Origin of the sequence: Pseudomonas sp. O39, assembly GCF_045447295.1 — a bacterium.
Classification (GTDB): domain Bacteria; phylum Pseudomonadota; class Gammaproteobacteria; order Pseudomonadales; family Pseudomonadaceae; genus Aquipseudomonas; species Aquipseudomonas antarctica_A.
Genome location: NZ_JBJGXV010000003.1, coordinates 283,682 through 341,352 on the forward strand (window position 1 = coordinate 283,682; position 57,671 = coordinate 341,352).

General features: G+C 59.2%; 49 protein-coding genes, 1 tRNA gene and 1 pseudogene (2 of these 51 running past the window's edge). 29 read left to right on the forward strand and 22 right to left on the reverse strand.

Annotated elements, in window-relative coordinates; genetic code table 11:
* Together ACI77D_RS06160 and ACI77D_RS06165 are read right to left on the reverse strand one after the other, a co-directional pair.
* Positions 1-499: the 5' portion of a methyl-accepting chemotaxis protein gene (locus ACI77D_RS06160; protein WP_407016290.1), read on the reverse strand. The gene continues 266 nt to the left of window position 1, outside the view; 499 of the gene's 765 nt are visible here — the first part of the coding sequence; the start codon lies at positions 497-499; its stop codon lies off the left edge, out of view.
* Positions 500-592: 93 nt separating this feature from the next.
* A pseudogene (locus ACI77D_RS06165) lies at positions 593-1,627 on the reverse strand (cache domain-containing protein); the annotation flags it as partial.
* 205 nt (positions 1,628-1,832) lie between these two features.
* On the opposite strand from ACI77D_RS06165, the gene ACI77D_RS06170 reads away from it, so the two are divergent.
* Positions 1,833-3,311 (forward strand): helicase HerA-like domain-containing protein, encoded by a 1,479-nt coding sequence (locus ACI77D_RS06170; protein WP_221295561.1) that lies wholly within the window; start codon positions 1,833-1,835, stop codon positions 3,309-3,311.
* Positions 3,312-3,315: 4 nt separating this feature from the next.
* On the opposite strand, the gene ACI77D_RS06175 is transcribed toward ACI77D_RS06170, so the two are convergent.
* Positions 3,316-3,771 (reverse strand): DUF721 domain-containing protein, encoded by a 456-nt coding sequence (locus ACI77D_RS06175; RefSeq protein WP_064453940.1) that lies wholly within the window; start codon positions 3,769-3,771, stop codon positions 3,316-3,318.
* Positions 3,772-4,076: 305 nt separating this feature from the next.
* Between ACI77D_RS06175 and secA the strand changes: the two genes are divergently transcribed.
* The 3 genes from secA (at position 4,077) to ACI77D_RS06190 (ending at position 9,117) form a co-directional block, all read left to right on the forward strand.
* Complete coding sequence (secA, locus tag ACI77D_RS06180) at positions 4,077-6,812, forward strand: preprotein translocase subunit SecA (protein WP_064453939.1); 2,736 nt, start codon at positions 4,077-4,079, stop codon at positions 6,810-6,812.
* Between the two features lie 122 nt (positions 6,813-6,934).
* Positions 6,935-8,152 carry a bifunctional glutamate N-acetyltransferase/amino-acid acetyltransferase ArgJ gene (argJ, locus tag ACI77D_RS06185; protein ID WP_064453938.1) on the forward strand — a complete coding sequence of 406 codons (1,218 nt, stop codon included), beginning with the start codon at positions 6,935-6,937 and terminating at the stop codon, positions 8,150-8,152.
* A gap of 20 nt (positions 8,153-8,172) precedes the next feature.
* Positions 8,173-9,117, forward strand: a complete 945-nt coding sequence (locus ACI77D_RS06190; protein ID WP_064453937.1) for a Nudix family hydrolase — start codon at positions 8,173-8,175, stop codon at positions 9,115-9,117.
* 128 nt (positions 9,118-9,245) lie between these two features.
* Here ACI77D_RS06190 and ACI77D_RS06195 read toward each other — a convergent pair whose 3' ends face one another.
* The 3 genes from ACI77D_RS06195 to ACI77D_RS06205 are packed head-to-tail and all read right to left on the reverse strand — an operon-like array spanning position 9,246 to position 12,827.
* Positions 9,246-9,824, reverse strand: coding sequence for a cob(I)yrinic acid a,c-diamide adenosyltransferase (locus ACI77D_RS06195; protein ID WP_221295560.1), 579 nt, complete (start codon positions 9,822-9,824; stop codon positions 9,246-9,248).
* A gap of 2 nt (positions 9,825-9,826) precedes the next feature.
* A complete protein-coding gene (locus tag ACI77D_RS06200) occupies positions 9,827-11,863 on the reverse strand; it encodes an ATP-binding protein (protein ID WP_064453935.1) in 2,037 nt (678 codons plus the stop codon).
* A 46-nt stretch (positions 11,864-11,909) separates the two neighbouring features.
* The gene (locus tag ACI77D_RS06205; protein ID WP_407016242.1) at positions 11,910-12,827 is read right to left on the reverse strand and encodes a putative 2-dehydropantoate 2-reductase; all 918 of its coding nucleotides are present in this window, start codon (positions 12,825-12,827) and stop codon (positions 11,910-11,912) included.
* Between the two features lie 123 nt (positions 12,828-12,950).
* Between ACI77D_RS06205 and ACI77D_RS06210 the strand changes: the two genes are divergently transcribed.
* Complete coding sequence (locus tag ACI77D_RS06210) at positions 12,951-13,436, forward strand: YajQ family cyclic di-GMP-binding protein (protein ID WP_053257767.1); 486 nt, start codon at positions 12,951-12,953, stop codon at positions 13,434-13,436.
* A gap of 136 nt (positions 13,437-13,572) precedes the next feature.
* Positions 13,573-14,415, forward strand: coding sequence for a mechanosensitive ion channel family protein (locus tag ACI77D_RS06215; protein ID WP_064453933.1), 843 nt, complete (start codon positions 13,573-13,575; stop codon positions 14,413-14,415).
* Between the two features lie 190 nt (positions 14,416-14,605).
* On the opposite strand, the gene ACI77D_RS06220 is transcribed toward ACI77D_RS06215, so the two are convergent.
* Positions 14,606-15,904: an OprD family porin gene (locus ACI77D_RS06220; RefSeq protein WP_064453932.1), complete on the reverse strand. Its 1,299-nt coding sequence runs from the start codon at positions 15,902-15,904 to the stop codon at positions 14,606-14,608.
* Between the two features lie 744 nt (positions 15,905-16,648).
* Between ACI77D_RS06220 and ACI77D_RS06225 the strand changes: the two genes are divergently transcribed.
* Positions 16,649-17,074: an HIT domain-containing protein gene (locus ACI77D_RS06225; RefSeq protein ID WP_221295557.1), complete on the forward strand. Its 426-nt coding sequence runs from the start codon at positions 16,649-16,651 to the stop codon at positions 17,072-17,074.
* 3 nt (positions 17,075-17,077) lie between these two features.
* The gene (locus tag ACI77D_RS06230) at positions 17,078-17,284 is read left to right on the forward strand and encodes a SlyX family protein (RefSeq protein WP_053257763.1); all 207 of its coding nucleotides are present in this window, start codon (positions 17,078-17,080) and stop codon (positions 17,282-17,284) included.
* 69 nt (positions 17,285-17,353) lie between these two features.
* Here the strand turns inward: ACI77D_RS06230 and ACI77D_RS06235 are convergent, their stop codons facing one another.
* Positions 17,354-17,956: a cold-shock protein gene (locus ACI77D_RS06235; protein ID WP_064453930.1), complete on the reverse strand. Its 603-nt coding sequence runs from the start codon at positions 17,954-17,956 to the stop codon at positions 17,354-17,356.
* Positions 17,957-18,395: 439 nt separating this feature from the next.
* Between ACI77D_RS06235 and ACI77D_RS06240 the strand changes: the two genes are divergently transcribed.
* From ACI77D_RS06240 to ACI77D_RS06330, 19 genes are all read left to right on the forward strand, one after another.
* A complete protein-coding gene (locus ACI77D_RS06240) occupies positions 18,396-18,869 on the forward strand; it encodes a Dps family protein (protein ID WP_003193874.1) in 474 nt (157 codons plus the stop codon).
* Between the two features lie 181 nt (positions 18,870-19,050).
* Positions 19,051-19,392 (forward strand): ribbon-helix-helix domain-containing protein, encoded by a 342-nt coding sequence (locus tag ACI77D_RS06245; protein ID WP_407016243.1) that lies wholly within the window; start codon positions 19,051-19,053, stop codon positions 19,390-19,392.
* A 171-nt stretch (positions 19,393-19,563) separates the two neighbouring features.
* The gene (locus tag ACI77D_RS06250) at positions 19,564-19,785 is read left to right on the forward strand and encodes an FmdB family zinc ribbon protein (RefSeq protein ID WP_017139808.1); all 222 of its coding nucleotides are present in this window, start codon (positions 19,564-19,566) and stop codon (positions 19,783-19,785) included.
* Between the two features lie 107 nt (positions 19,786-19,892).
* Positions 19,893-21,668, forward strand: a complete 1,776-nt coding sequence (aspS, locus tag ACI77D_RS06255; protein WP_262666179.1) for an aspartate--tRNA ligase — start codon at positions 19,893-19,895, stop codon at positions 21,666-21,668.
* Between the two features lie 150 nt (positions 21,669-21,818).
* Positions 21,819-22,565, forward strand: coding sequence for a YebC/PmpR family DNA-binding transcriptional regulator (locus ACI77D_RS06260; RefSeq protein ID WP_407016244.1), 747 nt, complete (start codon positions 21,819-21,821; stop codon positions 22,563-22,565).
* Positions 22,566-22,722: 157 nt separating this feature from the next.
* Positions 22,723-23,247 (forward strand): crossover junction endodeoxyribonuclease RuvC, encoded by a 525-nt coding sequence (gene ruvC / locus ACI77D_RS06265; protein WP_407016245.1) that lies wholly within the window; start codon positions 22,723-22,725, stop codon positions 23,245-23,247.
* A gap of 67 nt (positions 23,248-23,314) precedes the next feature.
* Positions 23,315-23,926, forward strand: coding sequence for a Holliday junction branch migration protein RuvA (gene ruvA, locus ACI77D_RS06270; RefSeq protein ID WP_064453926.1), 612 nt, complete (start codon positions 23,315-23,317; stop codon positions 23,924-23,926).
* Positions 23,927-24,985, forward strand: a complete 1,059-nt coding sequence (gene ruvB / locus ACI77D_RS06275) for a Holliday junction branch migration DNA helicase RuvB (protein ID WP_064453925.1) — start codon at positions 23,927-23,929, stop codon at positions 24,983-24,985.
* 139 nt (positions 24,986-25,124) lie between these two features.
* Positions 25,125-25,580 carry a tol-pal system-associated acyl-CoA thioesterase gene (ybgC, locus tag ACI77D_RS06280; protein ID WP_221295556.1) on the forward strand — a complete coding sequence of 152 codons (456 nt, stop codon included), beginning with the start codon at positions 25,125-25,127 and terminating at the stop codon, positions 25,578-25,580.
* A 1-nt stretch (position 25,581) separates the two neighbouring features.
* Positions 25,582-26,277: a protein TolQ gene (tolQ, locus tag ACI77D_RS06285; RefSeq protein WP_024077143.1), complete on the forward strand. Its 696-nt coding sequence runs from the start codon at positions 25,582-25,584 to the stop codon at positions 26,275-26,277.
* Between the two features lie 23 nt (positions 26,278-26,300).
* Positions 26,301-26,753 carry a protein TolR gene (gene tolR, locus ACI77D_RS06290; protein WP_161630238.1) on the forward strand — a complete coding sequence of 151 codons (453 nt, stop codon included), beginning with the start codon at positions 26,301-26,303 and terminating at the stop codon, positions 26,751-26,753.
* Positions 26,753-27,826, forward strand: coding sequence for a cell envelope integrity protein TolA (gene tolA / locus ACI77D_RS06295; protein WP_064453923.1), 1,074 nt, complete (start codon positions 26,753-26,755; stop codon positions 27,824-27,826). The genes tolR and tolA overlap by 1 nt, the downstream gene beginning before the upstream one ends.
* Before the next feature lie 17 nt (positions 27,827-27,843).
* Entirely contained in the window at positions 27,844-29,124 is a 1,281-nt protein-coding gene (gene tolB / locus ACI77D_RS06300; protein ID WP_152745290.1) for a Tol-Pal system beta propeller repeat protein TolB, read from the forward strand.
* A 55-nt stretch (positions 29,125-29,179) separates the two neighbouring features.
* Entirely contained in the window at positions 29,180-29,680 is a 501-nt protein-coding gene (gene pal / locus ACI77D_RS06305) for a peptidoglycan-associated lipoprotein Pal (protein WP_003209827.1), read from the forward strand.
* Between the two features lie 6 nt (positions 29,681-29,686).
* Complete coding sequence (gene ybgF, locus ACI77D_RS06310; RefSeq protein WP_064453922.1) at positions 29,687-30,523, forward strand: tol-pal system protein YbgF; 837 nt, start codon at positions 29,687-29,689, stop codon at positions 30,521-30,523.
* Between the two features lie 164 nt (positions 30,524-30,687).
* Positions 30,688-31,335, forward strand: coding sequence for a 7-carboxy-7-deazaguanine synthase QueE (gene queE, locus ACI77D_RS06315; protein WP_407016246.1), 648 nt, complete (start codon positions 30,688-30,690; stop codon positions 31,333-31,335).
* A gap of 1 nt (position 31,336) precedes the next feature.
* Positions 31,337-32,014, forward strand: coding sequence for a 7-cyano-7-deazaguanine synthase QueC (queC, locus tag ACI77D_RS06320; RefSeq protein ID WP_407016247.1), 678 nt, complete (start codon positions 31,337-31,339; stop codon positions 32,012-32,014).
* Between the two features lie 63 nt (positions 32,015-32,077).
* Positions 32,078-32,153, forward strand: a tRNA-Lys gene (locus ACI77D_RS06325).
* Positions 32,154-32,654: 501 nt separating this feature from the next.
* Positions 32,655-33,560: a hypothetical protein gene (locus tag ACI77D_RS06330; protein ID WP_407016248.1), complete on the forward strand. Its 906-nt coding sequence runs from the start codon at positions 32,655-32,657 to the stop codon at positions 33,558-33,560.
* A gap of 148 nt (positions 33,561-33,708) precedes the next feature.
* Here the strand turns inward: ACI77D_RS06330 and pstB are convergent, their stop codons facing one another.
* The 7 genes from pstB to ACI77D_RS06365 form a co-directional block, all read right to left on the reverse strand.
* Positions 33,709-34,488: a phosphate ABC transporter ATP-binding protein PstB gene (gene pstB / locus ACI77D_RS06335; protein ID WP_064453920.1), complete on the reverse strand. Its 780-nt coding sequence runs from the start codon at positions 34,486-34,488 to the stop codon at positions 33,709-33,711.
* Positions 34,488-35,360 (reverse strand): phosphate ABC transporter permease PstA, encoded by an 873-nt coding sequence (pstA, locus tag ACI77D_RS06340; RefSeq protein ID WP_064453919.1) that lies wholly within the window; start codon positions 35,358-35,360, stop codon positions 34,488-34,490. The genes pstB and pstA overlap by 1 nt, the downstream gene beginning before the upstream one ends.
* Positions 35,357-36,325 (reverse strand): phosphate ABC transporter permease subunit PstC, encoded by a 969-nt coding sequence (gene pstC, locus ACI77D_RS06345; protein WP_167353738.1) that lies wholly within the window; start codon positions 36,323-36,325, stop codon positions 35,357-35,359. Before pstC ends, pstA begins: the two co-directional genes overlap by 4 nt.
* Positions 36,326-36,407: 82 nt before the next feature.
* Positions 36,408-37,424, reverse strand: coding sequence for a phosphate ABC transporter substrate-binding protein PstS (gene pstS, locus ACI77D_RS06350; protein WP_082895948.1), 1,017 nt, complete (start codon positions 37,422-37,424; stop codon positions 36,408-36,410).
* Between the two features lie 171 nt (positions 37,425-37,595).
* Positions 37,596-42,539, reverse strand: coding sequence for a hemagglutinin repeat-containing protein (locus ACI77D_RS06355; RefSeq protein ID WP_407016249.1), 4,944 nt, complete (start codon positions 42,537-42,539; stop codon positions 37,596-37,598).
* A 105-nt stretch (positions 42,540-42,644) separates the two neighbouring features.
* Positions 42,645-44,360, reverse strand: a complete 1,716-nt coding sequence (locus tag ACI77D_RS06360; RefSeq protein ID WP_407016250.1) for a ShlB/FhaC/HecB family hemolysin secretion/activation protein — start codon at positions 44,358-44,360, stop codon at positions 42,645-42,647.
* Between the two features lie 304 nt (positions 44,361-44,664).
* A complete protein-coding gene (locus ACI77D_RS06365; protein WP_407016251.1) occupies positions 44,665-46,695 on the reverse strand; it encodes a PAS domain-containing sensor histidine kinase in 2,031 nt (676 codons plus the stop codon).
* A gap of 535 nt (positions 46,696-47,230) precedes the next feature.
* Here ACI77D_RS06365 and ACI77D_RS06370 point away from each other — a divergent pair.
* Together ACI77D_RS06370 and nadA are read left to right on the forward strand one after the other, a co-directional pair.
* On the forward strand, positions 47,231-48,631 hold the full coding sequence (locus ACI77D_RS06370; RefSeq protein ID WP_407016291.1) for a lactate dehydrogenase: 1,401 nt from the start codon (positions 47,231-47,233) through the stop codon (positions 48,629-48,631).
* A gap of 231 nt (positions 48,632-48,862) precedes the next feature.
* Positions 48,863-49,921: a quinolinate synthase NadA gene (gene nadA / locus ACI77D_RS06375; RefSeq protein ID WP_407016252.1), complete on the forward strand. Its 1,059-nt coding sequence runs from the start codon at positions 48,863-48,865 to the stop codon at positions 49,919-49,921.
* Positions 49,922-50,052: 131 nt separating this feature from the next.
* Here nadA and ACI77D_RS06380 read toward each other — a convergent pair whose 3' ends face one another.
* The 7 genes from ACI77D_RS06380 to ACI77D_RS06410 all read right to left on the reverse strand — a co-directional run.
* On the reverse strand, positions 50,053-50,541 hold the full coding sequence (locus tag ACI77D_RS06380) for an RDD family protein (protein ID WP_407016253.1): 489 nt from the start codon (positions 50,539-50,541) through the stop codon (positions 50,053-50,055).
* Between the two features lie 94 nt (positions 50,542-50,635).
* Complete coding sequence (locus ACI77D_RS06385) at positions 50,636-50,848, reverse strand: cold-shock protein (protein WP_003220045.1); 213 nt, start codon at positions 50,846-50,848, stop codon at positions 50,636-50,638.
* 389 nt (positions 50,849-51,237) lie between these two features.
* Entirely contained in the window at positions 51,238-52,362 is a 1,125-nt protein-coding gene (gene gcvT / locus ACI77D_RS06390; RefSeq protein ID WP_064453911.1) for a glycine cleavage system aminomethyltransferase GcvT, read from the reverse strand.
* A 39-nt stretch (positions 52,363-52,401) separates the two neighbouring features.
* A complete protein-coding gene (locus ACI77D_RS06395) occupies positions 52,402-53,778 on the reverse strand; it encodes an L-serine ammonia-lyase (protein WP_407016254.1) in 1,377 nt (458 codons plus the stop codon).
* A 128-nt stretch (positions 53,779-53,906) separates the two neighbouring features.
* Entirely contained in the window at positions 53,907-56,747 is a 2,841-nt protein-coding gene (gene gcvP, locus ACI77D_RS06400) for an aminomethyl-transferring glycine dehydrogenase (RefSeq protein ID WP_407016255.1), read from the reverse strand.
* Positions 56,748-56,757: 10 nt separating this feature from the next.
* Positions 56,758-57,141 carry a glycine cleavage system protein GcvH gene (gene gcvH / locus ACI77D_RS06405; RefSeq protein WP_407016256.1) on the reverse strand — a complete coding sequence of 128 codons (384 nt, stop codon included), beginning with the start codon at positions 57,139-57,141 and terminating at the stop codon, positions 56,758-56,760.
* A 401-nt stretch (positions 57,142-57,542) separates the two neighbouring features.
* Positions 57,543-57,671: the final stretch of a sigma-54-dependent transcriptional regulator gene (locus ACI77D_RS06410; protein WP_064453907.1), read on the reverse strand. It continues 1,380 nt past the right edge of the window; the window shows 129 of its 1,509 coding nt (coding positions 1,381-1,509); the start codon falls outside the window, past its right edge — the gene reads right to left on this strand; it ends in the stop codon at positions 57,543-57,545.

Genomic DNA, 57,671 nt, shown 5'->3' on the forward strand with positions numbered 1-57,671 from the left:
CGAGGCTGTGGCGCTGGCTTTCGCTCATTGTGCTGACCGATTCCCGGGCGCCGACTTGCAGCTCTTCAATCATCTTTTGCACTTGTTGGGCCGATTCCTGGGTGCGGTGGGCCAGGTTGCGCACTTCATCGGCCACTACCGCAAACCCGCGTCCGGCTTCCCCTGCACGCGCCGCTTCGATCGCGGCGTTAAGTGCCAGCAGGTTGGTTTGCTGGGAGATGCTGGTGATGACTTCCAGAATTTGGCCGATATTCACGGTCTTGCTGTTGAGCGCTTCAATATTGCTGCTGGAAGCGCTGATCATCGCGGATAACTTGGTCATCGCCGTGATATTGCGATCAACCACTTGCTGGCCGTCTTCGGCCAATTGCCGCGCATCGCTGGCCTGGCCGGAAGCCTGCGCAGCATTACGGGCGATCTCTTGTGCAGCGGCGCCCAGTTCGTTGATGGCGGCGGCGACACTGTTGGTACGGTTGGCCTGCTCGTCGGAATTGACCATGGACGAGTTGGACGCACTGACCACGCGCAGGGCGACTTCGTTGACCTGCTCGGTGGCCGAGGACACTTCGCGAATGGAGGTATGAATCCGTTCCACGAAGCGGTTGAATGCATTACCCAGCGTGCCGAATTCGTCGTGATTCTGGATGCTCAGGCGGCGTGTCAGGTCACCTTCGCCATCGGCAATGTCCTGCATGGCACGGGTCATCACGTGCAAGGGTTGCAACAGCACTCGGATCAGCATGCCGAGCAGCGCGATGATGATCACCACGGCAATGATCGTGGCAATCACGGCCGAGGTGCGGAATTTGCTGAGCATGGCGAAGGATTTGTCTTTATCCACCGAAACGCCCAGGTACCAGTTCACCGACGGCAGGCCCTTGATCGGTGTAAACGTGACGATGTTGTCCTTGCCGTTGGCTTCAATTTCGCTGAAGTCCCCGCTGATTTTCGGTGTGTTTTTCGGGTACACGTCAGCCAGGGTTTTCATCACCAGGTTTTTGTCCGGGTGCACCAGCACTTTGCCATCGGCACTGACCAGGAAGGCATAGCCCATGCCACCGAAATTCAGTGCGCCGATGTTATCCACCAGGGTTTGCAGGCTCAGGTCGCCGCCCACCACGCCGATGCTCTGGCCGGTCTTGGTGCTGCTGGGGGTGGCAACAGAAATGATCAACTGCCCGGTAGCGGCGTCGATGTAGGGTTCGGTCAGGGTCGAGCCGTTGCTGCTCTGGGCGCCTTTGTACCAAGGGCGAACCCGTGGATCGAAGCCATCCGGCATCTTGGTGTCGGGGCGGATGGTGAAGGCGCCTTTGCTGTCACCCACGTAGGTTGCCATGAACGAGGAGGTCAGCGCTTTCTGCTCGAGCAGGCTGGCAACCACACTGGGTTCAGGATTGATGGCGATGTTTTGTGCCGCATTCTCCACCAGGGCAATGCGACCGGTAAGCCAGGTTTGAATATTGCTGGCGGTGACATCGCCCATTTCATGCAGGTAATTATTGAGGTCGTCGCGAATCGCGTTGCGTTGCAGGTAGTCGTTATAGAGGGTAAACAGCGCGAAAGCGGCGATGACGATAAGGGAGGCTGCAAGCAGGATCTTGTGGCTGAAGCGCAGGTTTTTATTCATGGCTTGTAGGGTCCGCTATGGTCTTAATATCCGAAGCGCATCCTCTTGGGATACGCAAAATGACAGCGTCAAAAAAGGTGTGATATTTCTTGTGATAGCTCTGTGGGTCCCTTATAGGAGCTATCTGACCTATTTTTAGACTTTGTGGGTCGTACATCCGTCTGTATCGACCTGGCGGCACTAAAGATTAACCAAAGGTGACGAAATGCCTGATTCCTCGCAACTCCTTATCGGCGCCGGCCTTGACGGCCAACCCATCGCCCAGGCCATGCGTCTGGCCAACCGTCACGGGTTGATTGCCGGCGCCACCGGCACGGGCAAGACCGTCACGTTGCAGCGCCTGGCGGAAGCTTTCAGTGATGCGGGTGTGGCGGTGTTCGCCGCGGATATCAAGGGCGACCTATGTGGTCTGGGGGCAGCGGCCAACCCGCAAGGTAAAGTGGCCGAGCGCATCGCGGGTATGCCCTTCCTTAACTATACGGCCAAGGCTTATCCGGTGACGCTGTGGGATATCCACGGGCAGTCCGGTCATCCGCTTCGCACCACCATCAGCGAAATGGGGCCGTTATTGCTCGGCAGCCTGTTGGAACTCACCGACAGCCAGCAGTCGGCACTCTATGCCACGTTCAAGGTGGCTGACCGCGAAGGCTTGTTGCTGCTCGACCTCAAAGACCTGAAGGCATTGCTCAACCACCTGCGTTATAACCCGGAGCTGCTGGGCGATGATGCGGCGCTGATGACTACCGGCTCCAGCCAGGCGCTGTTGCGGCGCCTGGCTGTGCTGGAGCAGCAGGGCGCCGAAGCCTTGTTTGGTGAGCCGGCCCTGCAACTTGAGGATATTTTGCAGCCGGCCAGCGATGGCCGTGGGCGCATCCACCTGCTCGACGCCAGCCGATTGGTGCATGAAGCGCCAAAGGTCTACGCGACCTTCCTGCTGTGGCTGCTGGCCGAGCTGTTCGAACAGTTGCCTGAGCGCGGTGACGCCGATAAACCGCTGCTTGCGTTGTTTTTCGACGAGGCGCATTTGTTGTTTGCCGATACACCCAAGGCGTTGCAGGATCGCCTGGAGCAAGTGGTGCGTTTGATCCGGTCCAAAGGGGTAGGTGTGTATTTCGTCACTCAGTCTCCAGGTGATTTGCCGGACACGGTATTGGCGCAATTGGGCTTGCGTATTCAGCACGGTCTGCGTGCGTTCACGACTAAAGAGCAGAAATCCTTGCGCGCCGTGGCGGACGGTTTCCGGCCCAACCCGGCGTTCGATGCCTTGTCGGTACTGACTGAGTTGGGCACCGGTGAGGCATTGGTGGGCACGTTGCAGGAAAAGGGCACACCGGAAGTCGTCCAACGCGTGCTGGTTGCGCCTCCACAGTCGCGAATCGGGCCACTGAGTGAGGCCGAACGTGCGGCATTGATCGCCAGTTCGCCGTTGCTGGGGCGGTATGACAAGCCGATTGACCGGGAGTCGGCCTATGAAGTGCTGATGGCGCGCAAAGAGCTTGGGGTGACCGAAGAGGCGAAGCCCGCGGCCGAAGAGCCGAGCTTTACCGACAAAGCGGGTGCCTTTCTGGGCACTACGGCTGGCAAGGCACTCAAGTCGGCGATGCAGCAGGCCGCCAATCAGATGGGCCGGCAGTTGGTGCGGGGCTTGTTGGGGTCGTTGCTGGGCGGCAGCAAGCGCAAATAGGGGTTCAGGATTTTGGTTTGCCGTGGGCGGCCAACCGCTCGAGCGCCGCGCGCAAGCCCGGATCACTGATCCCGTCAGCCGTAGCCTGAATGGTTTCGGCTGCATTCTCCGAAAGGTCCATCGTATGCCCCACCGCACCTTGCTGTACGGTGGGTGGCTGCACCTTGAACTGGATACGGGTCAAACTGGCAAATACATCAAATGCCATCAATTGTCGCTGCAGGCGTTTTTGCTGGTAGCGCAAACGGGTCGCCCAATGGCCATCGGTGACAATTAACAGCAAATTACCCTCGCGCCAGGACGCCACATGGCAATGCTCGCGGGCGGCAGGTTGCAGCTGGCTTTCTACCAGGCGTTGCAAATGGCCCAAGCGTTGCGCGTGGCCGAAGATGGCTTTCAACGGCTTGGCTTCGCGAAGCAACACGCTGGGAGCGCGGGCTGTAAGAGGGCGAAATGCCATGTTTAGACACCTTAAGTAACAGAGCGGCCATCTTAGCAGAAAGCGCCTGAGCGGCCCCAGGCAATGCGATAACAGGGCAATGCCCGTGAAATCAATAGTTAACTTCTGCGTTCAATGGGTTGAAGTTCCAGCAAAAGCCCTTATTTTAAACAGGCCCTCTCACAGCACCATGCCAGCATCGGGGAACAACGCCACTTTCCTCACCCACGATTCCGGGTAGAATGCGCGTTCGCATGCGGCCGTGAGGGCTGCTCGGGCCACTCACGGTGCGCCCTCCATCCCTATGTGTGGAAGAACCTGCCGATATGTTTGCGCCTTTGTTAAAGAAACTTTTTGGAAGCAAGAATGAGCGCGAAGTCAAACGCATGCTCAAGACGGTGCAGCTGGTTAATGCCTTCGAAGAGCAGATGGTTGCCCTTTCGGACGAGCAATTGCGCGCCAAGACCCAAGAGTTCAAGGCCCGCATAGCCAAAGGTGAAACCCTCGACAAGCTGCTTCCCGAAGCCTTTGCGGTCGCCCGTGAAGCCGGTAAGCGTGTCATGGGCATGCGCCACTTCGACGTCCAGTTGATCGGCGGCATGACCTTGCATGAAGGCATGATTGCCGAAATGCGTACGGGTGAAGGCAAGACCCTGGTGGCAACCCTGGGTGTTTACCTCAACGCACTGTCCGGCAAGGGCGTGCACGTTGTGACGGTGAACGACTACCTGGCCCGCCGGGACGCCAACTGGATGCGCCCGCTGTATGAATTCCTCGGCCTGACCGTCGGCGTGGTAACGCCGTTCCAGCCGCCGGAAGAGAAGCGCGCCGCCTACGCTGCCGACATCACCTACGGCACCAACAACGAATTCGGTTTCGACTACCTGCGCGACAACATGGCGTTCAGCATGGAAGAAAAATTCCAGCGCGAACTCAACTTTGCCGTGATCGACGAAGTCGACTCCATCCTGATCGACGAAGCCCGTACCCCGCTTATCATCTCCGGCCAGGCCGAAGACAGCTCGCGCCTGTACACCGAGATCAACAAGTTGGTCCCGCGTCTGGAGCAGCACATCGAGGAAGTGGAAGGCGTGGTGACCAAAGAAGGTCACTTCACCATCGACGAGAAGACTCGTCAGGTCGAACTCAACGAAGCCGGTCACCAGTTTGTCGAAGACATGCTGACCCAGATCGGCGAGCTGGCCGAGGGTGAAAGCCTGTACTCGGCGCACAACCTGGGCCTGTTGACCCACGTGTATGCCGGCCTGCGCGCCCACAAGCTGTTCCATCGCAACGTTGAATACATCGTCCAGGACGGCCAGGTCGTACTGGTTGACGAACACACTGGCCGTACCATGCCGGGTCGTCGTCTGTCCGAAGGCCTGCACCAGGCTATCGAAGCGAAGGAAGGGCTCAACATCCAGGCTGAAAGCCAGACGTTGGCCTCCACTACCTTCCAGAACTACTTCCGTCTGTACAACAAGCTGTCCGGCATGACCGGTACGGCCGACACCGAAGCGTTCGAATTCCACCAGATCTACAGCCTGGCCGTGATGGTGATTCCACCGAACAAGCCGCTGGCGCGTAAAGACTTCAACGACCTGGTGTTCCTGACTGCCGAAGAGAAATACGCGGCAATCATCAACGACATCAAGGACGGCATGGCCCAGGGTCGTCCGATCCTGGTAGGTACCGCCACCATCGAAACTTCCGAGCACGTGTCCAACCTGCTTAACAAGGAAGGCATCGAGCACAAGGTCCTCAACGCCAAGTTCCACGAAAAAGAAGCCGAGATCATCGCCCAGGCCGGTCGCCCAGGCGCACTCACCATCGCCACCAACATGGCCGGTCGTGGTACCGACATCCTGTTGGGCGGTAACTGGGAAGTGGAAGTGGCCTCGCTCGACAACCCGACCCCTGAGCAGATCGCCCAGATCAAGGCCGACTGGCAGAAACGCCACCAGGCTGTGCTCGAATCCGGCGGCTTGCAGGTCATCGCGTCCGAGCGTCACGAGTCGCGCCGTATCGACAACCAGCTGCGTGGTCGTGCCGGTCGTCAGGGTGACGCCGGTTCCAGCCGTTTCTACCTGTCGCTGGAAGACAGCCTGATGCGTATCTTCGCCTCGGACCGGGTGAAGAACTTCATGAAAGCCCTGGGCATGCAGTCCGGTGAAGCGATCGAGCACCGCATGGTGACCAACGCCATCGAGAAAGCCCAGCGCAAGGTAGAAGGCCGTAACTTCGACATTCGCAAGCAACTGCTTGAGTTCGATGACGTCAACAACGAACAGCGTAAAGTGATCTATCACATGCGTAACACGTTGCTGGCCGCCGACAACATTGGCGAGACCATTGCCGATTTCCGTCAGGACGTGCTCAACGCCACCGTCAGCGCCCATATCCCGCCACAGTCCCTGCCTGAGCAGTGGGATGTTGCCGGCCTGGAAGCCGCGTTGAAGAACGACTTCGGTGTCGACTTGCCGGTTCAACAGTGGCTGGACGAAGACGATCACCTGTACGAAGAAACCCTGCGCGAGAAGCTGATGACCGAGCTGCTCGCCGCGTACAACGAGAAAGAAGAGCAGGCGAGTGCGGAAGCACTGCGTACCTTCGAGAAACAAATCGTACTGCGCGTGCTGGACGACCTGTGGAAAGACCACCTGTCGACCATGGACCACCTGCGTCACGGTATCCACCTGCGTGGCTACGCCCAGAAGAACCCGAAGCAAGAGTACAAGCGCGAGTCGTTCACGCTGTTCTCCGAGCTGCTGGATTCGATCAAGCGCGATTCGATTCGTGTGCTGTCCCACGTTCAAGTGCGTCGCGAAGACCCGATCGAGGAAGAAGCTCGCCTGCGTCAGGAAGCCGAAGCACTGGCCGCGCGCATGCAGTTCCAGCATGACGAAGCACCAGGTCTGGAAGCGCCGGAAGTCTTGGGCGAGGAGGTCGATGTGGCCTTGGCTCAAGCCCCGGTTCGCAATGATCAGAAGCTGGGTCGCAACGAACTGTGCTGGTGCGGTTCGGGCAAGAAGTTCAAACACTGCCACGGCGAAATCAACTAAGATTTTTGCCTGACGCTGCAACACCCCGCGCCGCGACCGGCTTTTGCCGTCGCGGCGTTTTGCCATTAATTCACCGTCGATAGCGACGGCACACACATCACCTATTTTTAAGGAGCGCATTCATGGCTGTTGGTCTTGGTCCTTTGCCCACATTGCACCCGGTTGCCGGTTTTGAACTCGGTATCGCTTCGGCCGGCATCAAACGCCCGGGGCGCAAGGATGTGGTGGTGATGCGCTGTGCCGAAGGCTCGACTGTCGCGGGTGTGTTCACCCTTAATGCCTTCTGCGCTGCACCGGTTATCCTGGCCAAGCAACGCGTTGCCGGCCCGATCCGTTACCTGCTGACCAACACCGGCAATGCCAACGCCGGTACCGGCGAGCCTGGTCTGGTCGCCGCAGCCCGCACCTGCGCCAAGCTGGCGCAACTGGCCGGCGTCGACGCCAGCCAAGTGCTGCCTTACTCCACCGGCGTGATCGGTGAGCCGCTGCCTGTGGAAAAGATCGAAGGTGCATTGCAAGCGGCACTGGACGACCTGTCTGTGGATAACTGGGCTGCCGCGGCCACCGGCATCATGACCACCGACACGCTGCCCAAGGGCGCGAGCCGTCAGTTCGTGCACGACGGCGTGACCGTTACTGTGACCGGCATCAGCAAGGGCGCTGGCATGATCCGTCCGAACATGGCCACCATGCTCGGCTATATTGCCACCGACGCCAAAGTCTCCCGCGACGTGCTGCAGCGCCTGATGCTGGACGGCGCCAACAAGTCGTTCAACCGCATTACCATCGATGGTGACACCTCGACCAACGACTGCTGCATGCTGATCGCTACCGGCCAGGCCAACCTGCCGCAAATCACCTCCACCGAGGGCCCGCTGTTCGCGGCGCTGAAACAGGCAGTGTTCGAGGTGTGCATGGACGTGGCCCAGGCCATCGTGCGTGACGGTGAGGGCGCGACCAAGTTCGTCACCGTTGAAGTCAACGGCGGCGGCAATCACCAGGAATGCCTGGATGTTGGCTACACCGTGGCGCATTCGCCGCTGATCAAGACCGCTTTGTTCGCCTCCGACCCGAACTGGGGCCGTATCCTCGCAGCCGTTGGCCGTGCCGGCGTGCCTGACCTGGATGTGAGCAAGATCGACGTATTCCTCGGCGACGTGTGCATTGCCAGCCGTGGCGCTCGTGCCGAAACCTACACCGAAGCCCAAGGCTCGGCAGTGATGCAGCAGGAAGAAATCACCATTCGTATCGAGCTGGGTCGCGGTGAGTGCAGCGAAACCATCTGGACCACCGACCTGTCCCACGAGTACGTGAAGATCAATGCGGAATACCGCACCTGATAGCCAAGAGGATAAGCGCGGTGAAACGAGTGCATGTAGCAGCAGCAGTGATCCGCGGTGTCGATGGCAGAATCCTGCTGGCGCGCCGCGCGGATACTCAGCATCAGGGCGGCCTTTGGGAGTTCCCCGGCGGCAAGGTGGAGGCTGAGGAATCGGTCGCCACTGCGCTGTCCCGCGAGTTGAAGGAAGAGCTGGGCATTCAGGTCACCACAGCGCGACCGCTGATCAAGGTGCAGCATGACTACTCGGACAAGCAGGTGTTGCTGGATGTCTGGGAAGTATCGGCCTTTACCGGCGAGCCCCATGGTGCCGAAGGGCAACCGTTGGAATGGGTTGCTCCTCGGGATTTGCCCAACTATGAGTTCCCTGCGGCCAATGCCCCGATCGTTGCGGCGGCACGGTTACCGGCCGAGTACCTGATTACCCCGGGTGAGCTGGAGACCCCGACGCTGTTGCGCGGTATTCAAAAAGCCATCGCGGGTGGCATCAAGCTGATTCAACTGCGTGCGCCCAATGGTTACGACCCTAAATACCGTGACTTGGCGGTGGACGCTGTAGGCCTGTGTGCCGGCAAGGCGCAGTTGATGCTCAAGGGGCCGTTTGAATGGCTGGGGGATTTCCCGGCGGCGGGCTGGCATATGACTTCAGCGCAGTTGCGTAAATATGCGAGCAAGGGCCGTCCGCTGCCGAAGGATCGCTGGTTGGCGGCCTCGTGCCATAACGCCGAAGAACTGGCGCTGGCGCGAATGATGGATGTGGATTTCGTCACGCTGTCGCCGGTGCAACCGACCCAGACTCATCCTGATGCCCAGCCATTGGGTTGGGAGCAGGCGGCAGAGTTGATACGTGGGTTCAGCAAGCCGGTGTTTCTGTTGGGTGGGGTTGGGCCTGCCGAGCGGGAACAGGCTTGGGAAGCCGGTGCTCAGGGTGTGGCGGGCATTCGGGCGTTCTGGCCTGAGGTTTAATGTTGTTCTGACGGGCTTCTTCGCGAGCAAGCCCGCTCCCACACTCGACCGAGTTCCACCCTTGGAATGCAGTCAAATGTGGGAGCGGGCTTGCTCGCGAAGGGGCCAGGTCAGTCACCAAAAAAACATCAGTGTGGCTTAGCAGCCGCCTGCCAAAGAATTTCAGCAACACCCTGGCGCTTGGCAATCACCCTGGCCGCCACAAACAACAAATCCGACAGCCGATTGATATACGCCAACCCCAAGCCTTCCAACGGCTCAACCGCATTCAAATGCTGACACCGCCGTTCCGCACTGCGCGCTACGCTGCGGCACACGTGGGCCTGAGCAATCAGCGCTGAACCACCGGGCAGGATGAAGTTCTCCAAAGGCCCGACTTCCTCGTTCCAGCGATCAATCGCGGCTTCCAGCCGATCGATTTCGGCCGCATTCAACGCCTTGTACACCGGCATTGCCAGTTCACCGCCGAGGTCGAACAAACGATGTTGGCAAGGGGTGAGCACCTCAATCACATCCGTCAGTGCCGGATGCTTGCCGCTCTGTTCTTCAAGATTGGCCAGCAGCAAACCCAACTGACTGTTCAGCGTGTCGACCTCGCCAATCGCTTCCACCCGAGGGTGGTCCTTGGGGACGCGGCGGCCGTCGCCGAGGCCCGTCTCGCCCTTGTCGCCGGTGCGGGTGTAGATCTTCGACAGGCGAAAGCCCATGGTCATTGCTCCAGTTGAGTCAGTTCATTGGGTGGCATTTGGCTGCCGGCCAAAGGCAGGCGCAGCGTGAAGCAGGTGCCCTGGCCGAGGGTGGAGTGCACCTCCATCTGGCCCTTATGGTTGTTGGTGATGATGAAGTACGACACCGACAGCCCAAGCCCGGTGCCTTGGCCAATTTCCTTGGTGGTGAAAAACGGCTCGAAGGTGCGTTTGCGCACGTTTTCACTCATGCCGATGCCGTTGTCTTCCACCTGGATCTCCGCCCACGGCGGATTGAGGCGGGTGCGCAGGATGATTCGTCCCGGCTCGCGGTCGTCTTCGCGCAGGTGAATGGCCTGGGCGGCGTTTTTCAGCAAGTTGAGCAGCACCTGTTCCAGTTCGTTGGCCGTGCCGGGAACCGGGCCCAGTTGCGGGTCGAACTGGCGAATGATCGCCTGGCCTTTGAAGTCGAAACCGATCGTCAGGTCGAAGTCATTACCGGCAATTTCCACAGCCTGATCGATCAGTGCCGGCAAATCGCAAGGCGCCATCTGGCGATTACTGCGGCGGCTGAAACTGAGCATGTGGGTAACGATTTTCGCCGCCCGGGCGCCGGCTTGCTGAATGCCATCGAGCAGTTGCGGTACTTCGCGGCTTTGCAGGTAGTGGTTGACCGTGTCCAGCTCGAGGCCCGCCTGTTCGGCATACTCCAGGTTCTTGGGCAGGTCGGGGGACAGGCGGCGGCGGATATTCTGCACGTTATGCAGGATAGCCCCCAGCGGGTTGTTGATCTCATGGGCCATGCCCGCGGCAAGGCCGCCGACGGAGAGCATTTTTTCCGACTGCACCATCATTTCTTCCAGGGACAAGCGCTGGGTGATGTCGTCGATACGAATGACCACGCCGCGCCCGGCGCCGCCCATCAATGGATAGAAGGTCAGGGCGTAATGCTTGGGCTCGTCATCCTTGACCCACGTGACCCGCTCAATGCGCTCCACCGTGTGCTGCTCAACCGTCGCCTTGATTTGCGGCAGGTAGGGCTTGAGCGGCTGGAACGCAAGGAAGATCGGCTGATTCAACGCTTCATCCAGGCGCGTGCCGGAAAGGGCCGTCGCTTCCTGGTTCCACTGGGTGACATAAAGCTGTTCGTCCAGCGCGATCAACGCCGAGGGCATCGAGTCGATGATGCTGTTCAGGTAGTTCTGGAAACCGGTGAGTTTTTTCTCGATCTTGCTGCGAACCTGGACTTCGAGTTCCAGCTTGCGGTTGGTATGGCGTGTCTCCTCGGCCAGGCCTTGGGCCTGGTCGTACGCAGCCTGTGAGTCGTCGCGCGCACGTTTGAGCTGTTGCTCGCGGGCTTCGATACGCGACAACATGGTGTTGAACGCTTCGGCCAGGCTGCCGATTTCATCATGGTTGCCGCGTCCGGCGCGCAGGGCGTAGTTCTCCTCGCGAGTCACCTGGCGCGACAGTTCTTCCAGTTCGTGGATCGGGCGAGTGATCAGGCGTTTGATCTGCCGGGCGATGACCAGCCAGAGCAACACACTGAAAATCAGGATGCCCAGGCTGGCGGTCAACGTGCCGGTATAGAAGGCCATCGGTAGCTCACTGCTTGCCACCAACAGTAAATGCCCGGAAGGCTGGCCGGCACGGGGCAGGGTGATGACCTGGTTGCTGCGAAACTCGGTCAGGCGCCACGCCTCGATATGCCGGTAGTTGTCCGGCAGATGCAGGCGATTGCCATGCTGCATCTGCGCGAGGCGGGTGCCCTCGCCGTCGTACAGCGCCGCCGCGCGCAACGGCGAATAGCTGGTCAGCTCATTGAGCAGGGCGTCGGCCTTGGCTGGGGACTCGAGGGCTTCGGCGGCAAGTGACGGGCTCGAAACCAGCCGACCGATGGCCTGCAGTGCCTGGGGCGCCATGCTTTCCTGGGAGATCCAATAGGCGGCACTGATAAACGTCAGGTTGGCCACCAGCAATACAGTGGTCAACAGCACCAGCAGGGCGGCCAGCAGTTTCTGCCCTACCGGTAGATTTTCAAGACGCTGGCGCAGTGGCATCAGGGTTTTTCCAGGTGATAGACAGGTAGGCAGGGTAGCGCGTGCCTCAGTCGCTGGCCAATCCGCGTGCGTGCAAGTAGTCGACCAGGCGCGCCTGCACCTGTTGCAGATGTGGCAGCACCAATTGATGGCGGGCAGCCGCCAGGCAGGCATAGCCCAGCAGGTAGCTGATTTCGGTGCGCCGGGCGTTGGCCACGTCCTGATACATGGAGGAGTAATTGGCGGCAGTGGCCTGGATCACCCTTTCCACTTCGCTGTGCAAATGTTCGGCGGCAGCCGGTTGACCGCAGCATTCAAGCAACTCGGCCAACTCGGCGCACAGGGTCGCGACTTCACACTGATGGGCTTGCAAGCCGCCGTTGCGGCACTGGTAAAGCACGGTCAGCGGGTTGATCGCGCAATTAAGGGCCAGCTTGCGCCACAGACGGGTGAGGATATCGGTGCTCCATTCGTGGGGGATGCCGGCGGTGTGCAGGTCTTCCAGCCATAGCGGCGCAGTCGGGTGGCCAACGTCCCCCAGCCAGGTGTAGCCATGGCCCGCAAACACTACGCGCCAGTCGCCGTCGCGGAATGCGCCTTCGGTACTGGAGGCAAAGAGGCAGCGAGCGTGGGGCAGTTGCGCGGCTACCGCGTCCTGGCTGCCGAGGCCGTTTTGCAGCAGGATCAGTTCGGCGTTCGGCACCAATCGGTGTTGCAATTGTGCGATGGCGCTCTGGGCATCGTAGGCTTTGCACGCCACCAGCAGCCGATGAATCGGCTCGGGGCTGTCAGGTGTTTCGCCGATCACTGGGTAGGTGCTTTCTACTCCTTGCTCCACCAGGGTCAGGCCTTTTGCCGTCTGATAGCTGGCCAGGCGCGTTTGATCGCGCAAGATCAGCCTGACGGGCACGCCCGCGCGCGCCAGTCGTGTGGCCCACAGTGTGCCCAGGCTGCCGGCGCCGAGAATATGCCAGGTGGTCGACATGAGTTTGTGCTCCGTAGGGTCGCTCACAGTGAACGGGGCGAAAGAACCGCTATAATGCCTGCGCATTTTAGCTCGGGCGCGCTCCATCTCTACTGAGCCCGCCCCTTATATTGGAGAAATGACATGCCTTCGTTCGACGTGGTATCCGAACTGGACAAACACGAAGTCACCAACGCCGTCGAGAACGCCGTCAAGGAACTGGACCGTCGCTATGACTTGAAAGGCAAGGGCAGCTTCGAATTCAAGGAAAAGGAACTGACCGTCAACCTGACCGCTGAAGCCGATTTCCAGCTGGAAGCGATGATCGAGATCCTTAAGTTGTCCTTGGTCAAGCGCAAGATCGACGCGCAGTGCCTTGAAATCAAAGAAGCCTACGCCTCCGGCAAGCTGATGAAGCAGGAAGCGGTTCTCAAGGAAGGCATCGACAAAGAGCTGGCGAAGAAGATCGTTGCTCATGTGAAGGATGCCAAGCTGAAAGTCCAGGCCGCCATCCAGGGTGAGCAGGTTCGCATCACTGGCAAGAAGCGTGATGATTTGCAGGAAGCAATCGCTGCCCTGCGCGCGAAGACCTTCGACATGCCGCTGCAGTTCAATAACTTCCGCGACTGATGGCACTTTGTGGAACCTGTGGGCGTTTTTGACGTCCCACGCCCCAGAACCTGCGCCTACACTTGAGCCCTACGGGGCTCAATTGCGTTTTCAGGTAGTCAATAAAGCCGCACATCCGCAAAACTGGAGAATGTAGATGGATTTGAATGCTGAAGTGGATCGCCTGATCAAGACCTCGCAGTCTTGGATCCCGATGATTATGGAATATGGCAGCCGGGTGTTGCTGGCGGTAATCACCCTGGCCATCGGCTGGTGGCTCATCAACCGACTGACGCACCGGGTGGGACGCTTGCTGGCGCTGCGTAACGCGGACTTGGCACTGCAGCATTTTATTACCAGCCTTGCGAATATCGCGCTGAAAGTCATGCTGATCGTCAGCGTGGCCTCGATGATTGGCGTGGCAACAACCTCGTTCGTCGCCGCGATCGGCGCGGCTACCCTGGCGATCGGCCTGGCGCTGCAAGGCAGCCTGGCCAACTTCGCCGGTGGTGTGCTGATTCTGCTGTTCCGCCCGTTCCGCATCGGTGACTGGATTGAAGCCCAAGGCACTTCCGGCACTGTCGACAGCATCCAGATCTTCCATACCGTGCTGCGTACCGGTGACAACAAAACCGTGATCGTGCCGAACGGTATCCTCTCCAACGGCATCATCACCAACACCAACCGTCAGCCTACCCGCAAGGTGGTGTTCGACGTGGGTGTCGACTATGAAGCCGACCTGCAGAAAGCCCGTGAAGTGCTGCTGGAACTGGCGAAAGACCCGCGCGTAATGGCTGACCCGGCGGCAGTGGTCGTGGTGTCGACCCTGGGCGACAGCTCGATCACGGTGTCGTTGCGTTGCTGGACCAAGACTGCAGATTATTGGGACGTTGTGTTCATGCTGAATGAACTGTCGCGTGACCGCCTGAAAGGCGCGGGGATTGATATTCCGTTCCCGCAGCGAGTGATTCGCGTGATGCAGGAACCGGTTGCAAAATAACTAAGCAGCAGGACGTCGAACTTGGCCGATAGGTCAGGTTCGATGCAAGCGTTTAATCTCGTTAGTTAGCTTGCTAGTTATGTCGCCATTGAAATAAAACTGCAATAAAAAAGCCGCTCCTTTGCATGCAAGGGAGCGGCTTTTTAGTTAAGGCCGAAGCCTTAAGTCATCGTTGTAATCAAACAGCCAATTACAAGATGTTCAGCGGGTATTGCGCGATCAGACGCAGCTCGTCGATAGACGCCGAACCGTAGTACACGCCGTCAGACGAACGATAGGTCGCTTGACGTACGCGCAGGCTCAGGTCTTTCGCCGGGCCGCTCTGGATCACGTATTTGGCTTCGATATCACGTTCCCATTCTTTGGCATTGGTGGTGGTGCCGTTGTCGGCGCCGCTGCCAGTGACATAGCGGGTCATGAAGCTCAGGCCTGGAACGCCGAATTTGGCCATGTTCAGGTCGTAGCGAGCTTGCCAGGATTTTTCACCCTCGGCGTTGAAGTCGGAACGTGCAACGGAGTTAGCCAGGAAGATCGAGCCGCCGCCATCTACGCCGTAGCCGTAGTCGCCATCACCGCTAACCTTCTGATAGGCCAGGGTAAAGGTGTGAGCGTCGAGGGTGTACGCGCCTTGCAAGCTGAATGCACGGTTGTTGAGCTTGGTGGTGTTGTCTTTTTCAGCGCGTTGCAGACCGGCGCCATCGCTTTTGGTGTCGTAGATGTTGAAGTCAACGGCCACCGACTGGTTGTCGGTAAGCGCGTGGGTCCAGTTCACGTTGGCGTAGAGTTTCTTCCAATAGTCTTCGACTTTCGAGTAGTAGAGGCTAGTGGTGAACTCAGGGGTCCAGGCGTAAACGCCACCCACGAAGTTAGCATCTCTCAGGCCGCGACCGGTGTTGGGTTCGGAGCTGCTGATACTGTCTTTGTAGGTGTGGTCCTGGGCAACGATCGAGGTGAAGTGACCGGCTTCAAGTTTCAGGTCTTTGATTTCGTTGCTGGTCAGAGAGAAGCCTTGCGGCAGCTCTGGAAGCAGACGGCTGTCATCGGAGGCGAACACCGGTGCGGTGGTGTATTGATCACCCACTTTCAGCACGGTGTTGGAAATACGGAACTTAACCGCAGCGCCGCCTTTGGAGTAATCGTCTTCGGAGCGACCGTCAGAACCGGTAGGGAACAGGCCGGTACCGGCGCGACCCTTGCCGCTGTCGAGCTTGACGCCCAAAAGGCCAATGGCATCAACACCGACACCAATGGTGCCTTGGGTAAAGCCGGATTGGTACAGGCCGTTGAAACCAAGACCGGTTTCTTCGGTGCGGCTTTGGCCGGAGTCGTTGTTGCGCTTGTCACGGCTGAAATACAGCAACCGGGTGTTGATGCTGAAAGTGCTGTCTTCAACAAAACCCTTGGCGTCGTCTTGTGCGGACGCCATTGCGTATTGCGAGGTGCCTGCTGAAACAGCCAGGGCGATCATGCTCCACTTCATCACGCGCATCGTGATTTGCTCCTTTGGTTTTAGGAAGAGTACTGCCGTCCCACCTGTATTTTTATCTGGGCGGCTCTTTCTTTTTTGTGTCGGCGCAAAGTTATATCACGCAGACCCTATTGACGATACTTACCCATCTATCCTTTCAGCTTCTTTACGAGGCTGTCGTAAATTGCTAGTTCCATGTCGCAAATTCACAGCCCGAATGTAACAAGGCTGACAACTTAAGTGCTGTTTTCAGACCGCTTTCGAAGTTTGAATTCGTCCTTGGTGTGCACTCAAACGCTGCTGATTTTTATCGCGAAACACCTGCTTCCAGGCGGGTGCCCTTGCCGACTATACGGGTGTCAATGCAACAAGCGTGCACAAAGCGGTAACCGAATGTCATTTTTTCGTGAAAACCGTTACGGCAGTGTAAAAACCGCATAAGCACGGGCTTCTTACGTCGTTTGGTTTGGGCTTGACGCCCGGGTATGTCACCGGTGAGGAGGTACATAAATCCTGCGCCAGAACAAAACGTTACCGGTTCACCCCCTTGAGTGGGTAGTTGGCGGATCTCTTTGAAGCACAGGTGGGTCATTTTGGTGCACCCCGTTCAGGCCCGAATCAGCGTAGCTCAATTATTCGGCTGCCTCGAAAGGGTGCAGGTTTTTTATTCGGTTGCATCACGGCTTCCCTGCATTCGCTGTGAAGCCTCAAGCATTCAAAGGTATGCTGGGCACCTGATATCGACCTGCCGAACGGAGTGCCCGCGTGTTCGCCTTAGATCAACGCCTGCAACAAGACACACTGGCCATTGGGGACTTTCCGCTCTGTCGCCTGCTGCTGTCCAATGACTCGAATTACCCCTGGTTCATCCTGGTGCCGCGCATTGAGGGTATCAGTGAAGTGTTTCAGCTGGATGTCGCAGATCAACAAACACTGTGGCAAGAAACAACGGCCTTGGCGCAACTGCTCAATGAAGGCTTTGTGGCCGACAAGATGAACATTGGCGCCTTGGGCAACGTTGTCAGCCAACTGCATGTGCATGTGATTGTGCGCAAACGGGATGACGCCGCGTGGCCCGCACCGGTCTGGGGCAAACACCCGGCCTTGCCTTATACCGAGGAGCAAGTGGCGGCGATCCGCAGCCGACTGCGCGTGTTATTGCCCGCCGGCTTCATCTTTACCCAGGACTGACTCATGGACCTGCAAGAACGCGTCACCGACCTGGAAAGCCGCCTGGCTTTTCAGGACGACACCATCGATACCCTCAATGGCATCCTCGTCGCTCAGCAGCGTGCGGTTGAGCGCCTGCAACTGCAGATGATGGCGCTGCTCAAGCGCCAGGAAGAAATGGGTGGCCAGTTCGAGTCATCCGAAGAAGAGGCGCCGCCGCCTCACTATTAATAAGCACGCAATAAAAAACCGCGACCCAGCCAAGCTGGATCGCGGTTTTTTTTGCGCTGCGGGTGGGAATCAGCGACGCGGTAATGCCGCAATCACGTCTTCGGCCTGCAGGCCCTTGTCGCGGTTCATGACGGAGAACTCCACGCGCTGGCCTTCAACCAGAACGCGGTGGCCTTCGCCACGGATGGCCCGGAAGTGGACGAAGATATCGTCGCCCGAATCGCGGGAAATAAAGCCGAAGCCTTTGGAGGTGTTGAACCACTTGACGGTCCCGGTATCCCGGTTGGTCATGTCGTAGTTTTGCGACGCAGCGGCAGGGGACGAACGGTAGAAGCTGATGGCCAGGTGAAGAACGATGGCGACCACAGCAATCACCAGGCTGAGCAGGATGGCCGGGTGGCCGCCCACTTCAGGCATCGGTGCCAGGAGGGTGAGGGTTTGAACGACAACGGTCAGCACCAGCAAGGCGCTGACCAGGTTTTGCAGTTGATGACGCGTGCCTTTGTTCCAGTAAGGGATTACCGGTACCAGCGTCAGGTTAAGAAGGCCGAACAACGCCAGGTACAGAGCGTCGTGTTGTTCCAGGTAGGGAGGGCTTCCCTGTTGCAAGCTCGGTATAAAGGACAGCAGCAACGCTGCAACGCCCGTTAGCAGGTGGACGATTTTCAACATTTTGATTAACTCACGTTAAGAAGGATCACAAGGAAGAGCTGACTGGCACGGTTCGCTTCTGAACAATGGGAGGCGTTGAGCACGTGCGCGGGTATCAGCCTATGTGGCGGCCGCAGAAATAAACGGCTAGCCACACGACGTCTATTTAACAGCAAAGGCTGTGCCTACTCAAATCAAGCATTTCGGGGCGTTAAAGCCAGCGGGGCATTTGTGCAGCAAACGCTTGTCCTAGACAGGTGCGGGCTGTTCGGGCGACATTTTGAATGTTTCCTGACCGGCGCAAAGGCTTGCCCGCCGGTCGCAGGCGAGCGACCGCCTTGGGGTAGCGGGGCGATTTGTCGCACGGCACCTGCGTGAGGTGGGCTTCACACAGGCGGTACTCTTGCTAGAGTGGTCCTGCACCTGATCAATGAATATTCGTCAATTGAAGGGGAAAAACATGGCAATCGATATTGGTATCAGTGAAGAAGATCGTAAATCCATCGTCGATGGGCTTTCACGACTGCTGTCTGATACCTATGTACTGTATTTGAAAACCCACAACTTCCATTGGAACGTCACGGGCCCCATGTTTCGTACGCTGCACTTGATGTTTGAAGAGCAGTACAACGAACTCGCACTGGCCGTGGACTCCATTGCCGAGCGTATCCGCGCCTTGGGCTTCCCGGCACCGGGGGCTTATTCGATCTACGCCCGCCTGTCTTCCATCAAGGAAGAGGAGGGTGTGCCTAGCGCCGAAGAAATGATCAAGCAGCTCGTGGCCGGCCAGGAAGCAGTGACACGTACCGCACGCGGGATCTTCCCATTGCTCGACAAGGTCAGCGATGAGCCCACGGCGGACTTGTTGACCCAGCGCATGCAAGTACACGAGAAAACCGCGTGGATGCTGCGTTCCCTGCTCGAAAATCAATAAGCTTCGTGCCTGAGTGGCGCCTTCCTGGCGCCGCTCGCTTGTTTCTCTGCGCTTCCTGGCGTTGTCCTACGATTATCAACGCCCCGTCTTCTGGCTGCCCCTCTCGTCCTGCTGTTTTATAGAGCCACTGCCCAATGGGAGAAACCCGTGGGCTGCTGTTTGGCAATGGAGTGTCAGGTGTATGTCACGTGGAGTGGGTAGTGGAGTGATGGAAGCCGGTGGTTTTCATAAGATAAAGGTCGACCCCTTTGCAAAAGGGTTCGACATGGGGCTGGCCAAGCCATTGTCCCGGTCAGTCAGGCTCAACGGGTTTTCGACCTGCCTGCGGCTCGAACAGATCTACTGGAATATCCTCACGGAGATAGCCGGGATCAATGCCTGCTCGGTCAGTGCGTTGCTGTCTTACGTCGACCGGGAAGTGCATTTGAGGTACGGAGGGGTGAAGAACTTCAGCGGGCTGGTCAGGGTGGTGTGCGTGGTTCACGTATTAAAAGGGCGTGTCAGCGCCCTTGACCTCGATTAATACGGCCGTTGCGAAGCGGGTCCACCGTCAAGGCGGGCCAGGCTTCGGGCAGAAAGCCGGCTGCACTGCCTCGATTTACCAGATATAATCCCGCGCTTTGCTGCGCATGCCTGGGGTTTATCCACAGGGCAGGGCGTGGCGCAGTAACGATCTGATCGCCGAGACATCTCCATGCCCATGTACGACTATCAATGTGCTTCCTGTGGTCATCAGTTGGAAGCCATTCAGAAGATCAGCGCAGCGCCGCTGGTCGATTGCCCTGCCTGCCAGGCTCCTGAGCTGAAGAAGATGTTGTCCATGCCGGGCTTCCGCCTGAGCGGCGGCGGCTGGTACGAGACCGACTTCAAGACCGGCGCCAAGAAGAACCTGGCGGGCGGCGACAAAGCAGACTGAGTTGAACTCTACGCGCAGGCTCCTGCATTATCCGTCCCCTGCTTAAATGTACGGTGACGAGGCGAGCCTCCACCGAATTTCGAATTACGAGAAGTGAAACCACTACCATGATGCGCAGCCACTATTGCGGCCAACTGAACGAGACCCTGGAAGGTCAGGAAATCACCCTTTGCGGATGGGTTCACCGTCGCCGCGACCACGGCGGGGTGATTTTCCTCGATATCCGTGATCGTGATGGTCTGGCCCAGGTGGTGTTCGATCCGGACCGCGCCGAGAGCTTCGCCGCCGCCGACCGCGTGCGCAGCGAGTACGTTGTCAAGATCACCGGCAAGGTTCGCCTGCGTCCGGCCGGTGCCGTGAACGCGAACATGGCCTCCGGCGCCATCGAAGTGCTGGGCTACGAGCTGGAAGTGCTGAACGAGTCGGAAACCCCGCCGTTCCCACTCAACGAGTATTCCGACGTGGGCGAAGAAACGCGCCTGCGCTACCGCTTCCTGGACCTGCGTCGTCCGGAAATGGCCGAGAAGCTGCGTCTGCGTTCGCGCATGACCACCAGCATCCGCCGCTTCCTCGACGAGAACGGCTTCCTCGACGTCGAAACGCCGATCCTGACCCGGGCCACCCCGGAAGGCGCGCGTGACTACCTGGTGCCAAGCCGTACCCACGCCGGCTCCTTCTTCGCCTTGCCGCAATCGCCGCAGTTGTTCAAACAGCTGCTGATGGTGGCCGGCTTCGACCGTTACTACCAGATCGCCAAGTGCTTCCGCGACGAAGACCTGCGTGCCGACCGCCAGCCTGAATTCACCCAGATCGACATCGAGACCAGCTTCCTCGATGAAAAAGAGATCATGGGCCTGACCGAACAAATGATCCGCAACCTGTTCAAGGAAGTGCTGGACCTGGAGTTCGGCGAGTTCCCGCACATGACCTTCGAAGAAGCCATGCGCCGCTACGGTTCCGACAAGCCAGACCTGCGTAACCCGCTGGAACTGGTGGACGTGGCCGACCAGCTCAAAGAAGTCGACTTCAAGGTGTTCAGCGGCCCGGCCAACGACCCTAAATGCCGTATCGCCGCCCTGCGTGTACCAGGCGGCGCGAGCATGCCGCGCAAACAGATCGACGACTACACCAAGTTCGTCGGCATCTACGGTGCCAAAGGCCTGGCGTACATCAAGGTCAACGAGCGTGCTAACGGTGTTGATGGTCTGCAATCGCCGATCGTGAAAAACATCCCGTTGGACAACCTGAACGCGATCCTCGACCGCGTTGGCGCGGTTGACGGCGACATCGTGTTCTTTGGTGCCGACAAAGCCAAGATCGTCAGCGAAGCCCTGGGCGCGCTGCGGATCAAGCTGGGCCACGACCTGGACCTGCTGACCTGCAAGTGGGCACCGATGTGGGTGGTCGACTTCCCGATGTTCGAAGAGAACGACGACGGCAGCTTCAGCGCCTTGCACCACCCGTTCACTGCGCCGAAGTGCTCGCCGCAAGAGCTGGAAGCCAACCCCGCTGGCGCTCTGTCCCGCGCCTACGACATGGTGTTGAACGGCACTGAGTTGGGTGGCGGTTCGATCCGTATCCACCGCAAAGAGATGCAACAAGCGGTCTTCCGCCTGTTGGGCATCAACGAAGCGGAACAGGAAGAGAAATTCGGCTTCCTGCTCGACGCCCTGAAATACGGCGCGCCGCCGCACGGTGGCCTGGCGTTCGGTCTGGACCGTCTGGTGATGCTGATGACCGGCGCCCAGTCGATCCGTGAAGTGATCGCCTTCCCGAAAACCCAGAGTGCTGCGGACGTCATGACCCAGGCTCCGGGCGTGGTGGATGCCAAGGCCCTGCGCGAACTGCACATCCGTCTGCGTGAGGCGCCGAAGGCTGAGTAAGGCCGCTGCGTGAAAGCGCACTGAGGTTTACGCAGTCTAAAAAGGCGCATCTTCGGATGCGCCTTTGCGTTACAAGGGTTGTGCTTTAAAGAGAGAAGTCCGGCCTGGGGCTGGATCGATAAGGTTTCTAGAGAATTTCGGAGTTGTGTTATGGCTGGCCATTCCAAGTGGGCGAACATCAAGCACCGCAAAGAGCGTCAGGATGCCAAGAAAGGCAAGATCTTCACCAAGTGGATTCGCGAGCTGACCGTCGCTGCTCGCCAGGGTGGCGGTGACCCGGGCTCCAACCCGCGTCTGCGCCTGGCGCTGGACAAGGCGTTGGGCGCCAACATGAGCCGCGACATTATTGATCGCGCCGTGGCGCGTGGTGCCGGTGCAGCTGACACCGACGACATGGTCGAGCTGAGCTATGAAGGCTATGGCCCGGGTGGCGTGGCGGTGATGGTCGAGTGCATGACCGACAACCGCAACCGTACGGCGGCAGCCGTGCGCCATGCGTTCAGCAAATGTGGCGGCAACCTCGGCACCGACGGTTCGGTGGCCTACCTGTTCGAACGCAAGGGGCAGATCTCCTTCGCACCGGGCGTGGATGAAGACGCACTGATCGAAGCCGCCATGGAAGCGGACGCCGACGACGTAGTCACCAACGAAGACGGCTACATCGACGTATTCACCTCGTTTGCCGGGTTCTATACCGTGCGTAACGCGTTGGAAGCGGCCGGTTTCAAAGGCACTGACGCGGAAATCGTGATGCTGCCGACCACCAGCGCCGAGCTGGACCTGGACGGCGCGCAGAAAGTGCTGAAGATGCTCGATATGCTCGAAGACCTGGACGATGTGCAGAACGTTTATTCCAATGCCGACATTCCAGAAGAAGTCGCAGCACAGCTAGTCTGAAAAATGATGTAGATCAACATGTGGGAGCTGGCTTGCCTGCGATAGCATCACCTCGGTTTAGAAGACGCACCGAGGTGCCTGCATCGCAGGCAAGCCAGCTCCCACAGTTGATCGATGTTGGCCGCAAGAATTGTGTTTCCCCCACCCCGCAGGCGTTATGACTTTAATCCTAGGTATCGACCCCGGTTCGCGCATTACCGGTTTTGGCGTGGTGCAACACACCCCGCGTGGCTGCGTCTACGTCGCCTCGGGCTGCATCCGCACTGGCGCGGGCGAGTTGGCCGAGCGCCTGCAGATCGTCTATCGCGGCGTGCGTGAAGTGATCCAGACCTACGGGGCGGTCACCATGGGCATCGAAAAAGTCTTCATGGCCAAAAACGCCGACTCCGCCCTGAAACTCGGCCAGGCCCGTGGCGCCGCGATCGTCGCCGGTGCGGAAGAGGGCATGGAAATCGCCGAATACACGGCGACCCAGGTCAAGCAGGCCGTGGTGGGCACCGGTGCGGCAAACAAGGAGCAGGTGCAGATGATGGTCATGCACATGCTCAAGCTCACCTCAAAACCGCAAATCGACGCCTCCGACGCCCTGGCCATTGCCATTTGCCATGCCCACACCCGCTCCAGCCTGTTGCCGCATGGCCTGGGCACGGCACGCAGTCGTGGCGGGCGGCTGCGTCTCTGATAGCATCAGCGCAATCGTTATTTCCGGTCAGGCCTTGTTCTGACCCCAAGCTTTAAGGATCTGAACCGTGATTGGACGCTTGCGCGGCACCCTGGCTGAAAAACAGCCGCCGCACCTGATTCTGGATGTAAATGGGTTGGGGTATGAGCTGGAAGTGCCCATGACCACCCTCTATCGCCTGCCGTCGATCGGCGAGCCAATAACGCTGCACACACATCTGGTGGTGCGCGAAGATGCGCAATTGCTCTATGGTTTCATAGGCAAGCGCGACCGCGACTTCTTCCGCGAACTGATTCGCCTCAATGGCGTGGGGCCCAAGCTTGCGCTGGCGTTGATGTCGAGCCTGGAAGTGGATGAATTGGTACGCGCTGTTTCGGCCCAGGACACCTCTGCGCTGACCAAGGTGCCGGGTGTCGGCAAGAAAACCGCGGAGCGCCTGCTGGTGGAACTCAAGGATCGCTTCAAGGCCTGGGAAGTCGTACCGAGCATGTTTGCCCTGGTGCCGAACCAGCCGGATATGCCGGTGGGGCAGGTTGCCAGTGCCGAAAGCGATGCCGTCAGCGCGTTGATCTCCCTGGGCTACAAGCCGCAGGAGGCCAGCAAAGCAGTGTCGGCCATCAAGGATAAGAACCTGAGCAGCGAAGACATGATCCGCCGAGCCCTGAAGGGAATGATTTAAGTGATTGAAGCTGATCGTCTGATCGCGGCCACCGGCCCGCGCGACCGTGAAGAGGTCCAGGACCGCGCCATCCGCCCCCTGAGCCTGGCCGACTACATTGGCCAGCCCACCGTGCGCGAGCAGATGGAGTTGTTCATCCAGGCCGCGCGCGGGCGCAGTGAGTCCCTCGACCACACGTTGATCTTCGGTCCGCCGGGGCTGGGTAAAACCACGCTGGCCATGATTATCGCCCATGAAATGGGCGTGTCGATCAAGTCCACCTCCGGCCCGGTGCTGGAGCGTCCGGGTGACCTGGCGGCGTTGCTGACCAATCTTGAACCCCACGACGTGCTGTTTATCGACGAGATCCACCGGCTGTCGCCGATCGTCGAAGAAGTGCTGTACCCGGCCATGGAAGACTTCCAGCTCGACATCATGATCGGCGAGGGCCCGGCGGCCCGCTCGATCAAGCTCGACCTGCCGCCTTTCACATTGGTCGGCGCAACCACCCGCGCGGGCATGCTGACCAACCCGCTACGAGACCGTTTCGGCATTGTGCAACGTCTAGAGTTCTATAGCACCGCTGACCTGGCGACTATCGTCAGCCGGTCCGCGAGCATTCTCGGCTTGCCGCTGGACCCGGAAGGCGCCTTCGAAATCGCCCGCCGGGCCCGTGGCACGCCACGGATCGCCAACCGTTTGTTGCGTCGCGTACGCGATTTCGCCGAAGTGCGGGCCAAGGGGCATATCACCAAGGCCGTGGCCGACCTGGCTTTGAACCTGTTGGATGTGGACGAGCATGGCTTCGATCATCAGGATCGACGTCTACTCTTGACCATGATCGAGAAGTTCGACGGTGGCCCGGTGGGCGTGGACAGCCTGGCAGCCGCCATCAGTGAAGAGCGCCATACCATTGAGGATGTGCTGGAGCCGTACCTGATCCAGCAGGGCTACATCATGCGCACGCCACGGGGGCGAGTGGTCACGCGTCACGCCTATCTGCACTTTGGGTTAAACATTCCGTCACGATTGGGCGAGATGCCTGTAGTAGACGAATTCCTCGATGCAGTGGACGATTAAAAAGGTCACGCCAGTCGATTTATCTGAAGTTTGTGCTGTCCTAGTGGCTGGTGTCGTCATTCAGTCGTTAGAAATGTTGCTTGGAATGAAAAAACAGTTGCCTGGCCGGATTGGCAACCTGAGGAGTAAGCACTAGAGTATGCGCGCGCAAAACGGGGATCAGTCGTTCGTACATCGCTGTCGCGTTTATTACGAGGACACCGATGCTGGCGGCATCGTGTATTACGTCAACTACCTCAAGTTCATGGAGCGGGCTCGAACCGAGCGGCTACGGGAGTTGGGCTTTGCCCAATCCACGCTTGCGGGGGAAGACCTGTTGTTTGTCGTACATTCCTGCGAGGCGCGTTACCACGCGCCGGCGCGGCTGGACGATGAGCTGCTGGTCAGCGCGCAAGTAATCGAATTGAACCGTGTCAGCCTGCGCTTTAAACAGCAAGTCAGGCGGGCAACGGATGCAACGCTGCTCTGTGAGGGGCAGTTCCTGGTGGCCTGTGTGCGCACCAATAGTTTGAAACCCCGGGCCATTCCCGAAGCTCTACGTGCGGCCTTTGCCGACGTAAGCGGCGCGGGTAAACAATCAAAGCAGGAGATTTAGCGTGGAACCTACCGTCGTCGACCATTCCTCCATGTGGAGCCTGGTCAGCAATGCCAGTGTTGTGGTTCAACTGGTAATGCTGATCCTGGTAGCCGCATCGGTTACCTCTTGGGTCATGATTTTTCAGCGCAGCAACTTGCTGCGTGCCGGTCGACGTGCCCTGGAGAGCTTCGAAGAGCGCTTCTGGTCGGGTATCGACCTGTCCAAGCTGTACCGTCAGGCGGGCAGCAACCCGGACCCGGATTCGGGCGTCGAGCAGATCTTCCGCGCCGGTTTCAAGGAATTCTCGCGCCTGCGTCAGCAGCCGGGCGTCGACCCTGAAGCGGTCATGGAAGGTGTGGCCCGTGCCATGCGCGTCGCGATTTCACGCGAAGAAGAGAAACTGGAGCAGAGCCTGCCGTTCCTCGCTACCGTTGGCTCCGTCAGCCCGTACATCGGTCTGTTCGGCACCGTCTGGGGGATCATGAACTCCTTCCGTGGCCTGGCTCAGGCCCAGCAAGCGACCTTGGCCACTGTGGCCCCGGGTATCGCCGAAGCCCTGGTCGCTACCGCGATCGGCCTGTTCGCTGCTATCCCAGCAGTAATCGCTTACAACCGTTTTGCCGCACGCGGCGAAACCTTGATCAGCCGTTACTACACCTTCGCCGACGAGTTCCAGGCGATCCTGCACCGTAAAGTGCACACCAGCGAAGAATAAGCAGGTAATTCCCAATGGCTTTAATCGCTCGAGCTCGCAAAAAGCGCAAGCCGGTCGCCGAGATGAACGTAGTGCCCTACATCGACGTGATGTTGGTGCTGCTGGTCATCTTCATGGTGACCGCGCCGATGCTCAATCAGGGCGTGAAGGTTGATCTGCCCAAGGTTTCCAGCGAAGCCTTGCCGCAAGACAACAACACTCAGGTCCTGACCATTTCGATCAAGGCTGACAAGACCTATTACTGGAACCTTGGCAGCGAAGTCGACACTCAGAAACAGCAGGACAAGGCCATGACCTTGCCGCAGATGACCGACGCCGTGACCAAGATCATCCGGTCCGGCAACGAAGGCGGCAAGCACACGCAAGTGTTCATTCGCGGCGACAAAGTGGTCGACTATGGCTCCGTCATGGGCGCCATGGGTGGGCTGCAGAAGGCCGGCGTCGGTAACGTTGGCTTGATTACCGAGGCGCCCTGATGCACCAACAGCGAGAGCCGTCCGCCTCGGAAAGCTTCTTCTGGCCTAGCGTCTGGGCAATTGCCCTGCACGTCCTGGTGTTTGGCATGCTGTTCGTCAGCTTTGCCATGACCCCGGACCTGCCGCCAGCCAAGCCGATCGTGCAGGCGACCCTGTATCAGCTGAAATCGAAAAGTCAGGCCACTACCCAGACCAATCAGAAGATTGCGGGTGAGGCCCAGAAGTCGGCTGCGCGCCAGACCGAAGTCGAGCAGATGGAACAGAAGAAGGTCGAGCAGGAAGCGGTGAAGGCTGCTGCGGAACAAAAGAAAGAAGAGGCGGCTCAAAAGGCCGAGGAATCGAAAAAGGCTGACGAAGCCAAGAAAGCTGACGAGGCGAAAAAGGCTGATGAAGCCAAGAAAGCCGACAAAGCTGCCGAAGCTAAAAAGGCTGAAGAGAAACAATTGGCTGATATAGCCAAGAAGAAGTCTGAAGAAGAAGCCAAAAAAGCGGCCGAAGAAGAGGCCAAGAAAAAGGCCGCTGAAGACGCCAAGAAAAAGATAGTCGAAGACGCGAAGAAGAAAGCCGCCGAAGACGCCAAGAAAAAAGCTGAAGCAGACGAGGCGAAGAAAAAGATCGCCGACGACGCGAAGAAGAAAGCTGCCGCCGACGCCACCAAGAAAAAGGCCCAGGAAGCAGCACGTAAATCCGCCGAAGAGAAAAAGGCCCAGGCCTTGGCAGATTTGCTTTCCGACACGCCGCAGCGTCAGCAAGCCTTGGCCGATGAACGTGGTGATGAAGTCGCGGGCAGTTTCGACGACCTGATTCGGGCACGGGCAGCGGAAGGCTGGACACGTCCACCTTCGGCACGCAAAGGTATGACAGTAGTGCTGCAGATCGGCATGTTGCCGGACGGTACGGTGACTTCGGTCAGCGTGGCCAAGTCCAGTGGTGACGGTTCGTTCGACAGTTCGGCGGTTGCCGCGGTCAAGAACATTGGCCGGTTGACCGAGATGCAGGGAATGAAACCAAGCGACTTCGCTCCCTATCGTTCATTCAAGATGACATTCACACCTGAGGATCTAGCCTTGTGAGAAACCTTCTTCGAGGAATGCTTGTCGTTATTTGCTGTATGGCAGGGATAGCGGCGGCGGATGAAAAGAACATCCTGGTCACCAGCGGTAGCGATCGGGCCACCCCGATCGCGGTAGTACCGTTCGGCTGGCAGGGCGGCAGCGTGCTGCCGGACGACATGGCCCAGATCGTCAGCGACGACCTGCGCAACTCCGGCTACTACGCGCCGATTCCGAAAGGCAACATGATCAGCCAGCCGAACCAGGCCAGCGAAGTTGTGTTCCGTGACTGGAAGGCCGTTGGCGCCCAGTACCTGATGGTCGGCAATATCACGCCAGCCGGTGGTCGCCTGCAGATCCAGTACACGTTGTTCAACGTGGCTACCGAGCAGCAGGTCTTGACCGGCAGCGTATCGGGCACCGCCGAACAACTGCGGGACATGGCCCACTACATCTCGGACCAGTCGTTTGAAAAACTCACCGGTATCAAAGGTGCGTTCTCGACACGCCTGCTTTATGTAACGGCTGAGCGTTTCTCTGTAGACAACACTCGTTATACGTTGCAGCGCTCGGACTACGACGGTGCACGCGCCGTGACCTTGCTGCAGTCCCGTGAGCCAATCCTGTCGCCGCGCTTTGCGCCGGATGGCAAGCGTATTGCCTACGTGTCTTTCGAACAGCGCCGTCCGCGTATCTTCGTCCAGCACATCGATACTGGCCGTCGTGAGCAGATCACCAACTTCGAAGGCCTCAACGGCGCACCTGCATGGTCACCGGATGGTTCGCGCCTGGCATTCGTGCTGTCCAAGGATGGCAACCCGGATATCTACGTGATGAACATGGCTTCGCGCCAGATCAGCCGAGTTACCAGCGGCCCGGGCATCAACACCGAACCGTTCTGGGGTAAGGATGGTTCGACCATCTATTTCACCTCTGACCGTGGCGGCAAGCCTCAAATCTACAAAACAAGCGTAGGTGGCGGTGGCGCAGAACGCGTGACCTTTATTGGTAACTACAATGCCAACCCTAAGCTTTCGGCTGATGAAAAGACGTTGGTGATGATTCACCGTCAGGATGGTTTCACTAATTTCCGGGTTGCGGCCCAGGATTTGCAGCGTGGAACGGTAAAAATCCTCACAGACACCAACCTTGATGAGTCAGCTACTGTTGCGCCCAACGGCACCATGGTAATCTACGCCACCCGCCAGCAGGGCCGGGGAGTCTTGATGCTCGTGTCCATTAATGGACGCGTAAGGCTCCCGCTTCCTACCGCACAAGGCGAAGTCAGAGAACCGTCCTGGTCCCCTTACCTGAACTGACGCGGCGCTACAAAAAGATTTGCTTAACACACTGGGGTTCATTAGGAGTTTCACGATGGAAATGCTGAAGTTTGGTAAGTTTGCTGCTCTGGCTCTGGCTCTGTCCGTAGCCGTTGGTTGCTCGTCTAAAGGCGGCGACAATGCCGGTGAAGGCGCAGCTGTTGATCCAAACGCTGGTTACGGCGCTAACACTGGTGCAGTTGACGGCTCCCTGAGCGAAGAAGCTGCTCTGCGCGCTATCACCACTTTCTACTTCGAATACGACAGTTCGGACCTGAAGCCAGAAGCCATGCGCGCTCTGGACGTTCACGCGAAGGACCTGAAAGCTAACGGCGCTCGCGTTGTTCTGGAAGGTAACACCGACGAACGTGGTACTCGTGAGTACAACATGGCACTGGGCGAGCGTCGTGCGAAAGCCGTTCAGCGCTACCTGGTACTGCAAGGTGTTGCTCCGGGCCAACTGGAACTGGTTTCCTACGGTAAAGAGCGTCCAGTTGCTACTGGCCACGACGAGCAGTCCTGGGCTCAAAACCGTCGCGTCGAACTGCGTAAGTAATTCGTCATGCGAACGTGCCGTCGTGCTCTAACTGTATTGGCTCTCAGCCTCGCACCGCTTGCGGTGTGGGCTGCGGTTCCTGTGGAAGATAGCAACTCTGGCTATAACAATAGCGGGAGCAGTTATCCGCCAGCGGGTTATGGCACGAACGGCGCCTATGCTGGGGGGGCGGCTACGTCCGCCCCCTCGGCACAGGGCGAACTGTTCAACCAGCTGCAACGCATGCAGGATCAATTGTCGCAGCAACAAGGCACCATTGAAGTTCTGCAGAATCAAGTGAACCAGCTGAAGCAAGAAGGCCTGGAGCGTTACCAGGATCTTGATCGACGTATTGGAGCCGGCGTAACACCTGCCGCAACTCCTGATAATTCTTCTGCCGGTGGTGCGCCAAGCGCTGCCGCCGGTGGTGCCGCAGCAGGGGCAGCGGCTGCTGGCCAAGCCCCTGCCGCGAGCAGCGAACCGGGTGATCCGGCGAAGGAAAAACTGTATTACGATGCAGCCTTCGACCTGATCAAAGCCAAGGATTTCGATAAGGCCAGCCAGGCTTTTACCGCATTCCTGCGCAAATACCCGAACAGCCAATACGCGGGCAATGCCCAGTACTGGTTGGGTGAGGTGAACCTGGCAAAGGGTGATTTACAAGCGGCGGGCCAGGCATTTGCCAAGGTCAGCCAGCTGTACCCAAAGCACGCCAAGGTGCCTGACTCGCTGTACAAACTGGCTGACGTAGAGCGCCGCCTGGGTCATACCGACAAGGTCAAAGGCATTCTGCAGCAAGTGGTTGCCCAATATCCGGGTACGTCTGCTGCCCAGTTGGCCCAGCGGGATCTACAGCGCTTGTAAGCGATGTAGCCCGTTTAGAAGAAACCCGCGCCTGGCGCGGGTTTTTTCGTTAGAATCCACGCCCTTTTATGAAACACGCTTCCCGGGGTTGGCGCGTTGGCGCAATCCCTTGAAGTGCCTGACGGAGGCGGACAGCCTGTTTAGCTGTTACGCCCGTGGCGACTATGCAAGACACATTACGTATTACCGAAGTTTTTTACTCGTTGCAGGGTGAAACGCGAACCGCTGGCCTGCCCACCGTATTTGTACGGCTGACCGGTTGCCCGTTGCGTTGCCAATACTGTGACAGCGCCTACGCTTTCAGTGGCGGCACTGTGCGCACTCTCGACGATATCCTTGAGCAGGTTGCCGGCTTCAAGCCGCGCTACGTCTGTGTGACCGGTGGCGAGCCTCTGGCCCAGCCCAATGCCATCCCGTTGCTCAAGCAACTGTGTGATGCCGGTTACGAAGTCTCGCTGGAGACCAGCGGTGCCCTGGACATCTCTGGTGTGGATTCGCGCGTAAGCCGAGTGGTCGATCTGAAGACGCCAGGCTCCAAGGAAGCGCACCGTAACCTTTACGAGAACATCGATCTGCTGACGGCCAACGATCAGGTCAAGTTCGTGATCTGTTCGCGTGACGATTATGACTGGGCGGCTTCCAAGCTGATCCAATACGGCCTCGACCGCCGTGCCGGCGAAGTACTGTTCTCGCCGAGCCATCATGATCTGAACGCCCGCGACCTGGCCGACTGGGTCGTGGCGGACAACCTGCCGGTACGCCTGCAATTGCAGTTGCATAAATACCTGTGGAATGACGAGCCGGGGCGCTGACATGACGGATCAAAAACGCGCCGTCATCTTGCTGTCCGGCGGCCTTGACTCCGCCACCATGGTTGCCATGGCGCAGGCGCAAGGCTACCGCTGCTACACCATGAGCTTCGACTACGGCCAACGCCACCGCGCCGAGCTGGACGCCGCCGCGCGTGTCGCCCGTGACCTGAGTGTGGTCGAGCACAAAGTGATCGGACTCAACCTCAATGGCATCGGCGGCTCGGCCCTTACCGACAGCAGCATCGATGTGCCCGAGGCGCCCAGCGAAGGCATCCCGCTGACCTACGTGCCGGCGCGCAATACCGTGTTCCTGTCGCTGGCCCTTGGTTGGGCCGAAGTATTGAATGCCCGTGACATCTTCATCGGCGTCAATGCACTGGACTACAACGGTTATCCGGACTGCCGTCCAGAGTACGTCGAGTCATTCGAGCGCATGGCCAACCTGGCGACCAAGGCTGGTGTGGAAGGGCAGGGCTTTCGTATCCAGGCCCCGCTGCAGAACATGAGCAAGGCAGACATTGTGAAGGCTGGCGTAGGACTTGGCGTGGATTACGCGCTGACTGTTTCCTGCTACCAGGCAGACGATGCTGGCCGTGCTTGTGGGAAATGTGACGCTTGCCGACTGCGTGCAGAAGGCTTCCAAACGGCCGGAATTACAGACCCAACGCGTTATTTCTGATTTATTTCAAATAAGGTGTTGAATAATCCTTAGAAATCAGTATTATACGCGCCACAACACAGCGGGTCGTTAGCTCAGTTGGTAGAGCAGTTGGCTTTTAACCAATTGGTCGTAGGTTCGAATCCCACACGACCCACCATTTTTGGCGGTTTAGAAAATCCGGAAGGCCCACGCAAGTGAGGATTTCCGGGTTTTTTTTTGCCTGGGATTTGGTTGAGAAGTAGAGCCTGGGTGAGGGGTTACCACTAAAGCCGGTGCAGGGGGCGTGCCGTCGCGGCGTTCGCTACGCGAGGTTTCAATAGAATGTCTTGAGTGATGGGCAACTCAGATATATCTCCCGCAATTGTCAGTTATAGACCTTATCTGCTTTAGGAAAAGTCCACGCCGTCCGAGCGCTCTTTCTGATAGCGCGGTTTGGTGTCAGCCATTTACTGTCATATCGTGAAATGTGCGTACAAGTCGTCAGTTGCCTTGATCGAAATCAGCAATTATTTACAGCCGACAATGACGACGTTCACACCGCTAGGGCATTCATCGGTGTCAGCACTATTGATGCGTGTGAGGCCTTATAACCATGCCTATGAACGGGCATTGCATTGATGCCTATTGATGGCTGTTCCAAAAGAGGGCTGTGGTTGTTATGAATATCTACCGTTCGCAACTTTCTCCACAAGCAATACATGTTCAACTGCCAACACAATCGCCAGCGAGTGTGACGGTAAAAAAATCTGAAGACAGTGCTTCGCATACTCCGCTTATTTCCGATGCCTCAGTGCTCGATAAAGTAAGCGATCCAAAATTTGAAATGAAGAAAGAGTTCACATCCCCCAACGGATTGTTTGGTGTGAAGTACTCGCTTGCCGCTCCGCGCCCTGGGTTGAGCAACATTACGTTCCCTATCATTATCGACGAAGGTCTTCAAAAAAAGGCTGACAAGGACGCAGGGATTTACTACGCGATGATGTTCGGCGTCAATACTGAGAAAGGTACAGCCCTTGGTCGTGGCTATATCGGGATGCAACCCCGAGGGGATGGCAAGGCGCTGATTATTTTTTCCGGATATGGCCCGCATTTCAATGCGCCCAAAGGGCGTGCTGAATTTGATGGGGTAACAGGCGCGAGCAATAGCACCTTGGTGGACTTTAAGTTTGGCAATAAGTATGAACTTACTGTCGAACGAGACCCCGCAGCCCCGCGAATGTTGAGCGCCTATGTTCAGGATGTTACGGATCCTGGTAACCCTGGGCCAAAACAACATGTCAAAGATATACACGTCGATCAGAATGTTGCGCTAGCGGGTAGTGACGCTGGCTTCGTCGAACAATACGGCGCGAAAATAAATAAAAGCTCGCAGATAGCGCCTACTCGCGGTAGTTTTTTTGCACCCTTTACTACTGATGACAAGGGGGATGTAAAGGTGGGTGAAATCATGAGCACAGGTCTGTATGGCAGGTATAAAAATTCGACGGTAGGTAAACAGCATATTGTCAAAGAACAGGGCATAGGTAAGGAGTTGGAGTTCTCTTTGCAAGGTGTTGGCTCTTAGGCGCAAACTGACGGCTGGCAGTATAGGTAGTGTTTTCGAAGGGCCTGTAAAACTTTATTCCCGCCGCCTTATGGCGGTTTAGAAAATCCGGACGGCTCACGCAAATGAGGCGTTCCGGATTTTTTGGTTAAAGAGTATTGGCGTCCGCTCAACCAAACCGCCCGGTAATATAGTCCTCCGTCTGCTTCATCTGCGGCTTGGTGAAGATCTCGTCCGTATTCCCATACTCAATCAATTCCCCCATGAACATGAACGCGGTGTTGTCCGACACCCGCGCGGCTTGCTGCATGTTGTGGGTCACGATGATCACCGTGTATTGCGTCTTCAACTCTGTAATCAACTGCTCGATACGCCCGGTCGAGATGGGGTCGAGCGCTGAGGTCGGTTCGTCCAGCAGTAACACCTGCGGTCGCAGGGCAATGGTGCGCGCGATGCACAGTCGCTGTTGCTGGCCACCCGAGAGGCTCTGCGCGCTCTGGTTGAGTTTGTCTTTCACTTCATCCCACAGGGCGCCGCCGCGCAAGGCTTGCTCGACGCGGTCATTCATTTCACGCCGGGACAATTTTTCATGATGGCGCACCGCGTAGGCGATGTTGTCGAAGATCGACATTGGAAACGGCACGGGCTTCTGGAACACCATGCCCACATGGCTGCGCAGGCGGTTCATCGAGTAGCCGGGGGCGAGGATGTTTTCGCCATTGAGCAGCACTTCGCCACGCGCTTCCTGCTTGGGGTACATCGAGTAGATGCGATTGAACACCCGCAGCAAGGTGGACTTGCCGCAGCCCGAGGGACCGATGATGGCGGTGATGCGCTTTTCCGGAATGTCGATGTCGATGGATTTCAGGGAGCGTTGGTTGTTGTAGAAAAACTCCAACCCGCGCACCTGGATTTTGGTTTTTTCGTGAGCAATGCCGGTGGCGTCCATCAGTGAGACCTATTGCGTAAAAGAATCAGGCGGGATGCCAGGCTGAGTACCAGCACGAACAGCGTGAGGACCAATGCACCGGCCCACGCGAGCGCATGCCAGTCGTCGAACGGGCTCATGGCGTACTGGAAAATAACCACAGGCACACTGGCAATCGGCTTGAGCAGGTTGCTGCTCCAGAACTGATTGCCGAAGGCGGTGAACAGCAGCGGGGCCGTTTCCCCGGTAATCCTGGCCAGCGCGAGCAGGATGCCGGTGACCACGCCGGCTTTGGCCGCCCTCAACACGATCTGCAGCGTCAGCTTCCATTGCGGCACACCCAGTGCCAGGGCCGCCTCGCGCATGGTCGAGGGTTGTAGCTGGAGCATTTCATCGGTGGTGCGTACCACCACCGGAATTACCAGCAGGGCCAAGGCCAATGCCCCCGCGATGGCAGAAAAGCCGACCTGATGATTGGTCAGCAGGTTCAGCGGCAAGATGACGCCGGTGTAGATGAACAGCCCCAGCACAATTGACGGCGCGGACAGCAGGATGTCGTTGATGAACCGCACGGTAGTTCCCAGCCGCGAGTGTCGTGCGAACTCTGCCAACCAGATGCCCGCCATCAGTCCGATGGGTGTGCCGATCAGCAACGCGATAGCGGACATCAGTGCGCTGCCATAAAACGCATTGGCCAGGCCGCCTTCGGTGCCGGGCGGTGGGGTCATCTGGGTAAACAGGCGCAGGTTGAGCGCCTGGAAGCCGTTGATGATGGTCGTCACTAAAATCCACGCCAGCCACAGCAGGCCAAAGGCCGTAGCGCCGCAACTGAGGAACATGGCCACGCCGTTTTTAAGCGCGCGTGTTCGATAAAGGCGTTCGTTCGCGTTCATAGCCCTTCCTTACGCGACAGGCGCATCAGCATCAACCGCGCCAATGCCAGTACGATGAAGGTCACGATAAACAGCAGGAAGCCCAAGGCGATCAGCGCCGAGCGATGCAGGTCGGTGTAGGCCTCGCTGAACTCGTTGGCGATGACGGACGCGATGGAACTGCTGGGCATCAGCAACGAGGCGGAAAACTGCTGGGCGTTACCCAGTACGAAGGTCACGGCCATGGTCTCGCCAAGGGCACGACCCAGGCCGAGAAAGATGCCGCCGACCACCGCCGACCGGGTGTAGGGCAAGACGATGTCCCACACCACTTCCCACGTGGTGCTGCCCAAGGCGTAGGCGGATTCTTTCAACTGTGTCGGCACACTGCGAAACACCTCATGCATCACCGACGTGATAAACGGCATGATCATCACCGCCAGCACGATGCCGGCGGTCAGCATGCCAATCCCCAGCGGTGGGCCCTGGAACAGCGAGCCGACAAAGGGCAGGGCGCCCAGGTAGTCATTGATCAAGGGCGACAGGTGTTCGGCCATAAACGGCCCGAAAACGAACAGGCCCCACATGCCATAGATGATCGATGGAATACCAGCGAGCAATTCAATGGCTGAGGCGACCGGCATCTTCAGCCAGGGCGGCGCGACTTCCGTGAGAAAAATCGCAATGCCGAAACTGACCGGGACGGCAATCAGCAAGGCCAGAAACGAGGTCACCAGGGTGCCGTAGATCGGCACCACGGCGCCAAAGTGGTTATTGACCGCATCCCACTCGGTGCTGGTGATGAAATCGAAACCAAAGGTCTTGAACGCGAGTGCGCCTCCCCAAAGCGTCGAGGCTGCAATGGCTGCCAGCAGCAGTAACACCAACATGGCTGCGCCGAACAGTGTGCGTTTGAACCATAGATCGTGGCGTTGATCGCGGGCCGCGCGGCTGTCGCTCCGTGAGTCGCCCGCGTGAGTTGTCATAACCAGGGTTTGGACGCTTTCGTTCATATCAGATGTGCTCACCGCCTTCCTCAAGCAATGAGGAAGGCGGTCATAGGGCGAATCAGTTGGTGAAGTCAGACTTCCAGTAACCTTCGATTCGCGTCACCAGAGAGTCCGGCAATGCTACGTAGTCCAGTGCCGCTGCCTGTTGCTGACCTTTTTCCAGTGACCACTTGAAGAAGCTGAACGCCGCCTGGCTCTGCTCGGCGTTCTTGGGCTGCTTGTACATGATGATCCAGGTGGTGGCCGTAATTGGCCACGCGCCTTCGCCTGGCGCGTTGGTCATGATCAGGTTGAAGTCTTTGGCGTTGGCCCAGTCGGCGGTGTCAGCGGCGGCCTGGAACGCCTTGGCGTCAGGTTTGACGAACTTCCCCGAAGCATTCTTCAACTGGGCGTACGTCATCTTGTTCTGTAAGGCGTAGGCGTATTCCACAAAGCCGATGGAGTTTTTGATCTGCTTCACGTAGGCAGAAACGCCTTCGTTACCCTTGCCACCCACGCCGACCGGCCAAGGCACGGTGGTGCCGAAGCCGATCTTGGTTTTCCAGCTCTCGCTGACTTTGGACAGGTAGTTGGTGAAGTTGTACGAAGTGCCCGAGCCGTCGGAGCGGTGCACCACGGTGATGTTCGCCACCGGCAGGTTCAAGCCGGGGTTGAGCGCAGCAATTGCCGGGTCGTTCCAGGCCTTGATGTCACCGAGAAAGATCTTCGCCAGGACGTCACCATCGAGTTTCAACTGGCCTGCGGCCACACCTTCGACGTTCATCACCGGCACGATGCCGCCAATCACGCTGGGGAACTGGCCCAGGCCGCCGGCTTTGAGTTCGTCGGCGGACAGCGGCGCGTCAGAGGCGCCGAAGTCAACGGTGGCCGCCTTGATTTGGGCGATACCGCCGCCGGAGCCGATTGACTGGTAGTTGATGCGGTTGCTGGAGTTCTTGCTGTAGTCCTGTGACCACTTGGACAGCACCGGGTAGACGAAGCTCGACCCGGCACCGGTAACGTCAGTGGCGTGGGCCACGCCGCTCAGGCACAGGGCGGTCAACAAAACGGACAGACTTTTTTTGCTCGGCAACATCACGACAACACCTCAAGGAAGGGGTAAGTGGATAGGTCCACCTGTCTAAGACGTGACGATTTAATTCCTGGGATGTGTCTGTTTAATGACGGTTTGGCTTTATGAAGAAACATTTAGAAATGTTTACCCCGGTGAAAACGGGCTTAACCTTTTCCACCGGGGCATTGCTGCTTAGTTGACGTCCTGATCAATCCCCGCCTGCAATTGCTGGCTGTCACTGTGCCCGCCTACCCGCAGCGGCCCAAGGTTGATGGCTTGATCCTTACGTGTGGCGTCGTCCTGTTTCTGGGTTAATTCGTCCTTGGCGCCCAGCACCAGGTTGACCGGTGATTTTGAAACGTTCAGCCCGACATCGACGCGATAATCGCTGCCTGCCAACGTCGTTGCCTTCACCTTGGAACCGCCCAGATCGACGTTGCCTGCCGGCGCGCTGATCCGTGCGCCGGTCAGGTGCGTTTCACCGCTCACCTGCAGATTGACGCCCTGAGTACCCCGGATACCGGACGCTTGAGTGACGCTGTCTTTGGCGACACGGCTGACATCCAGGTTCAAGGTCGGGGTGTAAGTGGTTTTACCGCTCTTGTCACCGAACAGCACGCTTTCTGCGGTATCAGCCACCGAGCTGCCAGGGGTGTTCTTGCCACTGACGGCAACGCTGTCACTGGTTTTTGGCCAAACCTTATCCTTGAGGTTGGACAGGTGAGAGCCCAAAGCATCCTTCTTGTCCGCGAGGTACGTCTTGGCCTTGTCGACGCGGGTACCGATCGCTCCACGGGGTTGCGGGTTCACGTCGTAGCTGTCGCTACGGGTGAGTTTCTCGCCCAGGCGCTCCTTGGCGTTGGCCACGTTTTCCTTGGCCGAAGCGAGGTGTTCGGTGCCCTTGTCGACGGCGTTCTCCAGCTTTTCGCGGTGCTTGTCGAAGGCGCCCTCGGCCTTGGCTTGCACCTTGTCCTTGAGCGGCCCGGTGGTCTTGGCCAGTTTGTTGACCACGCCGGGCTGGTTTTTCTCGACGTCGAGCTTGGCATCGACATTGACCTGAGTACTGCTGATGTGGTCCTGGCGACTCTCGACCACCAAGTCTCCGCCAACCTTGCCGCTCACCTGACCCGCTTCGATCCGTGCGCCAGCCAGGTGGGTATCGCCGGCACTGTTGATCGTCACGCTATCTGCCTTGATCAGGCTGTCGTGCTGTGCAGTGCTTTGCAGGTGATCCACATCGACCTTGGCCCGGGCATTGATGCCAAGTTGGGTCTTGGGTGTGTCGTGCTCACCGGCATCGGCCAGGGTGGTCTTGCCGCCACTGCCGCCCGCGCCGAGGGTGACGCCCCAGCTGTCATGGGCCTGAGTGGACTGCGCCGACTCTTGCAGGACGCCGCCTTTTTGCGCGTCGAGTTTGACGTTGGCGGCGGTGATCTGCGTACCTTGCAAGTGGATGGCATCCTTCGCATCCGCGCCGCTGGCGAGGCTGACCTTGCCGTTGCTGTGCAACTGCCCAACGACTGCAGTCTGATCGTTTTCGGCGACCTTGCCGATGTTGAAGTTGGCGCTCAGGTTGCCGGTCTTGCCGCTGCTTTCGGCACTGCTGGTCTTGCCGGCACCGACGGTCAGGCCGCCGCCCAGGTTGCTGCCGTTACTCACGTGGGTGTCGGTTGCCGCCTGCAGGTCCAGCTTGCCGCCGGAAGTCAGGTTGATATCGCCGGTGTTGGCGGTGCTGCTGCCGAACTGGGTGCCTTGCAGGGTCATGTCGCCGCCGCTGCTGAGTGCGATGGGCCCGCTGCCCTGAAGCGTCGCGACACGTGCCTGGCTGTCGCGGGTGTCCAGTTGCTTATGGTCCAACTGCACACCGGCACCGAGGTTGACGTTTGTGCCGTTCGCGCCTGGCGCCGTGCCCACGGTCAATGAACCATTGCCGCGCAGACTGCTGCTGGTTTCGCTCTGGGTATCGTTGGCCTGATTGAGCGCCAACTCACCCCCCGCCTTGAGGTTGATGCCCGCCTGGCCACCGTTGAACTGGCTGCCCTCATAACGTGCATCGCCCTTGGCCTCGATGTTCACGCCTTGGGTGGCGGCGTAGCTGCCGACCACCGCCGTGCTGGCGGTTTGGCTCACGTCGCTGCTGCCGCCTGTGCCGCTGCCGCGTAGGTTCAGGTCTTCACCGGTGGTGGTGTAGACCCGCACGCCCGCCTTGGCGTCCACGCCTTGCTCGCTGCTGCTGTGGGTATTGGCCGCCGCCGTGGCGACATGCTCGCCGGCATCGATCTTCAGGCCGCCATCGGTGGCGCGGTATTGAGTGCCTTCATCCTGCAACTTGCCGGCAACATTGACCTGCACCGTGGCACCACTGAACTGGCTGACCACGGCCGTGCTGTCCTGCTGTGTGCGACTTTTGCTGGTATGACCGACTTCCACATCCAGTCCGACATTGGGTTGCTCGAAGGCATCGAGCAAACCTGGCTGATGGAATTTGGCCTGGGCCATGCCTTCGATCGCTTTTTCGATAGGCCGGGTGACACCTTTGTATTCGACATTGGCGCCGACATCGGCGGTCCAACCGTTCTCCTTGTGGGTGCTGGTCTCGCTGTTGTGCGCCGCCTGGTTATCGACCTGACCTGCATTGACCACTAACTCGGCACCGGCCTGGACCTGCGCGCCCTGGCTGGTGAGGGTGTTGCCGGCGTTGAGGGTCAGTTTGCCGGCCGCCGCGACGTTGCTGGTTTGCGCGGTGGTTGTACTGCGGGTGTCATTGCTGCTGTGGTGGCTGAACTGCGCGCCGTTGCCGGCGCGGTCAAGGCCTGCGGTGTAGTAGACGCCGCCGCCGATGGTGGTCTGGTCGGTGTCGCTGTGAGTGCTGTCATGGGCCGAGAGCAGTTCGACGTTTTTGCCGCTCAAGGTCGCATCGCCCTCGGTGGCCTTGAGGTCGGAGCCCTTGATGCTTACGTCGCCACCGGCTGTAACGGCTACGCTGCCGCCGCTGAGGCTGGACGCCTGCTGTTGCGTGGTGTCGGTCTTGTTGGTGTGTTGCTGGTCTTCGTAGCTCACGCCGGCGCGGTACTGACGGGTTCCATCGGCGGTTTCCCTGGCGTAGCCCTCAAAGCCTCGGGTGTGGGTGCTGGTGGTGTTGTGGGAGGTGTTTTCAGCAGCAGTGACCTTGATATCACCTTTGGCATCCGCCTGCAGTTCACCGGCGGCGGACACGTGTGAGCCGCTGACGTGGATGTCCTTGGCGCTTTGCAGCTTGAGGTTGCTGTCCGAGCGCAGGTTGCTGGCAACCACGGTGCTGTCCTTGAGGTTCTGGCGGCTTTCATCCTTGGAGATGCCGAAGAATTTGCTGTCCTTGCTGTAGCTATTGTCGTGGGACGTGTCTTGTACGCCGTCGATCACCAGCGAACCTTTGTCGCTGATCACGCTGGCCTGTTTGCCGCCACGGGCCTGGCTGCCGCTGATGCGCACTTCATCCGCCTTGACGATCAGCTTGCCGTCGGCGTTGACCTTGCTGCCGGTGTTCAAGGTTTTGCCTTTATCCCCGTCGCCGTTTTTGCCGAAGAAGCTGCCACCTGTCAGGTCGCCGGAGTACGCGGTATTACTGCTGCGCTGAGTGCGGCTGGCGCTGGTGATGTCCACTTGGCGGGCGGCCAATTGGAGGTCACCCGGTGTTTTCAGCTCGGCGCCTTGCAATTGCAGTTTCTGCTGGCTGGTCAGCTCCAGGGCCTTGCCGGCCTTGAGGCTGCTGGTGACGCTGCGCTGTTCGCTGCTGGAGGTGTCCCAGTTGGCTTTCCACAGGTGCTTGCGATGATTGCCCTGATCGCGTGTTTCATGGGTTTCGGTGGCAGCGATCACCTGAAGGTCGGCGCCGCTGTTGACGTGTAAAGCAGCCCCCGCTTCCACGTTGCTGGCTTTGATCTCGGTTTTGGCGCCGGACGACAGCGCTGCGTCCTGTTGCGCTACGACCTTGTTGCCGTGCTGGCGAGAGTCCTTGTCGGTGGTGGTGCGGTCATAGGTTTCATAGGTGAACAGGAAGTTGCTGTTGTCCCACTGTTCACGCTTTTCCTGGAGCTTGCGGCTTTCCAGGCTGCCAAGCGTCAGGTTGCGGCCGGCGTCGAGTTTGACGTTGCGCGCGCTGACATCGGTGGCGGCCAGGCTCAGGTCCTTGGCGCTGTGCACGTCGACATCGCCCTGGCGGCTTTGCACGCTCGCGCGGGTGGCGTCGAGGCTGTTGGCGTGGACTTGGCCGCTGATATCGAGGTCGCCGGCCGAGCTGATCTTCACCCCATCACGCCCCTCCACGTTTACGGCACCCACGCGCACGCCGGCGCCGTCGGCGGTGCTGACGATGTTGATGCGCCCGGCCTGCATCGCCCCGAACAGACGGGCGTCGATACGCTGGTCCTGGGTTTTGCTGGCCGGGTCTACCTGGCGCACCTGGCCGCTGGCGTAGTCGACCTGGTTGCGGCCGACGGTGAGGTTCAATTGATCACGCGCACTCAGGCGACCGTCGCTGTCGATGCGCGGCGCGATCAGGTTGATCGAACCCTCGCGGTTTTGCAGGCCTTGGCCTTGTACCGTCAGCTGGCCACGGGCATCACGGGTGTTCAAGGCTTGCAGCTTGCCGTCGTTGAGTTCAGGGCGGCCCACCACCAGGCTGGCATTCGGGGTGTTGATGAAACTGCCGCCGTTGACAGAGATGCCGTTAGGGTTGGCCAGCACATAGTCGGCCGCCCGGCCAAAAATCTCCTGGGCGCCGTTGAGGGTTGAGGCGTTGCGGCTGATCACTTCGTTGAGGATCACGCTCGCCGCCTGGCCCTGGAACTGCGGGTTGGCTGCCAACTGCCCGGCGAGTTGGGATTGGCCGGCCTGCAAGGCGTTGTTCAGCACGACGCCCTGGCGGTCGACGTTGTAGTCCAGAAACTGGTTATGGGACAGGCCACCGGCATTCGGCGCGACGATGTTGATGATCGGCACGCCCCCCTGGTTTTGCAGTTGCGGCGTACCGCCGGGCCCTTCGACGACGGTCAACCCTGCGGCCACCACCAGTTGCGGCAGCAGAAACAGGCTGGCGATGGCCCAGCGCAGTCTGCCTTGAGGTGAAAGGTGAAACGTATGTGTGTCAGTCGGCATAAATAATTTCGCTCTGTGTTGGCTGATCCGCGACGTGCGTTGTTCGTTGCAACGCTGCTGTGGTGGTCAGGGATTACGGTTATTTCAGGCTAAACAGATATCGGCTCATATTTGCAGGCTCAGGCGCGTCAGCCACACATCCGGCTCCTGGGCAAAACCTGCGGGGGTGTTGAGGTTGCGTTGGTAATCGAGGTCGAGCTGCACGTTCTTCCAGCTCAGGTTGAGCCCGGCACTGGCAGCGCTCAGGCGTTGGCCTTGGGCGCCGTGTTCGCGTTTGACCCAGCCGTTGTCCAGGCCCAGGCGTGGCGTGATCTTGACCGCCAGGTCGCTGTTGAGCGGCAGGCGCAAGGTGTTGCGCCATACCGCGCCGATGGCTCCCGACGCGCTGTTTTCGCGGTAGCCACGCACGGCCGAGTCGTCGGTGCCCAGCAGTTGTTCAATGGCGGGCAGCGTGTCCGGGCTGTATTGCGCCGACAGCTGGCTCTGCCACTGCCACGGTTGGCCCAGCCATTGGCCGTTGCGCCATTGAGTCAGGTTGGCGCGGTACTTGTGGAATTGCGCCTGAGGCAGGTTTTTCTGCACGTGGTCGGCATCGCGATCGGCGCCGAACCAGGTCAGGCCTTGGGCGTAATTGACGTCGAGGTTCCACACCGCGCTGTTGAGCCAGAACAGGTTCACGCCGGCCTCGGCCACGGTCAGCGTTGGGCTCTGGATGCCCAGGCGAACCTTTTGCAGGTAGCTGTCGACGTCCTTGTAGGCCAGTTGCAGGTTGGCGCTGAGTTGATGGCCCTGGTCGCGCCACAACACCCGGTCGGTGCGCAAGCTGACCTGATCGGTGCGGCCGCTGTTATAAAACGTGGCGCTGCTGAGCTTGAAGGGCGAGCGGTATTCGGCATGGCTGGCGAACAGGCTGTAGGTCCAGTAGCCGTAAGGGATGGAATAAAACAGGCTGTTGCTGCGGCTGTAGCGCGGGCCGTGATTGAGCGTGTCGCTGAAGCTCAGGTTGAGCGAATCGTTGAGTTCCAACGGGCTGTCCAGGCTCAGGCTGATGGCATTGCGATCACGGCCGGTGCCGGCGCTGCCGAGGTTATCCACACCCAGTCCGAGCCCCCAACGCGAGGCCGTGCTGCGCGAGTGCAGGATGATTCGCGATGCGCCAGGTTCGCTGCCAGGGGCGATGTCGGCGGTGAGGTCCACCGAGCGCAGGCGATTGAGCTGGTCCAGGCCTTGTTCCAGGTCGCGCAGGTTCAGCGGCTTGCCGAGCATCCCGGGAAACGCTCCGCGTAACGACACGGGCAGGCTCTGGTCAGTCAATTCGACGGCTTCGACGTAGCCTTCTTCGACGTGAATATCCAGCGGGTGCCCAGCGGCCGGCGTGCTGATCAGGTACGGGCGGCTGGCGATGTAGCCGGCCTCAACGTACAGGCGGGTAATCTCGGCCAACAGGCGGTTGATCTGGGTGACGCCCATGCAGGCGGCCACATAGGGTTCGACGTGTTTGTTCAGCTCAGCGTTACTGAACAAGGTCACACCGGCCACGCGTGTACCGCGCAAGGACCAGCAGCGTTGGTCTTTGGCGACCCCCTCAGGCAAGGCCGGTGTGGCCGGTTGCGCGCCGAAACTGCCTCTTTGTATCTGCCGCTGGCGTTGCTCGAGTTGCAGTTGTTGCAAGTCGCGCTGCTGTTGTTGCTGCAGGCGCAGGGCTTCCTGACCGAGCTGCGGTCCCTCGGCGGCGGCCACCGGCAGCGCACACAGGCAGAGCAGGGCGGCGCCTATTTTCTGGATATAACACAGGCGATCGGTTGAGGGCTGATTCGGCACTCGACATCCTTAACGTAGAAATACACTCGATTCATGCCCATCGAGCCAAACCATCAACTCGGGGACTTGCCGCACTTGAGTTATCAATAAACGGTTTGTTACATCGTCTGTAGGATTTATTACGTAAAACGTGAGGAATGCCGCGTTATTCAGCAAAAAAATGCACAAAGGTGGTGCGCAGGTGCCCTGTGGGCACCTGATGGGGTTGGTTTTGCGGGTTCTTTCGTATTAACGGAGTGGTGCGAGGTTTTTAATTGTTGCGAAATAACTGTTTAATCGGCGTGTTTATACAAGCGGCTCAGGCTCAGTCTTGTGGAATCAGGTTCAGGCGGCTCTTGACCACTTTGTGCAGCTGCACTGCCAACGCCTCGGTGGAATAGGGTTTTTGCAGCAGCACAAAGCGTTGCGCTTCTTCCTGGGCGATGCGTGCGTATTCATCGTTGTAGCCTGTGGTCAGTACCACGGGGAGCCACGGGTAGAGGGCTTCGATCGCGTCGAGCAACTCCAGCCCGCTCATGCCTGGCATCGAGATGTCGGAGAACACCACTTGGAAGCTCTCCGGGTTGGGCGCCAGTGCGTCCAGCGCACTGTTGGCGTCGGGCACCCACAGCACCTTAAAACCCATTTGCTCCAGGGTCTGCGAGGTGTAGAGGCCGACATCGGCGTTGTCCTCGACCATCAGCACGCACAAGTCGCAAGCAATCGGGGCGCACTGGTTTTCCGGGGTGGCTGACGTCACGCCCGCCTCGACTTCAGGCAAGTACAAAACAAACTGGCTGCCTTTGCCGCATTCGCTCTGCACCAGGATTTCACCCCCCGATTGTTTGGCAAAACCGTACACCTGTGACAACCCCAAGCCGGTGCCCTGGCCGATGCCCTTGGTGGTGTAGAACGGTTCGAAGATGGCGTCGAGCTTTTCCGGCGCGATGCCTGAACCGGTATCGCTTAGCTCAATGGTCACGTAGTCGGCGACACGTACCGGATGGGCACGCACCGAAGGGAGCCAGTTGGCCGTCGCCACTTTGATCGACAATTGGCCATTGCCAGCCATGGCATCGCGTGCGTTGACCACCATATTCACCAGGGCGGTCTCGAACTGGCTTTCATCGGCGTTGATAAAGCGCGGTTTCTGCGGCACCTCGATAGTGACCTTGATGCGTGAACCGGTCAGGCTGTCCATCATTTCGCCCACCCGTAATACGCTGTCGCCGACGTTGAAGACTTCCGGGCGCAGGGCCTGGCGGCGGGCGAATGTCAGCAGCTGCGCCGTCAGGCGGGCGGCACGGTCCACGGTATTGGCGATGGCTTCCACATACTTGATGCGCCGTACTTCGCTCAGCGAAGGCGTTTTGAGCAAGTCGGCACAGGACTTGATCACTGTCAGCAGGTTATTGAAATCGTGTGCGACGCCGCCGGTGAGTTGGCCAATCGCTTCCAGTTTCTGTGATTGACGCAGGGCGTCTTCCGACAAGCGCAAGGCTTCCTTGGCCTCTTCCTCGGCCTGGATATCACGGCCGACCGCGTGGATGTAGTCGCTGTCGGGCACAGCGGTCCAGGCGATCATGCGGTAGCTGCCATCCTGGTGGCGGTAACGATTCTTGAAGTTGGGAAAGTTCTTGCCATCTCCCAGTCGGCTGACCGCCGATGACGAGACGGCCAGGTCGTCCGGGTGCACCAGGGCCAGCAATTGACTGCCCACCAGGTCGTGTTCGGTGTGACCGAGCATGCGTGTCCAGGCCGGGTTGACGGCAGAGATAACACCGTCGAGCTGAGCGACCAGCATCAGGTCCGGCGACAGACGCCAGATACGGTCGCGATCACGGGTACGCTCCACCACCCGCTGCTCCAGGGATTCATTGAGTTTACGCAGTGACTCTTCGGCTTCACGCAGGGCGGTGATATCACGGGAGACGCAGAGGATCTGCTCCGGCCGGCCGTCGCTGTCCAGGATCGGACTGACCTGCACATGCCACCATTTCAGGTTGCCGGCCAAGGTTTGGGCGGGGCCTATAAAGCTCGCGCTGTCACCGTTTTGGGCAGCCTGCACGGCGGCCTTGGCATCCAGGTTTCCCTGGTCCTGCCAGAAGTCGGGCCAGGGGCAGCCGCGGATGCTGTTGAAGTCACTGACTTCCATGATTTTCTGGCCACCTTCACTCATGAAGGTGAGGCGGGCGTCCAGGTCCAGGACTTTGATGCAATCGTTGATGCTGGCCAGCACGCGCTCGGTGAACGCTTCGTTTCTACCCAAGCCAGTGGTGGCCAGCTCGCTTGCGCCGCCTTTGATGGGATTGGGCGCGTGACTTGCCTCGGGGCCCATCCCGACGGTGCTATTCATTTGAGTTTGGCCGAATGCGTTAAATGGCCTTCATTATGTCATTACGATACCTATCCCACCAGCGACTTGAGCGTGATTACACGGGCGCGTGCTCAATAAACCGCGGGCAGACTTGAAAGAAGAACCGATCAAGGTTCGCCAGACCCCACCAGCATGTGGCCTGACCTATGACGCCAGGTATGAAAACAGCGCCAATGATCTTGGCGGTTCGGTGACTTACCGGTTCTGATCTGCGCAATACGGCAAAGAGCCGGTTTTTTGGCATGGCTCTTTGCTATTTATTTCGGCTTCAATGCTGTCAATGCCGATGCGTCTTGGTTAAATTGAACGCTACTCAGCTTTCAAGACACGGACTGTCATGACTACGCTAACGCCTATCATCGCTACCAATCCCCTCATCGTTCGCGCGGCCACCACGCCGTCGCCGGCCACCGTGGCGAACACTGTCGATGTCTCACCGGTTCGGCCCTCTGCGGTGGTCAGCCTCGGCAATCCAGCGGCTGATGTCGTCGATATCTACTCTCGAGACGGGCAGATGCCCGGCCAGGAAACGGTGCGGGCCTGGGAAAACAGCAGCCAGGATGCAGTGACCAAGGCCATCAACAGCAGCTTTAATTCAATTTCCACGGCCAGTCGCTACAGCGGCCTGGGCGCGGCGTTGGTGGATCAATTCACCCAGGGCGGTGGTGTCGGTATTTCACAGTCTGTGCTCAACACCACGGCTGCCCGGGCCGGGGACGCTGGCGCGATCAAGACTGACCAGACGGTACTGCACAGCAAGGCCGACAACCAGGTCAGCCTCAGCATCAAGACCGCCAGCGGCAAGACCGTCACCTTCAGCCTGTCCAGCCAGAAAGATGGCCTGGGTGTGCAGGCCACGGTAGAGGGCGGCGACTTGACGGCTGATGAGCTCAAGGCCGTCGGTCAATTGGGCAGTGCCTTCCAGGCCTCGGTGGACGGGCTTACCGCCGTGCCGCCAAAACTCGATCTGAGCAAGTTGACCCAGTTCGATACCCAGGTGCTGGCTTCCGTCGACCTCAATGCCAACCTGAAGGCCCTGGACGGCAAGGACCTGAGCCTGGCTTTTCACGCCGACAGTCAGAGCCGTACCACACGAATGAGTGGCCCGGCCGGTAACATTGACCTGGCAGTGGACCTCAAAAACGCGACGATCCTTGGCGATGCCAAACAACAAGCCAATGCGCTGAAAACCTACCTTGCCCAATTTGACCGGGTGCAACAGCGCGGCAGTGCCAATGCGGACTTGATGGCAATGTTCAAGGACGCATTCAGCGCCATGAACAGCAACTATCCACAAGGCACGACCGCTCCCGCCGCCTTGAGCAACAACCCAAGCGACAAAGGCCTGTTGACTGGCCTGGCTGACTTCAAAGCCTCGATCCAGCAGGCTGTTGACGGCACCAACCCAATGCGCCCGTCGGAAGTCGATAGCTTTTCCTACAACGTGTCGCAGAAAACCCAGGTCAACGGTCGCAGTACCGCAGATCGTAGCGTTACCCAGCACCAGCAGTCGGCGCTTTCTGCGAACTTCCACACCAGCCTCAACGGTGGCAAACCGCCGGTTTTTGACGGCAACCGTGAATCGCAGAACTACCTGTATGTGCAAGTGCAGGACAAGGCCAGCAGTACGGCGAGCTTCGCCTACAAAGACGGCCAACTGGCCAGCGCGTCTGTCTCGCAAACGGCTGTACAGAACACCCATACGCAGAAATATGTGATGGCCAAGCTGGTAGAGGACACCGTGGTGCCGAAGGAGGGCTCATCCAGGCGCGACTACCTGGCGTTGCTTGAGCACGCGGCCCAGGAAAGCAAAAAATCCAAGGATGCGCTGGAGCAGTCAACGCTAAAGGATGCGTTGGCGGGCCTGCATGACTCGGTGATGCTGCAGGAAGACCCTTCCGTACTGCAGCGCTGACACCGGTTGGAAAACGGGAAACCCCTGCGTCGGGTTTCCCGTTTTTTTTTGCCCGACCGATGCACCTGTGAATGCCAGATTAGGCTTTTGAATCCATTCGATATTCTGTAGCCTTGCGCAGCTTCACCCGTGCTTGATGAACACAATCACTTCGTCCGGCGGCGCCCGAAGGGCTCCAGAGCCGGTGGTACACTCGACTTTCGCGCAACTGCGCCTGCAGGTCTTGCGAACATGACGCACATTTCCGAACGCCTACTGGTTCAAGCTCACCTCGACGCCAAGCAGCCCAAGGCCCTCAGCGCCGAAGAAGAGGCGAGCCTGCGTGTCGCCATCGCCGCCGAGCTCAAGGCTCAAGACGCGGTGCTGGTTGCCCACTTTTATTGCGACCCGGTGATTCAGGCCCTGGCCGAAGAAACCGGCGGCTGTGTCTCCGACTCCCTGGAAATGGCGCGCTTCGGCGCTGCCCACCCGGCCAAGACCGTATTGGTTGCCGGTGTGCGTTTCATGGGCGAGACCGCCAAAATCCTCACCCCCGAAAAACGCATCCTCATGCCCACCCTGGAAGCCACGTGTTCCCTGGACCTGGGCTGCCCGGTGGATGAATTTTCGGCATTTTGCGACCAGCATCCCGAGCGCACCGTGGTGGTCTACGCCAACACCTCGGCCGCGGTCAAAGCCCGGGCGGATTGGGTCGTGACCTCCAGCTGCGCACTGGAAATCGTCGAAAGCCTGATGGACAACGGCGAGACAATTATCTGGGGCCCGGACAAGCACTTGGGCACCTACATCCAGCGCCAGACCGGCGCGGATATGTTGCTGTGGGACGGGGCGTGCATCGTCCACGAGGAGTTCAAGTCCAAGCAGCTTGAAGACATGAAGGCGCTGTATCCGGACGCGGCGATTCTGGTGCACCCGGAGTCGCCGACCGCGGTGATCGAGCTGGCGGACGCGGTGGGCTCCACCAGCCAGCTGATTGCCGCCGCACAGCGTTTGCCGAACAAGACGTTCATCGTGGCGACCGACCGCGGCATTTTCTACAAGATGCAGCAGTTGTGCCCGGATAAAGTCTTCATCGAAGCGCCTACTGCCGGCAACGGCGCGGCGTGCCGCAGTTGCGCGCACTGCCCGTGGATGGCGATGAACACGCTGGAGCGCACACTGCAGTGCTTGCGTGAGGGCAGTAATGAGATATTCGTCGAGCCGTCGGTGATTCCACACGCCGTGCGCCCGTTAAAGCGCATGCTGGACTTCACCCAGGCTGCGCGCTTGAAGCTCGCCGGCAACGCTTAATTTAATTGTAAACGCGGTCAAAATGTGGGAGCTGGCTTGCCTGCGATAGCATCACCCTGGTCTGCCTGATAGACCGAGGTGCCCGCATCGCAGGCAAGCCAGCTCCCACATTTGTTTTGTGCGGTTTGGAATTATTTCTTCTGTTTCGGAATCCGCACCAGTTGGGTATCCGAATAAATGTCATGCCAGCTGCGTTTCTGTTTATCAAACAGCGACCAGATAAACCCCAGCCCCACGCACAACCACGACGCAATCGACACCACAAACCGCAACAGCGCCTGCCACAGGCTGATGCGTGAGCCGTCGGCGTTCTGTACGCGCACGCCCCACACCTGCATGCCCAGCGTCTGCCCGGAATGGGTCCAGAATTTGGCAAAAAAACCAAACAATACAAAAAACAAAATCGTCGACAGCAGCGGGTCGCCGTCCAGCGCGCCGGATTCGGTGAGCGTGCGCATCTTGGCTTCGCCGATAAACGCCATCCACACCATCTTGTAGATAAACGCCGTGACGATCAGCAGGGCCGTGCACAACAGAAAGTCATAGAACATCGCTGCCAGACGACGGCCCAGGCCGACGGCGGGAAACTCGCCTTGGGGGCTCAGCAGGAGTTTGGACATGGCAGTTTCTCTTGAGAAAAAAGCCATTTTACGGATAAACGCTTATAAAAAAGCCCCTGATGTCACCATCAGGGGCTTTTTGTCGCAGCAGGGATCAGCCTTCTGCTTGTACTTCGTCAGCCTGCATGCCTTTCTGGCCCTGCACGGCGATGAAAGTCACTTTCTGGCCTTCTTTGAGGCTCTTGAAGCCGTTGCCCTGAATAGCGCGGAAATGGACGAACAGATCCGGACCGCTTTCTGGAGTGATAAAACCAAACCCTTTCTCGTCGTTAAACCACTTGACGGTACCGCTCTGACGATCAGCCATTTTCTTATTTCCTTGACGCTAAAAATTAATGACAGCCCCTTTCACATGAAAGAGTACTGGGCTGGGTTGCAGGAAAGTAAGAGACGTCGAACGGGTTGTAGCAAACTTTGGCTACTGCCCAGGTCCAGGTTCAAAGCGACCCATGCAAACACAGTGAGCAAACTCTACGCCAACTAATGGAGAAAAAACAAGCCCTGCCAAAAGCCCAGCGTTTGCTTGGCTTCATGACTGTTTGATCAACAATATGGAACCTGCTTATTCGATAGAGTTAATCACTTGTTATCGGTGAGCCCCTATTACATTGACTATCGCGGATGCACTGTTTTATGGCGGTTGCGTTACAGTTTAGTGCACGTTAACGCAACCGCGTTACTTATAGGAACAGTCAATCAGCCACGATAGTAACGCTGCGGTACAAATGGCATTTTACTTACACGCAGTGGCACCTTTTTCCCACGTACCAACGCAGACACTTCGGTGTCGAGTGCAATAAACGCACTGTCCAGGTAACCCATGGCAAGCGGGCCGCCCAACGTCGGGCCGAAGCCACCGCTGCACACGCTGCCGATCACGGTGCCGTGTTCATCGACGATTTCGGCGCCCTCACGCACGGGTGTGCGTTCCTGTGGCAGCAGGCCGACACGCTTGCGGCTCACACCGGCTTGCTGTTGGCTGAAAATGCGCTCGGCACCCGGGAAACCACCGGCACGTGCGCCGTCGGCACGGCGGGCCTTGGAGATCGCCCACAGCAGGCTGGCTTCGATGGGGGTGGTCTCGGTGTTCATGTCGTGGCCGTACAGGCACAGGCCCGCTTCCAGGCGCAGCGAGTCGCGGGCGCCGAGGCCGATGGCTTGCACTTCGGCTTCGGCCAGCAGGCTGCGCGCAAGGCTTTCGGCGTTGGCGGCCGGCACCGAGATTTCAAAACCGTCTTCGCCCGTGTAACCGGAGCGGCTGACGTAGCAGTCCACACCCAACAGGCGCAGGCTGGCGAACTGCATGAACGTCATCTTGGTCACTTCAGGGGCCAGGCGCGCCAGGACCTTCACGGCCGCCGGGCCTTGCAGGGCCAGCAAGGCGCGCTCTTCGAACAGCGGCTCAATGGTGCACTGGTCGCCGATATGTTTGCGCAGGTGCGCCAGGTCCTGGTCCTTGCAGGCGGCGTTGACCACCAGGAACAGTTCGTCGTTACCCAGGTTGGCCACCATCAGGTCGTCGAGAATGCCGCCCTGGTCGTTGGTGAACATGGCATAGCGCTGCATGCCGACCGGCAGGTCGATGATGTCGACGGGCACCAGCGTTTCCAGGGCTTTGGCGGCATTGGCGCCGGTCAGGCGGATTTGGCCCATGTGGGACACGTCGAACAACCCGGCGTGTTCACGGGTGTGCAGGTGTTCTTTCATCACGCCCAGCGGGTATTGCACCGGCATGTCGTAGCCGGCGAAGGGCACCATGCGCGCGCCCAGTTCGAGGTGCAGGGCGTGCAATGGGGTTTTCAACAGGGTTTCGGTGGACATGTTCAGCTCCTGAAAAACGTGCGGACGCGCTTGTAGGCGTCAGCACTCGATAATGTTGACCGCCAAACCGCCACGGGCGGTTTCCTTGTATTTGCTTTTCATATCGGCGCCGGTCTGGCGCATGGTGCGGATGACTTTATCCAGCGAGACGAAGTGCTGCCCGTCACCGCGCAAAGCCATCCGCACCGCATTGATCGCCTTGACCGAGCCCATGGCATTGCGCTCGATGCACGGCACCTGCACCAGCCCGCCAATCGGGTCGCAGGTCAGGCCGAGGTTGTGCTCCATGCCGATCTCGGCGGCGTTTTCCACTTGGGACACGCTGCCGCCCAGCACTTCGCACAACGCGCCGGCCGCCATCGAGCAGGCCACGCCGACTTCACCCTGGCAGCCGACTTCGGCCCCGGAGATCGACGCGTTTTCCTTGTACAAAATGCCGATGGCGGCGGCGGTGAGCAGAAAGCGCACCACGCCGTCCTCGTTCGCGCCGGGGATAAACCGCATGTAGTAATGCAACACGGCCGGCACAATCCCGGCTGCACCGTTGGTGGGTGCGGTCACCACGCGGCCGCCATTGGCGTTTTCTTCGTTGACCGCCAACGCGTACAGGTTGACCCAGTCGAGCACCGACAGCGGATCGCGCAGCGCCGATTCCGGGTTCTTGCACAGCTGGCGATGCAGGGCGGCGGCGCGGCGCTTGACCTTCAAGCCGCCGGGCAAAATCCCTTCGTTGCGACAGCCGGCGTCGACGCAGGCCTGCATCACTTGCCAGATTTTCAATAGACCGGCGCGGGTTTCCGCTTCCGGGCGCCAGGCACTTTCATTGGTCAGCATCACTTGGCTGATCGACAGCCCGTAGGTGGCGCAATGCCCCAGCAAGTCCTTGGCGTGCTTGAAGGGAAAGGTCAGCGGCGTGGTGTCTTCGACAATGCGGTCGGCGCCGGCGGCGTCTTCATCCACCACAAACCCGCCGCCGACCGAGTAGTACTCACGGCTGCGAATCTGGATACCCGCCGCATCGAAGGCACGAAAAATCATGCCGTTGGGATGGTAGGCAAGGGGTTTGCGAATCATCGCCAGGTGTTCTTTCTCATTGAACGCAATGCTGTGTTCGCCGAGCAGGTTCAAGCGACCGTCGCTGCGCATTTGCGCGAGGCGTGCAGCCACGGTTTCAGTATTGACGGTGTCCGGGTGTTCGCCTTCCAGGCCCAGTAGCACGGCCTTGTCACTGCCGTGGCCTTTGCCGGTGGCGCCCAGCGACCCATAGAGTTCCACCTTGATGCCGGTGGTGGCGCTCAGCAGGTTATCGCGCTTGAGGCCTTCGACGAATCGGGCGGCAGCGCGCATCGGGCCAACAGTGTGGGAACTGGAGGGGCCAATGCCAATCTTGAACAGGTCGAACACGCTTAAAGACATTGTTGTTCTCCGGTTTCTTGTTATAGGGGCAGCGGTAAGCTGCAAGCTGCAAGCCGCAAGAATGAGCCACTCGGCTCTTACCTTGCCGCTTGAAGCTTGCAGCTTATGGCTGCTTTTTTATGGCTGCTTTACGCGTAAAGCTCGATCGACGGGCACGCACACACCAGGTTGCGATCGCCAAACACGTTGTCGACCCGGCCAACCGGCGGCCAGTACTTGCCTTCGATCAACGACGCAACCGGGTACACCGCTTGTTCACGGCTGTACGGGTGGCTCCATTCGCCCACCAGTTCGGCCGCCGTGTGCGGGGCGTTTTTCAGTGGGTTGTCTTCCTTGTCCAGGGTGCCGTTTTCCACCGCGCGAATTTCCTCGCGGATGGCAATCATCGCGTCACAGAAGCGGTCCAGCTCTTCCTTGGATTCGCTTTCGGTCGGCTCGATCATCAGCGTGCCCGCTACCGGGAACGACATGGTCGGCGCATGGAAGCCGAAGTCGATCAGGCGCTTGGCCACGTCGTCCACGCTGATGCCGCTGCTGTCTTTCAATGGGCGCAGGTCCAGGATGCACTCGTGCGCCACCAGGCCGTTGCTGCCGGTGTACAGCACTGGGTAGTGCTCTTCGAGGCGACGGGAAATGTAGTTGGCATTCAGGATCGCCAGCTGCGAAGCACGCTTGAGGCCCGCGCCGCCCATCATGCTGATGTACATCCAGGTGATCGGCAGGATGCTCGCGCTGCCGAATGGCGCCGCGCACACCGCGCCTTCCTTGCGTTCCATGGCTGCGTGGCCGGGCAGGAATGGCGTGAGGTGGGATTTGACGCCAATCGGGCCAACACCCGGGCCGCCACCGCCGTGAGGAATGCAGAAGGTCTTGTGCAGGTTCAGGTGGGACACGTCGCCGCCGAACTTGCCCGGTGCGCACAGGCCGACCATCGCGTTCATGTTGGCGCCGTCGATGTACACCTGGCCGCCGTTGTCGTGAATGACGCCGCAGATTTCGCGGATGCCTTCTTCGAACACGCCGTGGGTGGACGGGTAGGTGATCATCAGTGCAGCGAGGTGTTCGCGGTGCTCGATGGCCTTGGCGCGCAGGTCTTCGATGTCCACGTTGCCACGTGCGTCGCACGCGGTCACGACCACGCGCATGCCGGCCATGTTGGCGGTAGCGGGGTTGGTGCCGTGGGCCGACGATGGGATCAGGCAGATGTCACGGCGTTCTTCGCCACGGCTCTGGTGGTAGGCACGGATGGCCAAAAGGCCGGCGTACTCGCCCTGGGAACCGGCGTTCGGTTGCAGCGAGATTGCGTCATAACCGGTGGCTGCGCAGAGCATGGCTTCCAGCTCGGACGTCAGTTGCAGGTAGCCGGCGCTTTGCTCGGCCGGGGCGAACGGGTGCAGGGCACCGAACTCGGCCCAGGTCACCGGAATCATTTCGCTGGCGGCGTTGAGCTTCATGGTGCACGAGCCCAGCGGGATCATAGTGCGGTCCAGTGCCAGGTCCTTGTCGGCCAGCTTGCGCAGGTAGCGCATCAGCTCGGTTTCCGAGTGATAACGGTTGAATACCGGGTGGCTGAGGATCGGCGATTGGCGCAGCAGCGCGGCCGGCAGGGTGCTGTCGACCTTGGCATTGAAGTCCGGCAGGGCTTTGCCGTCGGCAAAGAGGGTCCACAGGGTTTCGATATCGGCCTGGGTGGTGGTTTCGTCGACCGACAGGCCCAGACGCTGAGCATCGACCACACGCAGGTTGATGCGCTGGGCGCGGGCCTTGTCGTGCAGGGCGGCCGTGTGGGCGCCAGTGTTGAGGGTCAGGGTGTCGAAGAAGTGTTCCTGCTCGACCTTCAAGCCCAGGGCGGTCAAGCCTTTGGCCAGGATCGCAGTCAGCTGGTGAATGCGCTGGGCGATCTGGGTCAGGCCTTTAGGGCCGTGGTACACGGCGTACATGCTGGCGATGTTGGCCAGCAATACCTGGGCGGTGCAGATGTTGCTGGTGGCTTTCTCGCGGCGGATATGTTGCTCGCGAGTCTGCATGGCCAGGCGCAGGGCCGGCTTGCCGAAACGGTCGACAGACACACCGACCAGACGGCCCGGCATGTCGCGCTTGAACGCATCCTTGGTGGAGAAGTAGGCCGCGTGCGGGCCACCAAAGCCCAGCGGCACGCCGAAGCGTTGCGCGCTGCCGATGGCCACGTCGGCGCCGAACTCACCCGGCGGAGTCAGCAGGGTCAGGGCCAGCAGGTCGGCAGCCACGGCGACCAGCGCGTTGGCGGCGTGGAAGCGTTCGGTCAGCTCGCGGTAATCAAACACGTCACCGTTGCTGGCCGGGTATTGCAGCAGGGCGCCGAAGAACGGGCTGACGTCGGTCAGTTCGCGCTCATCGCCCACCACCACGTCAATGCCCAGCGGCTCGGCACGGGTGCGCAGTACGTCGAGGGTTTGTGGGTGGCTGTGCACGGAGGCGAAGAACGCGTTGCTGCCTTTGTTCTTGCTCAGGCGCTTGCAGAAGGTCATGGCTTCGGCGGCGGCGGTGGCTTCATCGAGCAGGGAGGCGTTGGCGATCGGCAGGCCGGTGAGGTCGCTGATCAGGGTCTGGAAGTTCAGCAGCGATTCCAGGCGGCCTTGGGAAATCTCTGGCTGGTACGGGGTGTAGGCGGTGTACCAGGCCGGGTTTTCCAGCAGGTTACGCAGGATCGGCGACGGCGTGTGGCAGTTGTAGTAGCCCTGGCCGATGTAAGTCTTGAACAGTTGGTTCTTGCCGGCGATGGCCTTGATCTTGGCCAGGGCCTCGGCTTCGCTCAGGCCGTCTTCCAGGCCGAGCACGCTGGTGCCCTTGATGCTTTCCGGGATCACGCTGGCGCTCAGGGCTTCCAGGGAGTCAAAGCCCAGGCTGGCAAGCATGTGCTGCTCGTCTTCCTGGCGCGGGCCGATATGACGGGCGATGAATTCGTTGGCGGTGCTCAAGTTGATAGTCATGGCGCGCTCCTCAGGCTTCAGCGTTGGCTTTGATCAGGCGGTCGTACGCATCCTGATCCAACAGCTTAGCCACTGCATCGGCATCGGCGGGTTTAAAGCGGAAGAACCAACCTTCGCCCATCGGGTCTTCGTTGACCAGCTCGGGGCTGCCATCGAGTTGGACGTTGACTTCGAGGACTTCGCCGTCCAGCGGCATGTAGACGCCACTCGCGGCCTTGACCGATTCAACGGTGGAGGCTTCTGCGCCCTTCTCGTAGGACTGCAACTCCGGCAGTTGCACGAAAACCACATCACCCAACGCGTTCTGCGCGAAAGCGGTGATACCCACGGTGACGCTGCCATCGGCTTCGGCGCGCAGCCATTCGTGATCTTCAGTGAAACGCAACTCGCTCATGGAAACTCCTCAGGGCCAGATTCGTCTGGTGGACGGGATTGGAATAATGGGGAGTTGCTTAGCAATATCGCGGCCAATCTCATTAAGTCGTTACAAATCAATTGGTTAATGAAATTGGTTAGGAGGTTGTGCATTCAGGCTGTAGCGATTTCGCTACAGCTGGGCGGGCGAAAAAAAGCCTATGTGGATCAAAGCCTTGCATGGCGCGCAAAAAACAGGGTTGTAGCGATATCGTTACGCTGTAGCGCTTTCAGTACAGCGGATGTCGTTCTCAGACCAAATTTGGAATGCAGTCCCCTGTGGGAGCTGGCTTGCCTGCGATGCAGGCAACTCGGTCTGTCAGCTGAACCGAGGTGATGCGATCGCAGGCAAGCCAGCTCCCACATTTAGATCGAGTGCAGTCAGGGCTTGCTGGGGATGCCGTACTTACGCAGGCGATGCGCGATAGCCGTGTGGGAGGTTTGCAGGCGGCTCGCCAGTTGGCGGGTCGAGGGATAACTGGCGTAGAGCTTTTCCAGCAGGCTACGCTC

What these genes read in the sequence shown, in the direction of transcription:
- ACI77D_RS06170 (WP_221295561.1), top strand. Translation starts at nt 1,833, where the DNA reads ATGCCTGATTCCTCGCAACTCCTTATCGGCGCCGGCCTTGACGGCCAA.
- ACI77D_RS06175 (WP_064453940.1), bottom strand. Translation starts at nt 3,771, where the DNA reads ATGGCATTTCGCCCTCTTACAGCCCGCGCTCCCAGCGTGTTGCTTCGC.
- secA (WP_064453939.1), top strand. Translation starts at nt 4,077, where the DNA reads ATGTTTGCGCCTTTGTTAAAGAAACTTTTTGGAAGCAAGAATGAGCGC.
- argJ (WP_064453938.1), top strand. Translation starts at nt 6,935, where the DNA reads ATGGCTGTTGGTCTTGGTCCTTTGCCCACATTGCACCCGGTTGCCGGT.
- ACI77D_RS06195 (WP_221295560.1), bottom strand. Translation starts at nt 9,824, where the DNA reads ATGGGCTTTCGCCTGTCGAAGATCTACACCCGCACCGGCGACAAGGGC.
- ACI77D_RS06200 (WP_064453935.1), bottom strand. Translation starts at nt 11,863, where the DNA reads ATGCCACTGCGCCAGCGTCTTGAAAATCTACCGGTAGGGCAGAAACTG.
- ACI77D_RS06205 (WP_407016242.1), bottom strand. Translation starts at nt 12,827, where the DNA reads ATGTCGACCACCTGGCATATTCTCGGCGCCGGCAGCCTGGGCACACTG.
- ACI77D_RS06210 (WP_053257767.1), top strand. Translation starts at nt 12,951, where the DNA reads ATGCCTTCGTTCGACGTGGTATCCGAACTGGACAAACACGAAGTCACC.
- ACI77D_RS06215 (WP_064453933.1), top strand. Translation starts at nt 13,573, where the DNA reads ATGGATTTGAATGCTGAAGTGGATCGCCTGATCAAGACCTCGCAGTCT.
- ACI77D_RS06220 (WP_064453932.1), bottom strand. Translation starts at nt 15,904, where the DNA reads ATGCGCGTGATGAAGTGGAGCATGATCGCCCTGGCTGTTTCAGCAGGC.
- ACI77D_RS06230 (WP_053257763.1), top strand. Translation starts at nt 17,078, where the DNA reads ATGGACCTGCAAGAACGCGTCACCGACCTGGAAAGCCGCCTGGCTTTT.
- ACI77D_RS06235 (WP_064453930.1), bottom strand. Translation starts at nt 17,956, where the DNA reads ATGTTGAAAATCGTCCACCTGCTAACGGGCGTTGCAGCGTTGCTGCTG.
- ACI77D_RS06240 (WP_003193874.1), top strand. Translation starts at nt 18,396, where the DNA reads ATGGCAATCGATATTGGTATCAGTGAAGAAGATCGTAAATCCATCGTC.
- ACI77D_RS06245 (WP_407016243.1), top strand. Translation starts at nt 19,051, where the DNA reads ATGTCACGTGGAGTGGGTAGTGGAGTGATGGAAGCCGGTGGTTTTCAT.
- ACI77D_RS06250 (WP_017139808.1), top strand. Translation starts at nt 19,564, where the DNA reads ATGCCCATGTACGACTATCAATGTGCTTCCTGTGGTCATCAGTTGGAA.
- aspS (WP_262666179.1), top strand. Translation starts at nt 19,893, where the DNA reads ATGATGCGCAGCCACTATTGCGGCCAACTGAACGAGACCCTGGAAGGT.
- ACI77D_RS06260 (WP_407016244.1), top strand. Translation starts at nt 21,819, where the DNA reads ATGGCTGGCCATTCCAAGTGGGCGAACATCAAGCACCGCAAAGAGCGT.
- ruvC (WP_407016245.1), top strand. Translation starts at nt 22,723, where the DNA reads ATGACTTTAATCCTAGGTATCGACCCCGGTTCGCGCATTACCGGTTTT.
- ybgC (WP_221295556.1), top strand. Translation starts at nt 25,125, where the DNA reads ATGCGCGCGCAAAACGGGGATCAGTCGTTCGTACATCGCTGTCGCGTT.
- tolA (WP_064453923.1), top strand. Translation starts at nt 26,753, where the DNA reads ATGCACCAACAGCGAGAGCCGTCCGCCTCGGAAAGCTTCTTCTGGCCT.
- tolB (WP_152745290.1), top strand. Translation starts at nt 27,844, where the DNA reads ATGCTTGTCGTTATTTGCTGTATGGCAGGGATAGCGGCGGCGGATGAA.
- pal (WP_003209827.1), top strand. Translation starts at nt 29,180, where the DNA reads ATGGAAATGCTGAAGTTTGGTAAGTTTGCTGCTCTGGCTCTGGCTCTG.
- ybgF (WP_064453922.1), top strand. Translation starts at nt 29,687, where the DNA reads ATGCGAACGTGCCGTCGTGCTCTAACTGTATTGGCTCTCAGCCTCGCA.
- queE (WP_407016246.1), top strand. Translation starts at nt 30,688, where the DNA reads ATGCAAGACACATTACGTATTACCGAAGTTTTTTACTCGTTGCAGGGT.
- queC (WP_407016247.1), top strand. Translation starts at nt 31,337, where the DNA reads ATGACGGATCAAAAACGCGCCGTCATCTTGCTGTCCGGCGGCCTTGAC.
- ACI77D_RS06330 (WP_407016248.1), top strand. Translation starts at nt 32,655, where the DNA reads ATGAATATCTACCGTTCGCAACTTTCTCCACAAGCAATACATGTTCAA.
- pstB (WP_064453920.1), bottom strand. Translation starts at nt 34,488, where the DNA reads ATGGACGCCACCGGCATTGCTCACGAAAAAACCAAAATCCAGGTGCGC.
- pstA (WP_064453919.1), bottom strand. Translation starts at nt 35,360, where the DNA reads ATGAACGCGAACGAACGCCTTTATCGAACACGCGCGCTTAAAAACGGC.
- pstC (WP_167353738.1), bottom strand. Translation starts at nt 36,325, where the DNA reads ATGACAACTCACGCGGGCGACTCACGGAGCGACAGCCGCGCGGCCCGC.
- pstS (WP_082895948.1), bottom strand. Translation starts at nt 37,424, where the DNA reads ATGTTGCCGAGCAAAAAAAGTCTGTCCGTTTTGTTGACCGCCCTGTGC.
- ACI77D_RS06355 (WP_407016249.1), bottom strand. Translation starts at nt 42,539, where the DNA reads ATGCCGACTGACACACATACGTTTCACCTTTCACCTCAAGGCAGACTG.
- ACI77D_RS06365 (WP_407016251.1), bottom strand. Translation starts at nt 46,695, where the DNA reads ATGAATAGCACCGTCGGGATGGGCCCCGAGGCAAGTCACGCGCCCAAT.
- ACI77D_RS06370 (WP_407016291.1), top strand. Translation starts at nt 47,231, where the DNA reads ATGCCCGGCCAGGAAACGGTGCGGGCCTGGGAAAACAGCAGCCAGGAT.
- nadA (WP_407016252.1), top strand. Translation starts at nt 48,863, where the DNA reads ATGACGCACATTTCCGAACGCCTACTGGTTCAAGCTCACCTCGACGCC.
- ACI77D_RS06380 (WP_407016253.1), bottom strand. Translation starts at nt 50,541, where the DNA reads ATGTCCAAACTCCTGCTGAGCCCCCAAGGCGAGTTTCCCGCCGTCGGC.
- ACI77D_RS06385 (WP_003220045.1), bottom strand. Translation starts at nt 50,848, where the DNA reads ATGGCTGATCGTCAGAGCGGTACCGTCAAGTGGTTTAACGACGAGAAA.
- gcvT (WP_064453911.1), bottom strand. Translation starts at nt 52,362, where the DNA reads ATGTCCACCGAAACCCTGTTGAAAACCCCATTGCACGCCCTGCACCTC.
- ACI77D_RS06395 (WP_407016254.1), bottom strand. Translation starts at nt 53,778, where the DNA reads ATGTCTTTAAGCGTGTTCGACCTGTTCAAGATTGGCATTGGCCCCTCC.
- gcvP (WP_407016255.1), bottom strand. Translation starts at nt 56,747, where the DNA reads ATGACTATCAACTTGAGCACCGCCAACGAATTCATCGCCCGTCATATC.
- gcvH (WP_407016256.1), bottom strand. Translation starts at nt 57,141, where the DNA reads ATGAGCGAGTTGCGTTTCACTGAAGATCACGAATGGCTGCGCGCCGAA.